Here is a 44,536-nt window from a genome sequence, read left to right as displayed (position 1 = left end):
CTGCGGAGCCGTCGGCTCGGCCGGGGTCTCCGGCTCGCCGTCGTTCTTCTCCGGCGTGTTGTCGGGCACGGTGGGCACGTTCGGCGCGGGCACGGACGACAGCACGTACAGGCGGCCGGCCGCGGCCCCGAACACGCGGTTGAAGTTGCGCAGGTAGGCGTCGTAGGTGGCCTTGCTCTCGATGGTGAGCATCGCCTCGTCGTTGTACCGCAGCGCCGCCGTGGTGTAGCTGTGGCTGCCGGTCATCACGACCTTGCGCCTGCGGCCGTTGTACCAGCCGTCGATCAGCAGGTACTTGGAGTGCGCCTCCCGGGTCTGCTTCTCGGTGAAGAACCGCGTCTGCGGGCCGCCGTTGCGTCCCGGCTGCCGCAGCGCCTTCAGCGTCGACTCGCCGAAGCTGGCGCTGACCAGCCGCACGTCGCAGCCGGCGTCGTCCAGCCTGGACAGCCGCTTGGCCACGCCCGACCGGGTGAACAGCCCGCTGGACAGCCGCAGCCGCGTGCCGCCCACGCAGCTGACCTTGTCCAGCGCGTCCGCGATCGGGTCGCCGGTCGCCTTGGGGAAGAAGGTCACCGCGCGGGAGCCGGACCGGTACGTCCGGTAGTAGTTGCCGTTCGCGCGCCGCTTGGCCAGGTCGTAGAAGTACTTGCGGTAGGCCCTGTAGAGCTTGGCGTCCGTCATCGTGTACGCGTCGTTGTACTGGACGTACATGCCGCCGGTGGCGTTACCGGACGTCTGCACGACGACGTTGTGCGAGCTGTAGGTGCGCGAGAACGCGTAGAACTTGTTGTGGTTCTTGCTCCACTGCCCGCTGACCTTGGGGGCGATGCAGCCGCGCCCCTTGGGGCAGAGCACGATCCAGGACGAGCGGCGCGTGCTCGTACCGAGGTTCTTGCGCAGGTAGTCGTAGACGCTCCGGCGCTTGTTGAGCGAGTCGGAGTCGACGACGATGCGCACCTTGACCTTGCGCTTCTTGGCCCGCACCAGTTCCTTGGCCATGCCGGCGGTGTTGAGCCGGAACAGCGCGACGTTGATCTCCGAGCCCTTCGGGGCGTTGCGGATCAGCTTCTTGATGTAGAGGTCGAGCGCGCCCTGCTGGGTCTTCGTCCCCGTCGGCAGGTTGAACCGCGGCCCCTGCGGCACGTAGTACTTCTTCTTCGGCTTGGCCGCCGCGGCGGCCGCCTGCCCGGTCACCACCGCCGACGACGGCTGCGCCAGCGCGGCCCCCGCCGTCGCCACGTCCACGGCCGCGACGGCCAGCACCGCCAGCAGCCCACCGGACACAATCCCCAAACGCCCCATTTTCCGCTCCCCGTAACAAGCTCAAGAAGCGGGAGATTATCAGCGTTTGGAACAATTCAGACTATGTTCACGTATGTCCCCTAGACCACAACCGGCCATTACGTCCCGAGCGCGATGACGGCGCCGGACGGGCGCATACGAAGAAACGCCGTGGCGCCCATATCGGGCGACACGGCGTTTCTCCAGGTGACGAAGCAGGTCAGGGGGCGGCGGTGGGCACGATCTCCGGGGCGCCCCGGCGGCGCGCGTCGGCCTCCTGGTCGCCCAGCTCGTTCTGGGAGTCCCGCTCGGCCTCGATGCGCTTGCTGTAGTACTCGACCTCGCGGTCGGTCTGCTTCTTCGACCAGCCGAGAACGGGCGCCAGCAGCTCGGCCGCCTCGCGGGCGACGCCCACGCCCCGGTCCCACGTCTCGATGGAGATCCGGGTGCGGCGGGACAGGACGTCGTTGAGATGGCGGGCGCCCTCGTGGCTGGCCGCGTAGACGATCTCGGCGCGCAGGTAGTCGTCCGCGCCGGTCAGCGGCTTGCCCAGGTCGGGCTGCTCGGCGATCAGGGCGAGCAGGTCGTCGACGAGGGTGCCGTAGCGGTGCAGCAGGTGCTCGACGCGGGCGACGTGCAGGCCCGAGCGGGCGGCCAGGCGGTGGCGGGCGTTCCACATCGCCGGGTAGCCGTCCGCGCCGACCAGGGCCACCCGGTCGGTGCAGGACTCGGCGACCTTGCCGTCCAGCCCGTGCGCGACGGCGTCGATCGCGTCCTTGGCCATGACCCGGTACGTGGTGTACTTGCCGCCCGCGACCAGCACCAGGCCGGGCACCGGGTGCGCCACGACGTGCTCACGGGACAGCTTGGACGTCTCGTCGGTCTCCCCCACCAGCAGCGGACGCAGCCCCGCGTACACGCCCTCAACGTCGTCGTGCGTGAGCGGCGTGGACAGCACCTGGTTGACGTGTTCGAGCACGTAGTCGATGTCGGCGCGGGACGCCGCGGGGTGGACCTTGTCCAGGTCCCACGCGGTGTCGGTGGTGCCGATGATCCAGTGCCGGCCCCACGGGATCACGAACAGCACCGACTTCTCGGTGCGCAGGATGATGCCGGTGGAGGAGTGGATGCGGTCCTTGGGCACCACCAGGTGGATGCCCTTGGACGCGCGCACGTGGATCTGGCCGCGGCCGCCCACGAGCTCCTGGATGTCGTCGGTCCACACGCCGGTGGCGTTGACGACCTGCTTGGCCCGCACCTCCGAGCTGGTGCCCGACTCCAGGTCGCGGATGCGCAGCCCCGTCACCCGCTCGCCCTCGCGCAGGAACCCGACGCACTGGGTGCGCGAGGCGATCTGCGCGCCGTACTCGGCGGCCGTGCGCAGCACCATCATCACGTACCGGGCGTCGTCCACCTGGGCGTCCCAGTACTGGATCGCTCCAACAAAGGCGTCCTTGCGCAGCGACGGCGCCAGCCGCAACGCCCCCCGCCGGGTCAGGTGCCGGTGGTGCGGGACGCCCCGGGTGTTGCCCATCTGGAACGACATCAGGTCGTACAACGCCACCCCGGCGCCGAAGTAGCCGCGCTCCCAGACCCGGTGCGTCGTCGGCAGCAGGAACGGCACCGGCCGCACCAGGTGCGGCGCGACCCGCTGCATCAGCAGGCCGCGCTCGGTCAGCGCCTCGCGCACCAGGTCGAAGTTGTACTGCTCCAGATAGCGCAACCCGCCGTGGATCAGCTTGGAGGACCGCGAGGACGTGCCGGAGGCGAAGTCGCGCGCCTCCACCACCGCCACCGACAGGCCCCGGGTGGCGGCGTCCAGGGCGGCGCCCGCGCCCACGATGCCCGCGCCCACGACCACGACGTCGAACTCCTCGCGGGCCATGCGCTCCAGCGCCGCGGCCCGTTCGGCCGGGCCGAGACGCGAGCTGCCCAGTCCGGTCACCGGTGATCCCGTCATCGCGATTCCCCCTGTGCGGTCGGGTGTCCGTCAGTACCTACCCAACGGTAGGGACTCGTCCACACGCTGGGGATCGGCGAATTCGGGCGAACCTCAGTGCGCCACCGTCGGCGCCACCACGACCTGCACCCGCTGGAACTCCTTCAGCTCGGTGTACCCGGAGGTCGCCATCGCCCGCCGCAGCGCCCCGATCAGGTTCATCGACCCGTCGGCGACGTGCGAGGGGCCGTACAGGATCTGCTCCAGGGTGCCGATCGTGCCGACCTCCAGCCGGGTGCCGCGCGGCACGTCACCGTGATGAGCCTCACTGCCCCAGTGGTAGCCGCGGCCGGGCGCCTCGGCGGAACGGGCGAACGGCGAGCCCACCATCACCGCGTCCGAACCGCACGCGAACGCCTTGGCGATGTCGCCGCTGTTGGTCATCCCGCCGTCGGCGATCACGTGCACGTAGCGGCCGCCGGACTCGTCCAGGTAGTCGCGGCGGGCGGCGGCCACGTCGGCGACGGCCGTGGCCATCGGCACCGCCACGCCCAGCACGGTGCGGGTGGTGTGCCCGGACCCGCCGCCGAAGCCCACCAGCACGCCCGCCGCGCCCGTGCGCATCAGGTGCAGCGCCGCCGTGTACGTCGAGCACCCGCCGACGATCACCGGCACGTCCAGGTCGTAGATGAACTGCTTGAGGTTGAGCGGCTCGGCCCGGCCGGACACGTGCTCGGCCGACACGGTGGTGCCGCGGATGACGAACAGGTCCACCCCGGCGTCGATCACCGCCTTGTGGAACTGCGCGGTGCGCTGCGGCGACAGCCGCGCCGCCACGGTCACCCCGGCCTCGCGGATCTCCTCGATCCGCCGGCCGATCAGCTCCTCCTTGATCGGCGCGCCGTAGATCTCCTGCAGCCGCCGGGTGGCGCGGGCGTCGTCCAGCGAGGCGATCTCGGCCAGCAGCGGCTCGGGGTCGTCGTACCGCGTCCACAGCCCTTCCAGGTCGAGCACGGCCAGCCCGCCCAGGCGGCCGATGGCGATCGCGGTGGCCGGGCTGACCACGCTGTCCATCGGCGCCACGACCAGCGGCATCTCGAACCGGTAGGCGTCGATCTGCCAGGCGACGCTGACCTCCTCGGGGTCGCGGGTACGCCGCGACGGCACGATGCCGATCTCGTCGAAGGCATACGCGCGCCGGCCGCTCTTGCCCCGGCCGATCTCCACCTCAGCAGCCACAGCTCATCCTCTTTCTCCAGGCGAAACCCGCGATGACGCCTCGCAGAGACTACCCGCGTCAGCGACCCTGGTAGTTCGGGGCCTCGACGGTCATCTGGATGTCGTGCGGGTGGCTCTCGCGCAGCCCGGCCGAGGTGATCCGGATCAGCCGCCCGCGCTCGTGCAGCTCGGGGATCGTCCGGCAGCCCGCGTACCACATCGACTGGTGCAGCCCGCCGACGAGCTGGTGGGCGACGTTGGCCAGCGGCCCCCGGTAGGGCACCTGCCCCTCCACGCCCTCGGGGATCAGCTTCTCCTCGGCGCTCACGTCGGCCTGCGCGTAGCGGTCCTTGGAGAACGAGCCGCCGCGCTCGCGGTTGCGCATGGCGCCCAGCGAGCCCATGCCGCGGTACGACTTGTACTGCTTGCCGTGGACGAAGATCAGCTCACCGGGCGACTCCTCCACCCCGGCCAGCAGGCTGCCCAGCATCACCGTGTCGGCCCCGGCCACCAGGGCCTTGGCGATGTCGCCGGAGTACTGCAGCCCGCCGTCGCCGATCACCGGCACCCCGGCCTCGCGGGCCGCCCGCGACGCCTCCATGATCGCGGTGATCTGCGGGACGCCGACCCCGGCGACCACGCGGGTGGTGCAGATGGAGCCCGGGCCCACGCCGACCTTGACCGCGTCCGCGCCCGCCTCCACCAGCGCCTTCGCCCCCGCGTAGGTGGCCACGTTGCCGCCGACCACCTCCACCCGGGCGTTCGCCTTGATCTTGGCGATGGTGTCGGCGACGCCCTTGGAGTGGCCGTGCGCGGTGTCCACGATGATGACGTCGGTGCCCGCCTCGACCAGCGCCTGCGCCCGGCGCACCGCGTCCTCGCCGACCCCGACCGCGGCGGCCACCAGCAGCCGTCCGTCGGCGTCCTTGGTGGCCTGCGGGTACTGCTCGCTCTTGGTGAAGTCCTTGACGGTGATCAGCCCGCGCAGCCGCCCGTCGGCGTCGGTCAGCGGCAGCTTCTCGATCTTGTTGGTGGCCAGCAGCCGGAACGCCTCCTCCCGGGAGACGTCCACCGGCGCGGTGACCAGCGGCATCGGGGTCATCACCTCGCGGACCGGACGGGAGTGGTCGGTCTCGAAGCGCATGTCCCGGTTGGTCACGATGCCGACGAGCACGCCCCGCACATCGGTGACCGGCACCCCGGAGATCCGGTAGCGGGCGCACAGCTCCTCCACCTCGGCCAGGGTGGCGTCCGGCAGGCAGGTCACCGGATTGGTGATCATCCCGGCCTCGGACCGCTTGACCCGGTCGGCCTCGGCGGCCTGGTCCTCCACGGACATGTTGCGGTGCAGCACGCCGATGCCGCCCTGGCGGGCCATGGCCACGGCGGTGCGCGCCTCGGTGACGGTGTCCATGGCCGCCGACACCAGCGGGATGCGCAGCGACACATTGCGGGTCAGGCGGGTGGTGGTGTCGGCCTCGCCCGGCTGCAGGTCCGAGTATCCCGGCAGCAGGAGCACGTCGTCGAAGGTCAGCCCCTCGGGCAGGAGCTGGGTGACCTGGGGCTGCGGTACGGCGGCCTCGGCTTCGGGGTTCATCGGTGTCGCGGCGCCGACTCCGCCGGACGCGATGCCGTCGGGGACGGTGCGCCGTCGGACGGAACGGGGAACGCCGCTTCCCTCCTTCCGGATGGTGTGGGCGCGTGTCCATCGGCCCGTGCGGGCCTGGGGGCGACGCCGCCGGGCGTGGGCGGCCTCCGGCCCGGGTCGCCGGGGCTCCACTCCATCGTAGGGCGTGCACCCGGAGCGGGGACGGCGCTTCGCGCCGCAGGTCACGTGGCCTTGGTGACATTGAACGGCGGTCGCGTCCCCGCAATTCCCGATCACGGAACGTGAAAGCTCGATCATTCTTCGCGCCCGGACGAGATCGGGGCTCCCGTTCGCCCGCCTCGTCGCAGTAGCGTGGAGGGGTGCACGACGATGCCCCGCTCGACCCGTTCGCCGGCGACCCGGAGGACCCGGCCGCCTCGCTCGGCGACCCCGGGGAGGACGCCGCTCCGCTCAGTGTGGCGGAGCGGGAGGACGTGCTGGCCGACCTCGCCGACCTGGAGGTCTTCCGGGCGCTCCTGGAGCCGCTGGGGGTGCGCGGCCTGACCGTCGACTGCGGCGACTGCGGCAAGCTGCACTACATCGACTGGGACCTGCTGCACGGCAACCTGCGCCACCTGCTCGACGAGGGCACCCCGCGGGTGCACGAGCCCGCCCTGGCGCCCGACCCGGTCGACTACGTCTCCTGGGAGTACGCCCGGGGCTACGTCGACGGCGTCATCGACAGCGAAGAAGGCCGCGACACCGATTAGCACCCGGCGGCAGGGGCGGGCGGCGTGCCCGGCGTGTCCATCCGGCTCTGCGTGTCCATCCGGCTCTGGCGTCCTGCGGGTCAGGGTTGTTCGCGCCGCGGATCGTCCCGGTCGCCTCTGGCGCCCTTCTCGTGCTCGCCGACCGGCTTGCCCTTCTCGCCTAGCTTGCCCTTCTCATCCCGCTCGCCGGTGAAGACGCGCGGCTCGAAACCGGAGCGGGAGCGCTCGACGGGCCTGGGGATCCACCGGCGGAACTCGTCGATGCGGCGCCGGAACTCGTCCTCGGCCGGGCGGGCCGGCCACGGCAGCCCGGCTGGAGGCGTGACGCCCGGCCGGGTCGGCTGGACGAGCGTGCCGTCCGGGGCGCCCGGCGACGGCGAGGGCGACGGCGATCTCGACGGGGCCGGCGACTGCTCGTCCCGGCCGGTGTCCCGGTCGGCCTCGCGCCCACCGCGCTCGGCGGGTTTCCGGGACGGCGCCGGCGACGTGGGCTTACGCGGCACGCCCCGCGCCCGTCCCGCGTCCGTGACGGGCCCGGTCGCGGGAGGCGGCGCCACCGGGCGCAGCGTCTGCCGCTGGGCGTTGGCGGACGGGTCGTCCGCCGGCCGCGTGATCTGCTTGCCGGGGGGAGCGTCGTGCGCGGACCGCCTGGTCAGATCGCCGCCCGCGGCGGCCACCCCGCCCGACGCCAGCACCGCGCCCGCCACCCCGAGCGCCACGATCGTGCGGCGCCCGCGCCGGCGCGGGCCGGGCGGCGGCTCGGGGCCGGGGCACCGGTCTGGCCCGGGCTCTGCGACGTCGGCGACCAGCGCCCGCAGCAGGTGCACCGCCGGATCGGACTCCGCGCCCGCGGCCCGCAGCCGCTCGTCCAGCTCGGCCTCGGCGTCGCCGGAGCTCCCGGCCTCGTCCGGGTCCGGTAGCGCACCGGCGGGCTGGGGCTCGGCGGAGGCGGCGGGCTCAGTGGCGGGCGCAAAGGACGCAGCGTGCCGTGCCAGCGCCTCGAAGACGGCGTCGCTGCGGCGCACCGCACCCAGATCGCCGGTCGGGGCCTCGGACGCGGGGGCATCGCCGCGGCTGGAAGGTTCGACCGGATCCGGGGCGCCCGTGCTGCGCTCCGTCAAGCGATCGACTCCTCTCTGGCCATCGCCCGAAGCCGGGCCAGAGCCCGGTGCTGCGCGACCCGTACCGCCCCCGCGGACATGCCCAGTACATTACCGGTCTCCTCCGCCGACAGACCCGCAACCACTCGCAGAAGCACCAGCTCACGCTGATGGTCGGGGAGACGGGTGAGCAGGTCGCGGGCGCGCTGGGCCTCGATGTAGCGCACCACCGTCTCCTCGGGGCCGGGCCGGTCGTCGGGACCGTCCGGCAGGTCCTCGGTCGGCACGGCCGCCCGGACCGCGCTGCGCATCGCGTCGGCGATCTTGTGCGCGGCGATGCCGAAGACGAACGACGCGAACGGCCGCCCCATGTCGCGGTAGCGCGGCAGCGCCGACAGCACCGCGATGCAGACCTCCTGGGCCACGTCGTCGGCGATGTGGTACTGCCCGGACACGCGGCCCAGCCGGGCCCGGCAGTACCGGACCACCATGGGACGCACCTGGCCGATCAGCACCTCGATCGCGCCCGGGTCGCCCTGCACGGCCAGGGTCGTCAGCTCCTTGAGGTCCCCTTCCTCGGCCCGTCCGCCTTCCGGCGACACCGCGCGCAACTGCCGTCGGCGGCCGGTGTCGGGGGGCACCGGCGGGGCCGGGCCTCCCGAGGGTTCGGTAGCGCGCGCGGTCGTGGTCCCGGCGAAGCATCCCTCGGTCACGTAGAGCATGATGCCCAGCGCGCTCCGACCTGTCTCCACTGTGCAAGACAACGGAATGGTCACAGTGCGGCCGTGCGGCGCTCTTTCACCACACTGCGCGTCCACGTCGACGCGCAAAGTGACAACGAGACGGACGAAAAGAGCCCCCGCCGGTCGACCGGCGGGGGCTCTGTGACGCGACCGGAGCGGTCAGTGGCCGTGGCCGTGACCGTGGCCGTGCCCGCCGGCGGCCTCCTCGGCCTCCTCGGGCTTGTCGACCACGAGGGCCTCGGTGGTCAGCAGCATGCCCGCGATGGACGCGGCGTTGCTGACCGCCGACCGGGTCACCTTGACCGGGTCGATGACGCCCTGGGCGATCAGGTCGCCGTACTCGTCGGTGGCGGCGTTGTAGCCGTGGCCGGCCTTCAGCTCCTGCACCTTGGAGACGACGACGTAGCCCTCCTTGCCGGCGTTCTCGGCGATCCAGCGCAGCGGCTCGACCAGCGCGCGGCGTACCGCCTCGGCGCCGGTGGCCTCGTCGCCGGACAGGCCGAGGGCCTCGAAGCCCTCCTTGGCCACGTGCACCAGCGCCGAGCCGCCGCCGGAGACGATGCCCTCCTCGATGGCCGCGCGGGTCGCCGAGATGGCGTCCTCGAGGCGGTGCTTCTTCTCCTTGAGCTCCACCTCGGTGGCCGCGCCGACGCGCAGCACGCACACGCCGCCGGACAGCTTGGCGAGGCGCTCCTGCAGCTTCTCGCGGTCCCAGTCGGAGTCGCTGCGCTCGATCTCGACCTTGATCTGGCGGACGCGGTCCTCGATGTCGGCGGCGTCGCCGGCGCCGTCCACGATGGTGGTGGCGTCCTTGGTGACCGTGATCCGGCGGGCCCGGCCGAGGTCCTCGACGCCCAGGTTCTCCAGCTTGAGGCCGAGGGCCTCGCTGACCACCTGGCCGCCGGTGAGGATGGCCATGTCGGCGAGCATCGCCTTGCGGCGGTCGCCGAAGCCGGGGGCCTTGACCGCGACCGAGGAGAAGGTGCCGCGGATCTTGTTGGCGACCAGCAGGGCCAGCGCCTCGCCCTCGACGTCCTCGGCCACCACCAGCAGCGGCTTCTTGGTCTGGGCGACCTTCTCGGCCAGCGGCAGGAACTCCGTCACGTTGGAGATCTTGCCGTCCACGATCAGCACGTAGGCGTCCTCCAGGACGGCCTCCATGCGCTCGGGGTCGGTCACCATGTGCGGCGACAGGTAGCCCTTGTCGAACTGGAGCCCCTCGGTGAACTCCAGCTCCAGGCCCATGGTGTGGGCCTCCTCGACGGTGATCACGCCGTCCTTGCCGACCTTCTCGAACGCCTCGGCGATCAGCTCGCCGATGCCGGCGTCCTGGGCGGAGATGGTCGCGACGTGCGCGATCTCGCTCTTCTCCTCGACCTCGCGGGCGACCTTGAGCAGCTGGTCGGACACGTGCCGGGCGGCCGCGTCGATGCCCCGCTTGAGGCTCAGCGGCGAGGCGCCCGCGGCCACGTTGCGCAGGCCCTCGCGGACCAGCGCCTGGGCCAGCACCGTGGCGGTGGTGGTGCCGTCACCGGCGATGTCGTTGGTCTTGGTGGCCACCTCCTTGGCCAGCTGGGCCCCCAGGTTCTCGTAGGGGTCCTCCAGCTCGACCTCGCGGGCGATGGTCACACCGTCGTTGGTGATGGTCGGCGCGCCGAACTTCTTGTCGATGACCACGTTGCGGCCGCGCGGGCCGATGGTCACCTTGACGGCGTTGGCGAGGCGGTCGACGCCGCGCTCAAGAGCCCGGCGCGCGTCCTCCTCGAACTCCAGGATCTTCGCCATGCGAAAACAATCTCCCTTCGCGCGAACCGCCCCGGCCCGCCCCTGCTAACGGGCCGGACCGGGGCGGTGCGTCACTGCTCGGACGCCTTACTTCTCGACGATCGCGAGGACGTCACGCGCCGAGAGCACGAGGTACTCCTCGTTGTTGTACTTGACCTCGGTGCCGCCGTACTTGCTGTAGAGCACGACGTCGCCGACCTTCACGTCGAGCGGCACCCGCTCGCCCTTGTCGTCGACGCGACCCGGGCCCACGGCCAGGACGGTGCCCTCCTGGGGCTTCTCCTTGGCGGTGTCGGGAATGACCAGGCCCGACGCGGTGGTGGTCTCGGCCTCAAGCGGCTGGACGACGATGCGGTCCTCAAGCGGCTTGAGAGCAACCTTGGTGGCGGTCGTCACGATCTGACCTCCCCTTCGGTGGTGTCCTCGGCCGGCTTGGAAAGGCCGGCCGCACATGTGGCAGAAGAGGCGACCCCGGACCGGCCTGCCGTCGCGGGTGCCAGACCGACCTCGTCGCTTATTGGCACTCTCACATTGAGAGTGCCAGTCATGGAGACTATGCCGTGGCCGGGAAGGCGTCAACACGAACACGTGCGCACCCCCCGGCCCTGGCACCGCTACCGTCCGGGGTATGGACATCGAGGCGTTCCGGGCCCTTCCGGGCCCCGCGGGCCGCGCCGTGCTCGCGGCGGCCGCCGAGGCGGACCTGAGCGAGAACGCCCTGCTCAGCACGGCCGCGCGCCTACGTGAACGCTACCCCGCCGATCTCGTCGCCGCCGCCTTGACCCAGGCCCGGCTGCGCGTGCGCGCCCGAGCCAAGTTCGGTCCGGACGCCGACCGCATGTACTTCACCCCCGACGGCCTGGAGCAGGCCACCCGCGCCCGGGTGGCCGCCCACCGCGCCCGCCGCTTCGCCGCGTACCTGGACGGCCGGCAGGGCGGGGTGGTGCTGGAGATGGGGTGCGGGATCGGGGCGGACCTCATCGCCCGGGCGCGGCAGGGGTGTCGTGGTGAGGGCGTGGAGCGGGACGCGCTGACGGCGGCGGTGGCGCGGGCGAACGTCGAGGCGCTGGGGCTGGCGGACCTCGCGTCCGTCCGCGAGGGCGACGCCACCCAGGAGGATCCCGCCGGGTACGCGGCGGTCTTCGCCGACCCGGGGCGGCGCACCGGCCGAGGGCGCGTGTTCGATCCCCGGGCGTACGAGCCGCCGCTCGACACCGTCCTGGAACTGGCCGCGCGTGCGCCCGCCGGGTGCGTCAAGGTGGCGCCGGGCATCCCGCACGAGGCGATCCCGGACGGCGCGGAGGCCGAGTGGGTCTCCGTCGGCGGGGACGTCAAGGAGGCCGCGCTGTGGCTGGGCGGGCTGGCCGGGACGGCGGGCCGTCGCGCGACGGTGATCCGGTCGGACGACCCGGACGCCCCCACCGCGACCCTCACGCCCGACCCCGGCCTGGACGCGCCGGACGTGCGCGCGTGGGGGCGTTATCTGTACGAGCCGGACGGCGCGGTGATCCGCGCGCACCTGGTCGCCGAGGTGGCCGCGCAGGTGGGCGGCGGCCTGGCCGACCCGCGCATCGCCTACGTCACCGCCGACACGGCCGTGGCGACGCCGTTCGCGGCGGCCTACGAGATCGAGGACGTGCTGCCGTTCTCTGTCAAGCGGCTGCGCGGCGAGCTGCGCCGCCGGGACGTGGGCATACTGACGATCAAGAAACGCGGTTCGGCGGTGGACGTGGACCGCCTGCGCCGCGACCTCGGGTTCACCTCCAGGGCGCGCAGGGGCGGCGGGAGAGAGTCGACCGTCGTGCTCACCCGCGTGGGCCGGGCACCGGTCGCGCTGCTCGCCCGCCCGGTCGCCGCCGCGCCGCCGGCCACGGCGTGATCGGAAAGCGGCCGCCGTCGCGGCCGACCGGCCTCCGCCGCGCGCCGGAGAATCGGCGAAGATCTCCACGCCGCTGAATGACCCCAAGCGGATCCGGGAGACGCGCCAGCGCACAGCAAATGTTGCACACATTGCGGCATTGCGTTCGCTAAGGATTGCGCCGATCCCGGACCGCGCCTATGACACTCGGAATCGCGGGCGGCCGAGAGAAAGGCGAGGGCCGGGCGGCACCCGGAATTGACGGGCGAGGGGGCGGCCCGGCGCGCCGGTCCGCGCCGCGTCCGCCGGACCGGCAGACTGTGCGCCCACAGGCCGGTAGGCCCTGCGCCGCGGCGTCCGCGACACCAGCCCGCCCGGCTCGCCCGCGAACCGTCGGAAATGCCCATGCCCAGGATGATCGCCCCCTTTCCGGCCACTCGGAAAAGCAAGTGCATTCCACAGAACTCGCAATGTTTCCTGTTCGCTTTATCGCGGCGCCGCGCAACCACTACAGTGAGGCGTTCACGATTCAATGCCGCACGCCATTTCGTCGCGTCGGCACACGAAGGAGCATCGGGTGGAAACGAATCACAACTTCCTGCAGACGGGGGGTCAACCGGTCTCGGATCGGATGCGGGAGTTGCTCGCCCGTGCGGCGCAGGACCACGTCTACGAACAGCGCTCACAGGGTCAGGTCCTGGACGAGATCCGCCAGCGGCTGGAAGGGATGGAATGGCTGCTGCGCGAGGTCCGGGAACGGGAGCTGGGCGGGCTGACCGGGCAGCTCGACGGAGTCCGGGGGCAGGTCGAGGAGCTGGCGGGCAAGCCGCCGGAGTGGGCCGAGGGCCTGGCCGAGCACATCGAGGCGGTGGGCGAGCGGGTCAAGCCGGTGGCCGAGCTGCCCGCGCTGTGGGCCGACGTGGGCGTCGTCGCCGAGAACGTCGACGAGGGGCTGACCCGGCTGCAGGCGGTGCTCGACTCCGCGCAGCACATCAACGACGCCACCCAGCAGGCGTCGCAGCGCATGGAGGAGATGACCAAGCGGCTGGACAAGCTGCAGGGCAGCATGGAGGCGGCCTCCGTCCGGTTCAACCGGCTGGACAAGTCCCTGGCCGAGCTCGGTCACCGGGCCGAGAAGCTGGAGCACTCGATCAACGGGATCACCGCCCGGGTCGACCAGTCGCTCGGTGAGATGGCCGACCGGGTGGAGCAGGGGCTGGAGGCGGTCAACGGCAGGGTCGAGGGCGTCGGCGGGCGGCTGGACGGCCTGGACGGACGGCTGGACGGGCTCGATGGCCGACTCGAGGGGCTGTCGGGCAAGCTGGACGGCCTGGACGGGCGGTTCGAGGGCATCGACGACCGGATCGGCTCGCTGGGCGAGCGGCTGGACCGGCTGCCGGCCACCCTGGAGGTCGGCGAGCTGCACCGCAAGCTGGCCGAGCTGGCGCAGCGGCCGGTGATCGACCACGGCGACCGGTTCGACGCGCTGGAGAAGCACCTCGCCGACGCGGTCCACCCGCTGATCGAGGAGCTGCGCGCCCGGCCCGACCGCGACGAGGTCAAGGCCACCATGGCGCAGATCGCCGAGACCGCCTACAGCGACGTTGCCAAGCGCATGGACGAGTTCTCCCGCCGGTTCGAGGGCCTGCACGAGGACGTCCGCAAGCGCATCGAGGGCATCCACGAGGAGGTCACCCGCAAGGTCGACGGCGCGCTGGAGGAGTTCACCACGCAGGTCGACATCGTCTCGCGCCGGGTCGAGTCGGTGCACGTGGACGTCACCAAGCAGGTCGAGTCGGTGCACACCGAGATGGCCCGGCAGGTGGGCGGCGTGCACGAGGACATGACCAAGCGGATCGAGGACGTCCACGAGGACGTGACCAAGCAGGTCGACGTCATCCACCAGGACGTCACCCGGCGGGTCGGCGGCCTGCAGGACGCGTTCGCCAAGCGCGTCGACGGCTGGCAGGAGGAGGTCGCCCGGCGCACCGACGCGGTGCACGCCGAGCTGGGCCGCCGGTTCGACGACGTGCAGGAGGAGGTCGGCCGCAAGGTCGACTCGGTGCACGGCGACGTCTCCAAGCAGGTCAACGCGGTGCACGAGGACGTGCTCAAGCGGCTGTCCACGCTGGAGGAGACGATGCTGGCGCTCGCCGAGGCGCTGCTGCGTCCCCGGCGCGAGAGCAAGGACTAGCCGGGGGCCGCGGAAGGCCGCGACCGGCCGTCAGGATCGGCTCGTGCGGCGGGGCGCCCGCCCGCTCCCGTGCGCCCACGGCGCCCCGCCCCGCCCCCCCGCCCACGCGTTTCCTCCACCGAATCCGTTCGCGCGCCGCAAGGCGTCGCGGCGACGCATGCCGATGACGTGCTTTTTGTTACGTTCCGTCTTCGCAAAATCACTCCCAACCCATGCCCGAATCGGTTTTCATGGTTCCCGTGACCCACTCTCCGGCTCCCCGACCTCCCGTCGGCACCCCGCCCGACAGCACCACGCTGCGCTGGGTGCAGGAGTGCTTCGGCCGGGGCGCCGTGGTGAAGATGGTGCGTCCGCTGCCGGGCGGGGCCGCCCACGTCAACCACGCGCTGCTGGTCGAGAGCGGCTCCGGGGAGGCGCACCGGCTGGTGCTGCGGCGGTGGCTGCCGTACGCGCCGCCCGCGCACGCCGCCGACGCCGAGACCGCCGAGGGCGCCGCCGCGCGGCCCGCCGTGCCGGGCGTGGGCGCCGAGTTCTCCCCCGAACGCGAGATCGCCGCGCTGGCGCTGCTGGCGGGCTGCGAGGTCCCCACGCCGTCGCTGGTGGCGGCCGACCCGGCCGGCGCCTACTGCGACGCGCCCGCGCTGATCATCGAACGGCTGACCGGGCATCCGCCGCGGCCGTCGCCCGGCGACCTGCCCGAGTACCTGATCCAGATGGCGGCCGCGCTGCTGTCGGTGCACGCGGTCAACGGCGCGTCCACCATGCCGCCGTACGTTCCGTACAACCGGCTCGACGTGCGCCGGCCGCCCGTGCACGCGCAGCGTCCGGTGCTGTGGGAGCGGGCGTTCGACGTGGCGTCCGGCTCGGCGCCCGAAGCGCCGTCCAGGTTCATCCACCGCGACTACCAGCCCGACAACACCCTGTGGTCCTACGGGCGGCTGACCGGCGTGGTCGACTGGTCGGACGCCTCCTACGGCCCGATCGCCATCGACATCGCGCACATGCGCCTGCACATGGCGCTGCGGTACGGCACGGCCGCCGCCGACCGGTTCCTGTCGTCGTTCGACCAGGTGTCCGGCGGCTACCCGCACGACCCGTACTGGGACGTGCGCACCCTGCTCGACCTGCTGCCCGAGGGCGCCGGACGGATCATGGACGAGGCGCACGTCCCCCTGTTCGAGGACTACCTGGCCGCCCGGCTGGCCGAGCTCGGCGTCTCCGCCAAGTCCTGACGCCGGTCCCTGGCGGCGGTCCTGACGCCGGTCCTGGGCGCCGGGGTCCTCAGATCCGGATCGACTCGATCGGCAGGCTGGAGTCGGCGGGCAGGCTCAGGTCGGACGGCGCCACCCCGGACGACACCATCTCGGCGCCCAGCGCGGCGACCATCGCCCCGTTGTCGGTGCACAGCTTGGGACGCGGCACCCGCAGCCGCACACCGGCGGCGTCGCAGCGTTCCTGCGCCAGGGCCCGCAGCCGCGAGTTGGCCGCCACCCCGCCGCCGATGAGCAGGTCGTGCACGTCGTTGTCGCGGCACACCTTGAGCGCCTTGCGGGTGAGGACGTCCACCACGGCCTCCTGGAACGAGGCGGCCACGTCCGCGACCGGCACGGGCTCGCCGGCGCGTTCCCTCGCCTCCACCCAGCGCGCCACGGCCGTCTTCAGGCCGGAGAACGAGAAGTCGTAGGTGCCGTCGTCGTACTTGCCGCGCGGGAACGGGATCGCGTCGCGGTCCCCCTCGCGGGCGCGCCGGTCGATGACGGGGCCGCCGGGGAAGCCCAGGTCGAGGACGCGGGCGACCTTGTCGAACGCCTCGCCCGCCGCGTCGTCCACGGTGGCGCCCAGCGACCGCACGTCGCTGGCCACGTCCGGCACCAGCAGCAGCGACGAGTGCCCGCCCGACACCAGCAGCGCCACGCACGGACGCGGCAGCGGCCCGTGTTCGAGCTGGTCGACGGCCACGTGCGCGGCCAGGTGGTTCACCCCGTACAGCGGCTTGCCCAGCGACAGCGCGTACGCCTTGGCCGCGGCCACGCCGACCATCAGCGCGCCCGGCAGGCCGGGCCCGGCGGTCACGGCGAGCGCGTCGACGTCCCGCATCGCGACGCCCGCGTCGGCGAGGGCGCGTTCCACGGTCGGGGTCATCGCCTCCAGGTGCGCGCGCGAGGCCACCTCGGGCACCACGCCGCCGAACCGGGCGTGCTGGTCGACGCTGGAGGCGATCGCGTCGGCCAGCAGCGTGGTGCCGCGGACGATGCCCACCCCGGTCTCGTCGCAGGACGTCTCGATGCCCAGCACCAGGGGCTCGGAGTCACGGATCACCTGTCTCGCCCTCCTTCCGGGCCGAAACCGGCCGGCGGCCCGCCGTGCGGCAGGCGGCGCATGACGATGGCGTCCACGCCGGACGGCTGGTAGTAGCGCCTGCGCAGCCCGACCCGCCGGAACCCGAACCGCTCGTACAGGCGGCGGGCCCGGTCGTTGTCGGCGCGCACCTCCAGGAACACCGCCTCGCCGCCGCGCCGGTCGGCCTCGTCCAGCAGCTCGGTCAGCAGCGCCGCGCCCACGCCCTCGCCCTGCCGTTCGGGCAGCACGGCGATGGTCTGCACGTCGGCCTGCCCGCCCGCGGCGGCCAGGCCCGCGTACCCGACGACCGCGCCGTCGTCGTCCTCGGCGACCACGTAGTGGCGGGTGCGGGGCTGGTCGGCCAGCTCGCCGCGCAGCATCTCCTCGCTCCAGGCGTCCTCGGGGAACAGCAGCCGTTCCAGCCGCATCACCGCCGGCAGGTCGGCGGCGGTCATGACGCGCAGCCGGACGCCGGTCACTGCGACACCCTCTTGCGCGGGCCGGGCTCGCGGGCGTCGGGACGCCGCAGGTACAGCGGCTCGGGCGGCAGCAGGTCGGGGCCGGGCGCGCCCGACAGCCGGGCCACCACGAGTTCGGCCAGCGCGTCGGCGCTCGGCAGCAGTGGCAGCGGCTCACGGTCGCGCGCACCGAGGACGTCGGGGTACAGGGCGGCGCCCTCGCCGATGACCGGCAGGTCGGACGGCTGCCCGGCGAGCACGTCGGACGGGGGGCCGACGGCGGGCTCGGTGACGCGCGCCGCGGCCGTGTCGTACCGCGCCCAGTAGACCTCCTTGCGGCGGGCGTCGGTGGCGACGGCGAACGGCTCCTCGCGCCGCGACTCCCAGGCGATGACGTCCAGCGTGCACACGCCGTGGACGGGGATCTTCAGCGCCTCGCCCATCGCCCGCGCGGTGACCAGCCCGACGCGCAGCCCGGTGTAGGGGCCGGGGCCGACGCCCACGGCGATGGCGTGCAGGTCGTCGGGGGTGGCGCCCGCCTCCGCCATCGTCTCGGCGATGCACGGGGTGAGCAGCTCGGTGTGCCTGCGCCGGTCGACGGCCTCCGCGCCGCCACGGCGGACGACTCCCTCGCCCGGGGACCACTCGTACAACGCGACGGTCACCGCGGCGGTGGCGGTGTCGAAAGCCAAGACCAGCACGGACTGTAAGCGTAGTGCGTTCCGGGCGGAGGTGTGCGGGGTCGGCGTCCGGATCAGCTCGCGTTGAGGCCGTCGACGGCGCCCTTGACGGCCTCCTCGGCGCCGTCCATGGCGGCGGAGGAGCCGAGCGCGTCGCCGTCGTCCCCGCCCCCGTAGTGCACGGTGACCAGCACGTTGCCCAGCCGCACGTTGGCGATGGCCTCGCCGGAGCCCTGGCCCTTGTCGACGCTGTAGACGACGTAGCCCTCCTCGCCCACGCCCTCGACGTCGCGCTTCTCGGTGAGCTCCTGCCCCGCCAGCAGCGCCTTGCCGGACTCGTCGGCGGCGCGCTCGTCGGCGAACGTGCGCCGGGCGGCCTCGACGGGCCCGCCCTGGCCGTCGGTGATCGCCCGCAGTTCCACGGTGAGCTGGCGCTTGCGTTCGCCGTTGTAGGCGCCCCACACGCACTGGCTCTGCTGGTCGCTGGCCTGGTAGTTGTCGGCCGGGTTGCTCTGGGCGCCGGGGGCGAGCCGGTCGGCGATCTCGCGGCTCAGCACCTCGCACGCGTCCGGGACGTGGTTGCGCTCGCCGCGGGCCGGGGTGGTCTCGGCGGCGCCGCTGCCGATCACCTCGCCGGACTCGCCGCCGTCGCGGCCCACGCCGAGGCCGCTGAAGATGGCGAACGCCGCCAGCACGCACACCCCGACGCCCGCGGCCACGCCCGCCAGCAGGGCCGCCAGTCGGCGTCCGGGGCGGCGTTCGCGGCCGACGCGCCGGTGGCTGCCGCTGCCCGCGCGGTGATTGCCGCTGCGATGGCTACCACTCACCGGCACCCACTCCCGAACGAAGGAAAGCTGTCAGTCGCGATGGAGAGTTCGTTACCGAAGAGTACGACATCCGCCCCGAAAGTGGTCGACCCCCACTTATCGAAAAAGGGCCACCTTTCACCGCCGACCGATGTTGTCAACTTCCGTCGACAAGATCGCCGATCACGGACGCCCAGCGTGCGCCCACCCCGATGATCGTCACGGTGCGTTCCTCGGTGTCGTCGGCACGGGAAATGACGACCTCCAGCCGGTCGTCGGCCAGCCCCTCGGCCAGCCCCCGCCCCCATTCCACGACGGTCACCGATTCGGCGATCTCGGCGTCCAGATCAAGATCATCAAGCTCGGCGAAACCGTCCAGTCGGTAAGCGTCCACGTGCACCAGCGGCGGCCCCCCGGCCAGCGACGGATGCACCCGCGCGATCACGAACGTGGGCGAGGTGATCGGGCCGCGCACCTTCAGCCCCTCGGCGACGCCCTGCGTCAGGGTGGTCTTGCCCGCGCCGAGGTCGCCGGTCAGCACCAGCAGGTCCCCGGCGCGCAGCCCCCCGGCCAGGCGCAGCCCCAGCTCGCGCATGTCCTCCGCGCCCGGCACCCGCACCGTCACCGTGGCGTTCATCGGCGCCTCGCGCCCTTCCGGCTCGCTCACGCGGTCCGCTCCTCGCGTTGGGGGTGGGCGCGTTCGAGCAGGCGGCGCAGCCCGCCGGTGACGACGCCCGGATACTCCAGCGGCAGCACGTGCCCGGCGTCGCCGACCTCGATCAGCTCGGCGTCCGGCAGCGCCTCGGCGATGCGGCGCGAGTGCTCGGGCGGGGTGAGCCGGTCCTGCCCGCCGGCCAGCACCAGCACCGGGACGCGGCCGATCGGCTCCAGCGCGCACACCTCGTCCAACGCCATCAGCGCCGGGTAGAACTGGGCGATCACGTCGATCGGGGTGGCGCGGATCATCTGCTCCAGGAAGTCCACCACCGTGGGGCTGACGTGCTTGTCGGCGAAGGCCATCTTGCGGGTCACCACGAACGTCAGGTCGCCGGCCAGGCCGCGGGCGCGGTCGACCAGCTGGGCCTGGCGGCCGAGGTTGCGTATCGCGCCGTTGGCCAGCGGGCGCAGCGCCTTGGCCAGCACCAGCGGCAGCCCCAGCGTCATCTCCGCCATGTCGCCGCAGGAGGTGTTGATCAGGGCGACCCCGGCGACGCGGAGCCTGCCGCGCTGGGCGCCGAAGATCTGCGGGTGCCGGTCCGCCAGCGCCATGATCGACATGCCGCCCATGGAGTGGCCCACCAGCACCACCGGCGAGCCCGCCGGGACGGTGGCGCGCAGCACCGCGTACAGGTCCTCGCCGGTCTGCGCGATCGTGGCGTGGGTGGGCTTGCTGCGCCCGGACCGGCCGTGGCTGCGCTGGTCCCAGAACACCATGCGCGGCCGGCCGAGCCCCGGACGCGGCGTGGGCAGGTCGCGCCGCTGGTAGTGCCAGGAGTCCTGGTTGAGCGTGTAGCCGTGGCAGAACACCACGGTCAGCGGCGCGTCCTCCGGCCCGTCGACCTCCACGTACAGCGGCAGGCCGTCGTCGGCGAGCACGGTCAGCGGACGGCCGCGCAGCTCGCCGAACGGCTCGCCGGCGTCGGGATCGGGCCGCAGACGGCGGCGCCCCACGGCCAGCTGCCGCAGCCCCACCGCGGCGCCCACGCCCGCCGCGCCGACGCCCGCGACGGTACCGGCGATGCCCAGCCTTCGTCTCCTACCCATGCCTGACCCCTTCGTGCGGCCGAGTCGCGGGCCGCCCCGCGTACACCCGAGGCACCCGGGAACCGATGCGGGTGACGATCTCATACGAGATCGTGCCGAGCGCGTCCGCCCACTCCTGCGCGGTCGGCTCGCCCCGGTCGCCGGGCCCGAACAGGATGATCTCGTCCCCGGCGGCCAGTTCGTCGTCGCCCAGGTCGATGACGAACTGGTCCATGCAGACCCGGCCCGCGATGCGGCGCCGCCGCCCGCCTGCCAGCACCTCCAGCACGTTGGAGCCGTGCCGGGGGACGCCGTCGCCGTACCCGACCGGGACGACGGCCAGGGTGGTCTCCCGCTCGGTGACGTAGGTGTGCCCGTACGACACGCCGCTGCCCGCCGGAACCCGCTTCACCAGGGCCGCGTCGGCGACCAGCGTCATGGCGGGCCGCAGCCCGAAGCCGCCGAGCTGCGGCACCGGCGTCAGCCCGTAGGTGGCGATGCCGGGACGGACCAGGTCGAAGCGCGCCTCCGGCAGCGTCAGCGTGGCCGCGGAGTTGGCCAGGTGCCGCACCTCGGGCCGCACCCCCGCCTTCTCGGCGTGCTCCACCATCTCGCGGAACAGGGCGACCTGGCGGGCGATGGAGGGATGGCCGACCTCGTCGGCGCACGCCAGGTGCGACATCAGCCCGACCACGCGCAGGCGCCCGGCCGCCTCGGCGGCCAGCGCGGCGTCCACCAGGGCGGGCCAGTCGTCGGGGCCCACGCCGCCCCGGGACATGCCGGTGTCGGCCTTGAGGTGGACGCGGGCGGGACGCCCGGCCCGGACCGCCGCCTCGGCGATCTCCCGGACCAGCCGGACGCTCCCGGCGGCCAGGTCGACGTCCGCGGCGACCGCCTGCTCGAACGGCTCGCCCGGCACGCAGAGGCAGACGAGCGTCCGGACCCCGGTCACGCCCTCGTCCCGCAGTCGCAGCGCCTCGTCGAGCTTGGCCACGCCCAGCCAGGTGGCCCCGCCCGCCAGCGCCGCCCGGGCGGCGGGCACCAGGCCGTGGCCGTACGCCTCGGCCTTCACCATGGCCATGACCTCGGCACCGCCCGCATGCTCGCGCAGCAGCGCGATGTTCGCGCCGATGGCTTCCAGGTCGATGCGCGCCTGCGCTGGAATCCTCATGGTTCCCCAGTCTGCCGCGCCGGCGGCCGTGGCCGGACCATATCGCTGCCCTTCCTGCCTGCTCACGGCCCTGTACGGCGGCATCCTGCGTTCCGTTCTCGCCCGGCGGCGGCGCCGGGCGCGTTCCAGCGAAACACCTGTCGCGAACACCTATGGGGTTTCTACCCCCATAGGGACGTCTACGCCCGGTCGGCCGGTTCGCCCATGACCTGCAATTCAGGAATTACAGTTCAGGATAGCGCTCAGGACAGGGCGCGGAAGGCCTCGGGCAGGGCGCCGATGACGTCGTAGGCGCTGATGGGCGCCTCGGAGGGGTGGCCCGTCCCGGCCCTGACCGGGCCCCGGGAGGCGATGCGGGCGGCCAGGCCGTGCAGGTAGGCCCCGGAGGCGGCGGCGTCCAGCCCGGACATCCCGCCCGCCAGCAGCGCGCCGATCAGCCCGGACAGCACGTCCCCCGTGCCCGCGGTGGCCAGCCGGGGGGTGCCGGTGGGATTGACCCGTACGGGACGGTCCTCCTCGGCGACGAGCGTGGTCGACCCCTTCAGCAGCACCGTGGCCGACAGTTCGGAGGCGGCCCGCCGCACGTGCTCCAGGCGCCGCGCCTCGACCAGCTCCCGTTCCACCCCGAGGATCCGCCCCAGTTCCCCGGCGTGGGGGGTGAGGACGGTGGGGGCCTCGCGCCGCAACAGGTCGCGGCGGCGGGCCAGGACGGTCAGCCCGTCGGCGTCCACCAGGACGGGAAGGTCGGTGTTCAGGGTCGCTTCGAGCAGGGACTCGGCCTCGGCCCCGGTACCCAGCCCAGGCCCCACCACCCACGCCTGGACGCGGCCGATGCGTTCGAGCGCCTTGACCCCGCCGCTCCCAGGGGGAAGCACGGTCGTGACCGCTTCGGGCCAACGGTGCCGCACCAGTTCCACGGGATGCTCGACGGAGGCGAAGCGCACCATGCCCGCACCGCCGTGCACCGCCCCGCCCGTGCACAGCACCGCCGCGCCGGTGAAGTCCTCGCCGCCCGCCAGGATCCCCACCACGCCGCGCCGGTACTTGTCGGACTCCGGACGCGGCTCGGGCGGCTGCACGTCCACCGGCCAGGCCGCCACCACGTCGGGGTCGGGCAGGTCCGGGCCGAGGCCGATGTCGACCAGCTCCACCACGCCGCAGCAGGCCGCGCCGGGGTCGATGAGCAGGCCGGGCTTGTAGGTGCCGAACGTGACGGTCACGTCCGCGTGCACGGCCACGCCGTCCACCCGGCCGGAACTCGCGTCCACCCCGCTGGGCACGTCGCAGGCCACCACGACGCCGGTCGCCTGGGAGGCGAGCACGGCCAGGGTCGCGTGCGGCTCGCGCAGGCCGCCCGTCCCGCCGATCCCGGTCAGCCCGTCGATGATCAGGTCGGCCGTCTCGATCACCGCGGCCGCGGAGGGGGACACCGCCTCGCCGTCCACCCGGTCCAGCACGCGGCCGCCGGCGGCGCGCAGCGCGGCCAGCCCGCCCCGGTGGGTCCGGGAACCGGCGGGCACGGCGGTCACCCGGGCGCCCCGGCGGGCCAGCCGGGCGCCCGCGTACAGGGCGTCGCCGCCGTTGTCTCCCCCGCCGACCAGCAGCACGACGTCCGCCCCGTACACGCGCGGCAGCATCCGGGCGCAGACCGCGGCCAGCCCGGCGGCGGCGCGCTGCATGAGCGCGCCCTCGGGCAGCCGGGCCATCAGGGCCCCTTCCGCGGCGCGAACCTTGCCGACCTCGTGCGCGTACCTCATCCCCAGCTTCCTCTCCGCCCTCGCCGGAAAACCCGCCGTCCCCGAGTACCACTGCCCCCTACGCGCGTCCTGATCACCATCCTGGGGCGCCGCCCACTCCGACGATCACTTCCAAGACTGCCATGAGGCCCGGAATGCGGCCCGGCCGCTGCCCTGGAGGCGCCCGGTGAGGCAGACTGCAATGGCAAAAGGTCTTCGGGGTCTTCGTTGGGGCGGAGTAAACGCAGCATGAGCGCAACCCCACGTCCGTCCGTCCGGCAGCAACGCCTCGCCGCCGAGCTGCGCCGGTTGCGTGCGCTGAGCGGGTTCACCGGCGACGAGGTCGCCGACCGCCTGTCCTGGTCGACCGCCAAGGTCAGCCGGCTGGAGAACGCCCGCACCGGCGCGCGGCTGAGCGACGTCGAGATGCTCCTGGAGCTGTACGGGGTGAACGGGCGGCGCCGCGCCGAGCTGATCGCGCTGGCCCGGGACGCGGCGCAGCGCGGCTGGTGGGAGGACTACCCCTGGCTCGACCCCGGGTACGCGCAGCTGATCTCACTGGAGACCGAGGCCGACGCCGAGCTGCAGTGGGAGAATGTCGTGGTGCCCGGCCTGCTGCAGACCGAGTCGTACGCCCGGCACGTCGTGGGCGGCTGGAACTACCTGGACCGCCGCATCTCCCCCCAGGAGATCGAACGCCGCATCGAGCTGCGCATCCGCCGTCAGGAGGTGCTGCGGCGGCCCGACCCGATGCGGCTGGAGCTGGTGCTGGACGAGGCGGTCCTGCACCGCCGGGTCGGCGACGCGGCGGTGATGGCCGAGCAGATGGAACATCTGCGCCGCTCGGCCGAGTTGCCGCACATTTCTTTGCGCATTCTGCCGCTGGATGGATTTCATGCCATCATGGAGCCGTCCTTCACCCTGCTGGAGTTCTCCGATATCTACGACGTGCAGTTCCCTGACATCGTCTACTCGGAGACGCTGACGATGGACTACCTGACCGACGAGTCGGTCACCTTCCGGGCCCGGCTGGCGCACCGGCAAATGGCTGAGGACGCGCTCGACCCGACGGAATCCCGCATCCACCTCGCGGCCGCCAGGGACATGTGGAGCAGCCGCGCCTGACCCGGCGTCCACGCAGGTCAGCATGGGTTTCCGAAACAATGGTCAAATCCGCGGCCGTTACCCGCGGGCATCATGAAGACCACTGAACATTTCTGCTAGGGTCGCCGTGTCTGGCGTCCGGCAGCACACCTCCGGACATCGAGCCGCGCAGTTCCCGGTCCGTTCACCGCGACGGACGCTGCGGCGCTCGACGCGGATTCGCGAACCGCCCTACATCGAAACGGACATAAATTCTGAAAGGCGCAAAGTGGCGTCAGGTAATAGCAACTGGGGTAGCTGGCGGAAAAGCTCGCGCTGTGGCGGGAGCACGACCTGCGTCGAGGTCGCCGCGCTGCCCGGCGGGGTGATCGGCGCCCGCGACTCCGCCCGCGACGGCGGCCCGGAGCTGAGCTTCTCCGCGGCCGCGTGGGGCTCGTTCGTCACGGAGGTCAAGCGGGGGCGCTTCGACCTCACCCGGGGCGTCGAGGCCCGCTGATCGCATGGCCGGTGCCGTCGGCGTGTACGGCGGCACCGGCAGGACACAGCTTTCTGTCCCGCCCGCCCGGCGACATGTCGTATATCAAAGGGTATATAAGGCAATGTCGGCAATGTGGCCGCCAGCCCTGATGAGGATGTTCGCCGGGAGGCGTAATGGGGCAGCAGCAGGGGGCGACGGCGCACTGGAGGAAGAGCGGCCGCTGCGGCGGCAACGGAACGTGCGTCGAAGTCGCCCGCCTCGACGGCGGCGCGATCGGGGTTCGCGACAGCGTCCTCGGCGCGTCGGGACCCGTGCTGAGGTTCGCCCCCGCCGAGTGGCGCGCCTTCGCCGCCAGAATCAAATCGACCGCCGAACCCTGACCCACGCCCGACACCCCCCACGCGCGTCAGGCCACTCCGCCGCACGGCTCAGGGCACTCCCGCGGGCGTCAGGCTACTCGTGCGCGTCAGGCGGCTCGCGGGCGGGTCAGGCTATGCGGACGGCGCGTGGCACGTGGTACATCGGGGTGCGCAGGCGACGGGCGCTGATCCACAGCGCGCCACCCGCCAGGGCCAGGTCGAAGGCCAGGCCGTACGGCCACACCGGGCCGCCCTCCTGCACGCGCCACGCCCCTGGCAACCCGTCGACGGGCTGGTCGCCGAGGCGGGCCCGGCGCACCTCGTGGCCGATCGAGCCCAGCAGGTCGTCGGACCGCGGCTGCGTGATGACCCTGTCGTTGAGGTAGATCCGGCGCTCGGGCAGGCGCGGGGCGGCGTCGGCCAGCACCACCACGGGGTTGGGCGCCAGCAGCCACCACACCCGCTCGGAGTGGTCGTCTCCGTCGAAGCCCTCGCTCAGCGGCAGCGCCAGCGTGTACAGCAGCGGCGTCCCCACCAGCAGCGCGAACACCGTCACGTACGACAGCAGCACCGAGGTGATGCTGCGCGCCACCAGCGCCGACCAGCCCTGCGAGACCGCGCACACGATCCCGATCAGCAGCACCATCACGGTCAGCACCACGGCCGCGTGCCCCACGCCGACCGCGCCCTCCAGCACCGGCCACAGCACGGACGGCATGGTCAGCAGCAGCACCACCAGGCCCGTCCCCCACGACGCGGCCAGCTTGCCCGTGGCGATCTCGCCCGCGGTCAGCCGGGTGACCTGCAGCGCGGCCAGGGTGCCGCGTTCCCGGTCGCCGTTGACCGACTGCGCACTCAGCGACGGGGCGACCAGCAGGACGAGCACCAGCACCGCCAGCAGCACCCCGCCGAACATCGGCACGCCCGCGCTGTCCTCGCCGGGGCGCTGGTCGGCCTCGATCGCCAGCCGGAACAGCACCGCCAGGCCGTTGACGACCGCGAACCACACGCCCATGAGGACCCGCCAGCGGCCGGTGCGCAGCCGGGTCCGGATCTCCTGACGGGCCACCAGCCCGACGCCCGCAACCGTCATGTCTCACCCGTCCTCGGTCATCGCCAGGTAGGTCGCCTCCAGGGCGCCGGCCGCCGGGGCGAACCCGGTCACGCGGACGTTCCCGGCGACCAGGGCGGCCAGCAGGTCGGCCGCCTGGTCCTCGGTCAGCGGGCCGACCTCGGCGCCGCCGGGCAGGTCGCTGATCTCACCGACGCCCGGCCGCCCGGCCAGCGCCGCGGCCAGGGCGGCGGGGTCCTGGGCCCGCACCCGCCAGCGGGTGCGGCCGGACGGCCCGGCGGCGGTCAGCTCGGTCATGTCGTGCACGCCCACCACGCCGCCCCGGTCGACCAGCACCACCCGGTCGGCGATCTCCTCCAGCTCGCTGAGGATGTGGCTGGACACCAGCACCGCCACGCCGTCGGCGGCCAGCGACCGCAGCAGGTCGCGCAGCTCGACGCGCGAGCGCGGGTCCAGGCCGGACGCGGGCTCGTCCAGCATCAGCACGCGCGGCCGGTGCACCAGCGCGCGGGCCACGCCGAGCCGCTGCTTCTGCCCGCGCGACAGCACGTGCACCGGCCGGCCGAGGTACTCCTCCAGGCGGACCAGGGACAGCAGCGCGCGGATGCGGCGCGACCGCTCCTCGCGCGGCACCCGGTAGGCGTCGGCGAAGAACGCCAGGTACTCGTCGACGGTGAGCTGGTCGTAGACGCCGAACGTGTCGGGCATCCAGCCCAGCGCGCCGCGCGCCCGGTCGGCGTGGGTCGCCAGGTCGTACCCGGCGACGCGCACCTGACCGGAGTCCGGCGCCAGCAGCGTCGCCAGCACGAGCAGCAGCGTCGTCTTCCCCGCCCCGTTGGGGCCGACCAGCGCGGTCACCTGGCCGTACGGGATGGTCAGGTCCAGGCCGCGCAACGCGGCGACCTCCCCGAAGTACCGGGTCACCCCGTACGCCTCGACCGCGTGCCCCGAATCGACGTCCGGTCGCACCGCCACCTCCCCGCCTCACCGTGACGTCCACTGCGACGCGACCCGACAACGGGGAGTTTCAGGTGATATGCGGTGTTACCAGACTGTGATCCGGTTCACTCCACGGTGACGGACTTGGCCAGGTTGCGCGGCTGGTCGACGTCGTGGCCCTTGGCGGTGGCCAGCTCGCACGCGAACACCTGCAGCGGCACGGTGGTCACCAGCGGCTGCAGCAGCGTCGGCACGGCGGGAACGCGGATCAGCGTGTCGGCGTACGGCTCCACCGACGCGTCGCCCTCCTCGGCGATCACGATGGTGCGGGCGCCGCGGGCGCGGATCTCCTGGATGTTGGAGACGATCTTGTCGTGCAGGACGGCCCGGGCGCGCGGCGGCACCACCACCACGACCGGCAGGTCCTTGTCGATGAGCGCGATCGGGCCGTGCTTGAGCTCGCCGGCGGCGAAACCCTCGGCCTGCATGTACGCCAGCTCCTTGAGCTTGAGCGCGCCCTCCAGCGCCACCGGGAAGCCGACGTGCCGGCCGAGGAACAGCACGCAGTGGCCGTCCGCCAGGGAGCGGGCCAGCTCGCGCACCGGCTCCATGGTCTCCAGGACCTTCTCCACCTTCTCCGGCATCCGCTCCAGGAGCTGGATCATCGCGAACACCTCGTCGCCCCACTTGGTGCCGCGCACCTGCCCCAGGTACAGCGCGATCAGGTACACCGCGACGAGCTGGGTCAGGAACGTCTTGGTGGCCGCGACGCCGACCTCGGGACCGGCGTGGGTGTAGAGCACGCCGTCGCACTCGCGCGGGATCGTCGAGCCGTTGACGTTGCACACCGCCAGCACCCTGGCGTGCTGCTCGCGGGCGTGCCGCACCGCCATGAGCGTGTCCATGGTCTCGCCGGACTGGGAGATCGCGATGACCAGGGTGGTGCGAGTCAGGATCGGGTCGCGGTAGCGGAACTCGCTGGCCAGCTCCACCTCGCAGGGCAGCCCCGCCCAGTGCTCGATGGCGTACTTGGCGATCAGCCCGGCGTGGTAGGCGGTGCCGCACGCCACGATGATGATCTTGTCGATCTCGCGGAGCTGCTCGTCGGTCAGCCGCATCTCGTCCAGCACCAGGCGCCCGTCCGCGCCGATCCGGCCGAGCAGGGTGTCGGCGACCGCCCGCGGCTGCTCGGCGATCTCCTTGAGCATGAAGTAGTCGTAGCCGCCCTTCTCGGCGGCCGACACGTCCCAGTCGACGTGGTACTCGCGGATCTCGGCCGGACGGCCGTCGAAGTCGGTGACGGTCACGCCGTCGCGGCGCAGCTCCACCACCTGGTCCTGGCCCAGCTCGATCGCGTCCCGGGTGTGGGCGATGAACGCCGCCACGTCGCTGGCCAGGAAGTTCTCCCCGTCGCCGACACCGACGACCAGCGGCGAGTTGCGGCGCGCGCCCACCACCAGGCCGGGGTCGTCGGCGTGCACCGCCACCAGCGTGAACGCGCCCTCCAGACGGCGGCACACCCGGCGCATCGCCTCGGCCAGGTCGCCGCCGGCGCGCGGCAGCTCGTCCTCCAGCAGGTGCGCGACGACCTCGGTGTCGGTGTCGGAGTCCAGGGCGTGCCCGCCCTCGTCCAGCTCGGCGCGCAGCCGGGCGAAGTTCTCGATGATCCCGTTGTGGATGACCGCGACCGTCCCGGCGCAGTCGGTGTGCGGGTGGGCGTTGCGGTCGTTGGGCGGGCCGTGCGTCGCCCACCGGGTGTGCCCCATGCCCAGCGTCCCGTCGGGCAGCGGGTCATTCTCCAGGGCTCCGCGCAGGTTGACCAGCTTGCCGGCGCGCTTGGCCGTGGCCAGCTTCCCGTCGGCGAGCACGGCCACACCGGCAGAGTCGTAGCCGCGGTACTCCAGCCGCGCCAGCCCCTCGACCACGATGTCCAACGCCGGCCGGTCGCCGACGTACCCAACGATTCCGCACATGGCGGCAAGCCTATTGGGTGCCGGCTCATGGGCCCCACCAGCGAATGCCAAAGTGAACGGCTACAGCGTGTACGGACGGTGAACTGTGGGAGACCCCTCCCGTGCTCGCCCCCGGCGGGGCGGCACGTGGCGTTCACGGCTAGGGTGTCAGCCCATGACGAGCGGATGGGACGCCGTGCCGAGCCCCTACGTGGAGCTTTCCCGGGAGCAGTGGCGGGCGCTGCGCGAGAACACCCCGCTGCCCCTCACCCCCGGCGAGCTGGACGCGCTGCGCGGCGTCCGGGACCCGATCGACATCACCGAGGTCGAGGAGGTCTACCTGCCGCTGTCCCGGCTGCTGAACCTGTTCTTCATGGCCGACGGGCGGCTGCGCGACACCGTCGGCGGGTTCCTGGGCGAGCCGGTGCGGCCCACCCCGTTCATCATCGGCGTGGCGGGCAGCGTGGCGGTGGGCAAGTCGACCACGTCGCGGCTGCTGCGGACGCTGCTGGCGCGCTGGCCCGAGCACCCCAGTGTGGAACTCGTCACGACCGACAGCTTCCTGTATCCCAACGCGGTGCTCACCGAACGCGGGCTGATGGACCGCAAGGGGTTCCCCGAGTCCTACGACCGGCGGGCGCTGGTGCGGTTCGTGTCGTCGATGAAGGCGGGCGCCGCCGAGCTGGACATCCCGGTGTACTCGCACCTGGAGTACGACATCCTGCCCGACGCCCGGCAGACCGTGCGGCGCCCCGACATCCTCATCGTGGAGGGCCTCAACGTGCTGCAGCCCTCCCCCGCCGGGACGCTCGCCGTCGCCGACTTCTTCGACTTCTCCATCTACGTGGACGCCCGCGTCGAGGACATCCAGCACTGGTTCGTGGAGCGGCTGTTCGCGCTGCGCCGCACCGCGTTCAGCGACCCCCGCTCGTACTTCCACCGGTACGCCCAACTGGACGAGGACGAGGCCGCCGCGTTCGCGCAAAGGGTGTGGCGCGACATCAACGAGATCAACCTGGTGTCCAACATCCTGCCGACCCGCGGCCGCGCCACGCTCGTCCTGCACAAGGCCCGCGACCACAGCGTGCAACGGGTCCGCCTGCGCCGCATCTGAGCCGCGCGCTTACTCGGCCCCGGCCACGGGCAACGTGCGCAGGCGGCCGACGGCCAGCACGCAGCCCACGACGGCGACCGCCGCCAGCAGCCCCAGCGCCACCGGAAGCCGCACGGTGGACGTCACCACCGACGCGTCGGTCAGCGCGTCGGTGACCGACATGGCCCACTGCTGGACCGACGCCGAACGCGCTCCCGGAGCCACGCTGCCCAGCAACGCCTCCCACACCAGCGCGTACAGCAGGCCGATCGTCACGGCGTTGCGGCTGAGCACGGCCAGCGCCACGAACAGCGAGGTGTAGGCGACACCGCCCGCCAGCACCCCCACGGTGAAGGCCACGGCGACCTGGGCGGTGGCGCCGGTCAGCACCAGCCCGGCCAGCAGCGTCGGCAGCACCGCGAACGCCGTCACCAGCACGATCGCCACCGCCAGCTTGGTGAACACGATCACCCGCCGGGGGATCGGCTTGGTCAGCACGTACATGATCTGACCGTCGTCGATCTCGGGGCCGATCACGCCCGTGCCCGCGATCAGCGCCAGCAGCGGCAGCAGCGTGGCCAGCCCGAACCGCTGCAGCACGCCCACCGACACGTCCAGGTCGGCGACGTCGGCGGCGCGCAGCCCGACCGCCAGCGCCAGCAGCAGGAACGGCAGGGCCAGCAGCAACAGGGCGCGGCGCCGCCCCAGCATGGCGCGAAACGTGATCGCCGCAATCGTCGCGTTCATCGGGCCACCAGGTAGGAGAAGACGCTTTCGAGGGACTCGTCGGACGGGGAGACCTCCAGCAGGCGCACGCCCGCCTCCCGCGCCACCCGGGGCAGCAGCCAGGTGAAGCGCTGGAAGTCGACGGCCTCCACCTCCAGGCCCTGGTCGGTGAGGTTGACGCCGCGGGACGACCCGTCGGCGATGATCGCGGCGGCCAGCCGGCGGTCGTCGGCCGAGCGAACCAGGAAGCGGTGCGGCCGGTCGGTCATCAGCCGCCGGATCGCGCGGAAGTCGCCGGAGGCGGCGTGCCGGCCCGCCACGATCACCTCGATGTGCCCGGCCAGCCGCTCCACCTCCTCCAGGATGTGCGAGCTGAACAGGATGGTGCGGCCCTCGGCGGCCATGCCGCGGATCAGGTCCATCAGCTGCAGCCGCTGCCGCGGGTCCATGCCGTTGAACGGCTCGTCCAACAGCAGCACGGGCGGGTCGTGCACCAGCGCGGAGGCCATCTTGATGCGCTGCTTCATGCCCTTGGAGTAGGTGCCGATGGCGCGCTCCTGCGCGTACTCCATCTCCACCAGGGCGATGGCGCGGCGCGCGGCGGCGGCCGGGTCGGGCAGCTTGTGCAGCTTGGCCATGGCGACGACGAACTGGCGGCCGGTGAGGAAGTCGTAGGCGGTCTCCCGTTCGGGCACCAGGCCCAGCGACCGGTAGACGCCCGGGTTCTGCCAGACGGGCTGCCCGTCCAGCTCGACCGTGCCGGACGAGGGCGCCAGGAAGCCGCCCATCATGTGGATCAGCGTGGACTTGCCCGCCCCGTTCGGCCCCAGCAGACCCGTCACGCCGGGACCGATCGTCATCGAGATCCCGTTGACGGCGACGACGTTGCCGTACCAGCGGGACACGTTCTCCAGCCGAAGCTCGCTCACGAGAGGCCCGCCTTCCGGAACCGCTGGTACAGGACGGGGACCGAGCCGGCCACCAGCACGACGCACAGCAGCAGCGCGACCAGGCCGCCGAACGGGCCGGGCGCCACCGCGACCGCCGACTGCTCCGCGCCCAGCAGCCGCACCTGCACGATGTCGACGAGGTTGAACGGCGTGAACAGCCCCATCCACCCGGCGAGGGCGAACTCGGTGCGCATCTCGGCCAGCCCCTGCAGGATCAGCACGAACGTGGCGCTGAGCATGTAGACCGCCACGACGGCCGCGACGCCGAAGCCGCGACGCGGGGTGAACGCGGCGACCACCGTCCCGATCGCCGCCAGCACCAGCGCGAACAGCACGCAGCCGACCAGCGCGGCCAGGTAGTCGGCCAGGTGCCGGGACGCGTGCGGCATCTTGTTGACCAGGCTGCCCACGTACATCAGCGTGACCGGCGCCGCCATCAGCCCGAACAGCGCGGTGGCCAGCGCCGCCAGCTTGGCCAGCACGAAGTCCAGGTGGTCCACGGGACGCGAGAAGTACAGCGGCACCACGCGGTGGCGCAGCTCCCGGGACGCCAGCACCGGCGCCTGCGTGGCCAGGAAGATCGCGATGATGACCTGCAGGCTGATCGCGTACTGCGCGTAGCGGATCGGCGGATCGGTCAGGTCGGCCAGCCCGACCGCGGCCACCGCGCCCACCGCGGGCAGCAGCATGATCGCGGCGAGCAGGAACGGCATGACCTTGGCGCGGGCCGGACGGCCGAGGCCGAAGGCGGCGCGCAGGTTGTGCACGTACAGCGAGCGCAGCACGTACGCGCGGCCCAGGCGGCGGCCCTCGTAGTGCCGGTACCCGATGTCGTGGATCATGCTGGTGCTCATCGGGATCCTCCGTACGGGTACGCCCCGGGCTGGACCGGCGGGCCCGGCGGTCCCGGCGGGAGGCCGGGCGGGGCGCCGGGCGGCGGGGGCGCGGCGGCCTGCTGCGATCCGGCGGCGAAGACCTCCTCGATGCGGTGCCGGCGCTGCTCCAGCCGGATCAGCCGCAGGCCGAGGTCGGCGACGCCGTCGCGGATCAGGTCGTAGGTGGTCTCGCCGGCGATGTCGACGACCAGGGACCGGCCCTCGGCCCGCACCGTCAGGCCCGCCTCGGCCAGCAGCGCGCCGAGCCGGTCGCGGCCCTCGTCGACCTCGACGGTCAGCGACCCGCTGGCCGCGGTGTAGGCCTCGACGGCCTGCGAGCGCAGCAGCCGCCCCCCGTCGATGATCACGACGTGGTCGCAGATCCGCTCCAGCTCGCCCAGCAGGTGCGAGGTGACCAGCACGCTGATGCCGAACTCGGCGCCGATGCGCCGGATGAGGCCGAGCATCTCGTCGCGGCCGGCCGGGTCCAGTCCGTTGGTGGGCTCGTCCAGGAACACCAGCTGCGGGTCGTGGACGAGGGCCTGCGCCAGCTTGACGCGCTGCCGCATGCCGGTGGAGTAGCCGCCGATGGGCCGGTACCGCTCCTCGTACAGGCCGACGTGCCGCAGCGTGTCGGCGGCGCGCTCGCGGGCGGCGCTGGGCGGCAGCCCGCACATGCGCGCCATGTGCACGACGAACTCGGTGGCCGACACGTCGGGCGGCAGGCACTCGTACTCGGGCATGAACCCGACCCGCTCGCGGATGCGCGCGCCGTCGCGGGCGATGTCCAGGCCGAGCACGCTGGCCCGCCCGGCGGTGGGGCGCTGCAGGCCGAGCAGGATGCGGATGAGCGTCGACTTGCCGGCGCCGTTGGCGCCGACCAGCCCGACGACGCCGGGCTCCACGGCCACGGTGAGGTCGTCCAGGGCGGTCACCCGCGGGAAGCGCATCGTCAGTCCCTGCGTGGCGATGATCGGCATGGGTACGAACCTAGTGGCTCGCGCGGCGCGGCACGTCCCCCTCAGGTTCTACGTCCGGGCGCCCGCTCCCTCCTGCGGAGGACCACCGCCCACACCGCCCGCTGCACCACCAGGGTGACCGCCCCCGCGATGATCATGCCGGCGAGGTTGACGCCCAGTTGCAGGAGCGAGCCGCGGATCTCGTCCACGTGCCGGACGGCCAGCGCGACGGCGAGGTTGCCCGCGGCGGGCACGGTGGTGACCGAGATGAACACCCCGACCAGGGCGGACGACTTGGCGGCGGTCAGCGACAGCACCCCGGCGATCCCCGCCAGCAGCGCCACGATGAACGACCAGCGGTCGGGGCTGTAGATGAAGGCGGTCAGCGGGCGCGGCCGGTCCAGCATGCCCGGCTCGATGACGTGGATCCACAGGCTGACCTGCGCGCACACGTAGGTGACCACGATCGCGACGGCGAATCCGACGACCAGCGTGCGCAGCGCCGCCACGATCCTCGCCGGCTGCAGGAACACCAGGCCGTAGCTGATGGCGGCGACGGCGGCGAACTCCGGGCCGAGCACCATCGCGCCGATCACCAGGATGGGCGAGTCGATGAGCGCGGCGATGCCCGCCAGCTGCGTGGCCAGCGCCAGGAACGTCAGGAACGTCCAGGTCAGCCGGGAGTCGCCGGAGATCCGCTCCTCCAGCTCCTCCCACACCACCGCGTCGTCGCCGTAGCCGGGGGCGCGGGCCTCGGCGCGGTCGGCCACATCCGACAGCGACAGGTCGATCTGCTCGATCGCCATCGAGCCGTCCCGCTCGATGCCCAGGCGCTGCAGGCCCGCGATGACCTCGTTGGCCGCCTCGCGGGCGACGTCGCAGGTGACCAGGTCCCCCGCCGGGGACCGGGCGGCGCCCGGCAGCACCACCACGTTGGTCGCCCCCGGGTTGCCGGCCAGGGCCGCGCACACGGCGTCGGTGCGGTCCGCGGGGACGATCGCTCTCAGATGAAGCACGCACACATGGTGCCGCACCCGTCGCGGCGGAGGGCGCCCACCCGTAACCTCGGACCGTCAAATACCGGTAAATAGGTGCATAGCAAGTCAAAACTAGAAAGCGGTGGCGGAATGGCGTGGCGGCGGCGTCGGGGCGTGCGGCGGTCGGCGGCGGGACTGGCGTGTGCGCTGCTCGCGACGGTCGCGACGGGATGCGAGGCGGACGTCCGCGTGTCGGGGCCCTCCTCGTCGGCGCGGCCGTCCGGCGGAGCCTCGCGGCCCGCCGAGCGCAACGTCGCCCAGGCGCGCGACGACCTGGGCGCGCTGCGCGTCGCGTCCCAGAGCGACGGGGACGGCTACTCCCGCGAACGGTTCGGCGGCCGGTGGAAGGACACCGACCGCAACGGCTGCGATCAGCGCAACGACATCCTCGCCCGCGACCTGCGGCAGGTGCGCAAGCGCGACGACTGCGTCGTGACCTCCGGGCGGCTGCGCGACCCCTACAGCGGCCGGGACATCACCTTCGACCGGTCCAAGCCCGCCGAGGTGCAGATCGACCACGTCTACCCGCTGGCGCTGGCCTGGCGGATGGGCGCCTCCCGCTGGAGCGAGGACCGGCGCGAGCGGTTCGCCAACGACCCCGACAACCTCCTGGCGGTGTGGGGCGTGCCGAACCGGGAGAAGAGCGACTCGGGCCCCGCGGAGTGGAAGCCGGACGAGGCGTTCCGCTGCGAGTACGGCATCAGGTACATCTCGGTCGCCCGCAAGTACTCCCTGCCGGTGACCCGCGCCGACCGCGACGCGCTGCGCGGCTTCCTCGACCGCTGTTAGGGCCGAGCCCGGCGCGGCACGGGAACGGCGGCAATAGGGTGAACCCCATGAGCAGCGACCCCAACGAGCACACCGCCCCGTCCAACGGGCAGGCACCGAACGACGACGAGCACGCGCGGGAGGACAAGCCGCGCGTCCGCACCGAACGCGCCTTCGGGGCCCGCGCCACCGGCGCCGAGGTCACCGGCGCCTCGGCGACCGGCCTGACGCTGCGCGCCGGGAACGCCGTCGGGTCGCTGGCGCTGGGCTCGATGGTGCTGGGCGCCATCGCGATCGGCGCGGTCGCCATCGGCCGGCTGGCCGTCAAGCGGGCCGTCATCGAGCATCTCCAGGCGGGCACCGTGGAGATCAGGCACCTGAAGGTCGGCCGCCTGGACATCACCGACGGCTGACCCGCCGCGCGCGACGCGTCCGGTGCGCGAAACGCCCGGCGCGTCCGGCGCGTCCGCGGCGCGCGCCATGAGAAAAGCCGCGTCCCCGGCCACCCTGTGAGGGCCGGGGACGCGAAGGCTCCGTCTTTCGAGGGCCCGGTCAGCCCAGGGCCGTGCGGACGACGCCCGCCAGCCGTTCGGCGACCGCCTGCGCCTGCTCCTGCGAGGCCGCCTCGACCATCACCCGCACCATCGGCTCGGTGCCGCTCGGACGGATCAGCACCCGCCCGGTGTCGCCCAGCTCCGACTCGGCCTCGGCGATCGCCCCGGCCAGCTCCGGAGACGTCTTGGTCCGCGTCTTGTCCACACCCCGGACGTTGATCAGCACCTGCGGCAGCCGCGTCATCACCTTGGCCAGCTCGTCCAGCGAGACGCCGCGCCGCGCCATCGCCGCCAGCAGGTGCAGCCCGGTCAGCACGCCGTCGCCGGTGGTGGCGTGGTGGCGCATGATCACGTGGCCGGACTGCTCGCCGCCCAGCGTGTAGCCGCCCTCCTTCATCGCCTCCAGCACGTACCGGTCGCCGACCGCGGTCTCCACGACGGTGATCCCGGCCTCCCGCATGGCCAGCCGGAAGCCCAGGTTGGACATGACCGTGGCGACCACCGTGTCGGCGGCCAGCAGCCCGGCCTCACGCTGCTCCAGCGCCAGGATCGCCATGATCTGGTCGCCGTCGACCTCCTCACCGGACGCGGTGACGGCCAGGCAGCGGTCGGCGTCGCCGTCGTTGGCGATCCCGGCGTCGGCGCCGTGCTCCAGCACCGCCGCGCGCAGCGCCTCCAGATGGGTGGAGCCGCAGCCGGAGTTGATGTTCAGCCCGTCCGGCGCCACCCCGATAGTGATCACCTCGGCGCCGGCGCGGCGCAGCGCCTCCGGCGCCACCTCCCAGGACGCGCCGTGCGCGCAGTCCACCACCACGCGCAGCCCGGCCAGCGACACCGGCAGGGTGGAGATCAGGTGCGCGACGTAGTGCTCGACGGTGCCGTGCGCCTCGCGGACGCGGCCGACGCCCGCGCCGGTCGGCGGCTCCCACGCCTGCCCGAGGCTGCCCTCGATGCGGTCCTCGATCTCGTCGGGCAGCTTGTGGCCGCTGCGGTCGAAGAACTTGATCCCGTTGTCGGGAGCGGGGTTGTGCGAGGCCGACAGCATCACGCCCAGGTCGGCGGTGAGCGCGTGGGTCAGGTGGGCGACCGCCGGCGTCGGCAGCACCCCCAGCCGCAGCACGTCCACGCCGGCGCTGGCCAGCCCGGCCACCACCGCGGCCTCCAGGAACTCGCCCGAGGCCCGCGGATCGCGCCCGACCACGGCCACCGGACGGTGCCCGGTGAAGGCGCCGGCCTCGCCGAGGACCCGCGCCGCGGCGACGGACAGGTCCATGGCCAGCGGGGCGGTCAGATCGCGGTTGGCGAGCCCGCGTACGCCATCGGTCCCGAAGAGACGACCCACAGTTTCCACTCCCGATGAGAAAGAAGACCGCGCGGCCCGCGACCGGGGGCCGCACCCCGTCGCTCCGCGCGGTCAAATGTAGTGCGCCGGCCCGCCCACGGCAGCCGCTCCGCCACCTTCAAGATCGTCGCGTCGCGATCCGGCGGCGCGGGCACGGACGGGACGGACGACCCGGAAACGCGGACGAGCCGCCGCCCCCGCGCGGCCGGGCGACCCGGTGCCTCCGGGTCGCGCACCGGACCTCGTGCGCGGGGTGCGACGGCTCGCACCGTTGACGATCAGCGCTTGCTGTACTGCGGCGCCTTGCGGGCCTTCTTCAGACCGGCCTTCTTGCGCTCGATGACCCGCGCGTCGCGGGTCAGGAAGCCGGCCTTCTTCAGCGCCGGACGGTGGTCGGGGTTGGCCACCTGCAGCGCCCGGGAGATGCCGAGGCGCAGCGCGCCCGCCTGCCCGGTGACGCCGCCGCCGTTGACGCGGGCCAGCACGTCGAACTGCCCGTCCAGGCCGAGCAGCACGAACGGCTCGTTCACGATCTGCTGGTGCACCTTGTTCGGGAAGTACTGGTCGAGGGTCCGACCGTTGATCTTCCAGGTGCCGTTGCCGGGGACGATCCGCACCCGCGCGATGGCCTGCTTGCGGCGGCCGGTGCCGGCGGCCGGGCCGGTCGCCACCGGCTGACCGAGGTAGCCGGTCTCGACGGCCTGCGGCGTCTCGGTGCTGTACTCCGACGGGGCTTCCTCGTCGTAGGAGTCGTACTCGACGCCCTCGGCGGGCGTCTCCATGCCGGTGGACTCGTCCACGGATTCTCCAAGGGTCTTCTGGCCAGGGCGGCGGGCCCGGTCGGTCTTCGGGTGCCCCGGCGGCCACGGAAATGGTTTCGGCGACCGACCGGCGGAGCCGCGCGCGTGGCCGGCATCCACCGTGTGGGTGTGCGTCACCGTCCGGCGGACGCCGGACGGCCGGGGGTCACTGCTCGATCTGCGTGATCTCGAACGGGATCGGCTTCTGCGCCTGGTGCGGGTGCTCGGGGCCGCGGTACACCTTGACCTTGCCGAACATCTTCCGGCCGAGCGAGTTCTTGGGCAGCATGCCCTTGATCGCCTTCTCGACCGCGCGCTCGGGGTGCTTGTCCAGCAGGTCGCTGTAGGCGATCGAGCGCAGCCCGCCCGGGTAACCGGAGTGCCGGTAGGCGCGCTTCTGCTCGCGCTTGTTGCCCGTCAGCGCGACCTTGTCGGCGTTCACGACGATGACGAAGTCACCGGTGTCCAGGTGCGGCGCGTAGATCGGCTTGTGCTTACCCCGAAGCAGCTGCGCGACCTGACTGGCGAGCCGACCCAGCACGACATCGGTCGCATCGATGACGTACCACTGACGCTCGACGTCAGTGGGCTTAGGGGTGTACGTGCGCACGGTCGTAGACCTTCGTTTCCTCGTCGACTTCTAGCGGTTGCGATCGCCCGCCATGGAAGCGGACGCAAGCAAAGACACAACGAACCCGCAGAATATCGAGCCTCGCGGGCACGGGTCAAAGCGGGAACGTCGTGCAGCCCCGCCACCCTCCAGTATGCCCTACGCGCGAAGGTGTCTCGACCATTCCGGCCGCACGGACGGCGTCGACAGGCCCCGCGCGGCCGGGCTTCGGGACGCCTTCCCAAGGGGCCGCGGAGGCCCGTGTCGATCACCCTACCCGGCGTGAACAGGTAAAATCTGCCCACTTTAGGAAGACTTGTCCGTTTTTATGGGGCTAAGGTGCCGTGCCACTGGTACGTCCCGCCGGCACCCGCCGGCCCGACCCAGGGAGCCCCCGCTGAACACTCCCCGCTCAACAGAAAAGGCAAGCACCCCTCACACCCCCAAGCACCGCCGGAAGGGCGGACGCACCCGGGGCATGAAGTTCGCGGTCGTCACCGCGTCGCTCACCGCCTCGGCGCTCGCCGTCGGCACGGGCTTCGCGCTCGACCGCGCCGCCCTGCCCGGCCTGGACGCCGAGCCGGCCAGCGCGTCGAGCAACTTCACGCCGTCCCCGCAGTCCGGGCGGCAGCAGAACCCCTCTCCCGACCAGTGGCAGGGGAGGTGGGACCGCGACACGCCGTCGCTCAAGCGGATGCACGGCGACTGGCCCAAGCACACCTGGTCGCCCAAGCCTCAACCGTCCTCCTCGCCGGACGACGACAGCAGCACGCCCCCGTCCGATTCCGGCTCGGACTCCTCCGGCTCCGGCTCGGACTCGGACTCGCATTCCCGCTGGGGCTGGGACTGGGGCAAGGGTTCGGGCTCCGGCTCGGGCTCTGACACCGGCTCGGGCTCCGGTTCCGGTTCTGACACCGGCTCGGGCTCCGGTTCTGGCTCCGGCTCCGGTTCTGGCTCCGGCTCGGGGTCTGACACCGGCTCGGGTTCTGGTTCTGACACCGGTTCCGGCTCCGGTTCCGGCTCGGGCTCCGGTTCTGACACCGGCTCCGGCTCGGACTCGGGCTCGGACTCCGGTTCGGGCTCGGACTCGGGTTCGGGCTCGGACTCGGGTTCGGACTCGGGCAAGTCCACCAGCGAGGAGTCCGCCGTGGTGAAGCTCACCAACGAGGAGCGGGCCAAGGCGGGCTGCAGCGCGCTCAAGGTGGACGACCGGCTGGTCACCGCCGCGCGCAAGCACTCGGAGGACATGGCGGCGAAGAACTACTTCTCCCACAACTCCCAGAACGGCGACGACCCGTTCGACCGCATGAAGGCGGCCGGATACCCCGACCCGGCGGCCGAGAACATCGCCATGGGGTACTCCTCCCCCGACGCGGTCATGAAGGGCTGGATGAACAGCGACGGGCACCGGCGCAACATCCTCGACTGCAACCTGCGCACCATCGGTGTCGGCGTGGCCAAGAGCGACCGCGGCCTGTACTGGACGCAGGACTTCGGCCGGTAGCAGTCACCCTTCGTCCGCCCGCCGGACGACCTTCCGCAAACCGGCGGCGTCCGGTTCCGCCCCATGTCAAGGTGGGTGATCCGAAGGTTCCGAGCACTTCCCGAAGATCCAGAGCCACAGCGAAGGAACGGTAAGGTCCAAGCCATGGGTTATCCGGGCGATCAAGGCAAAACCGGCGGCTGGCCTTCCGAGCAGCCACCGTCCGCGCCGTACGGTCCCGCACCGGAACGGCCCGAGGAGGCTCCGCACGGAGGGCCCTCCTGGGGGGACCCCTGGGAGGAGAGGCCGCGGCACGCCGCGGCGTCCGCCCCCGAAGGACCGTCCGGCACCCAGGCGGTCACGCCGTCCTTCGGCCAGGCTCCGGACGGCCCGGGAGGGCACGGCGCCCCGGGAGAGACCCAGACCTATGACTCGGGCTACGGACAGGGCTTCGGGCAGGGTTACGGCCCGGAGTTCGGGCAGGCGCCGGGACCGGGTCCGAACGGCGAGTTCGCCGACTTCGGCCCCGGCCCCGGCGGGCCCGGCGCCCCCGGCCCCGGCGGGCCGGACGGCCCCGAACCGCCCGACGGGACCGACGGGCAGGAGGCGCCGCGGCAGCGCCGGCCCAACCTCGCGCTGATCATCGGCGGCGCGGCCGCCGCCGGGCTGCTGCTGGTCGGCGGCGGCTTCGTGGTGTCCTCGATGCTGGAGGACGACGGCGGCGCCAAGCCCGCCACCGCCTCGGCCACGCCGACGCAGGCCGCCCCGTCGCCGACCCCGTCCCCCACGGTTCCGTCGCTGGAGCCGGTCAAGCTCAAGAGCCGCACCACCGACCCCACCCCGCTCACGCTCAAGGAGATCTTCGGCAAGCGCTCCTTCAAGGCGGGCGGCATGAAGTACAGCCGGGTGGCCTGGCACTCCAAGCGCGGCTGCACCGGCACGGTGGCCGGGACGGCGCTGGTCAACGCGCTGCGCAAGGGCGGCTGCTCGCAGGCGCTGCGCGCCACCTACGTGCGCGGCGACGGCGCGCTCATCGGCTCGGTCGGCGTGTTCAACCTGCGGACCGAGGCCGCCGCCAAGTCCGCCGTCAAGGCCGCCGGCGCCAAGAGCGCCGCGCTGCAACCGCTGCCCGGCCCGGGCATCACCAAGAACATCGGCAAGGGCGAGGCGCTCGGCACCGTCGAGGCGCGCGGCCACTACCTGGTCATCACCTGGATCCAGCGCCCCGACGGCAAGAAGATCCCGGAGGCGTCCTACAAGGCCGTCACCACGTTCGGACGCCAGGTCATCAAGGGCAGCAATCTCAGCTTCGCGCTGGCCTACCGGGAGACCGAGGGGAAACCCTTCGGAAACTGAATACCCTCACTTCTTATGTCTGGACCTAACGAGACCAGGGACTCCGCCGAGGAGCCGGGGGCGTCCTCCGGCCCCGCCTCCGAGGCGCCGCCCAGTTTCGGCAACGCGGACCCCGCCAACGACGAACCCGCCAGCGGCGAGCCCGCCGGACCGTCCGCGCAGACCTCCCCGGAAACTTCCGAGGAAGCTCCCGCCGACAAGCCCGACACCGTCGGGCTGCCCCCGTTCATGCTCCAGCGTCCCTGGTGGGCCACCGACGAGGACGACGACCCGGAGCACAAGCCGCAGACCGCACCCGACGCCGGCGCCGAGAGCGGACATGACGAGCAGCCCGCCGCCGAGGCCGAACCCACAAAGGTCGAAGCCGAGACGCCCGAGCCGTCCGAGCGTCCCGTTGGGACCGGTCCACTCCCGGCTCCCACGCCGGGCACGCTCGTGGCGGGCGTGGGTGTGCCGAGCGTGGACACGCGCGGCGCCGTCCCCGTCCGGCCGCTCGTCCCGCCGTCCACGCCGCCCGCCGCCGACACCGACCCCGACGGCATCCCCGTCGTCCGTCTCGACGACGACTCGGCGACGGACACGAAGCCGACGGACGCAAAGGCGACGGACACGAAACCAGCGGACGCCAGGACCGCCGACGTCGACCAGCCGAGCGACAAGCCCGCCGGCACCGAGCCGTCGGACGACGACACCGCGCCGCTCCCCCGAACCGAGATCCCGACCCCGCCGGTACCCGCGCCCGCACCCGGCCCCGCCGCACCCGCCGACCAGCCCACGGTGGCCACGCCGCTGTACCGCTCCGAGAGCCCGGTGCCGTTCGGCGGCCCCGAGTACAACGGGCCGACGCAGTCGTTCCCCGCCGCCCACGGCGCCACCGCCGCGCCCGCCCCGGGCGGGAAGACGCGCGGCAACCGCAAGGGCCTGCTGGCCGCCGGTGGCGTCGCGGGCGCGCTCGTCATCGCCGCAGGCGCGTACGTCCTGATCGGAGCCGGGTCGGGCGACGACCGCGAGGCGACCCCGGCCGGCCGCACGCCCGCGTCCGCCCAGCAGCCGCCGGCGCCCACGCCCACGCGGGCCACCACGGTTCCCGCCCCGTCCCTGCCGCCGCAGGCGAGCATCAACAGCGCCAAGACCGACCCCAAGCCGCTGGCGCTGGTCGAGGCGTTCCCCGCCAACAACGTCACCCTGGGCGGCCGCTCCTACGTGCGGGACAGGGCGTCGGTCAACCACAAGTGCGCCCTGACCGCGCGCGGCGCGATGGCACAGGCCCTGCAGCGCGAAGGCTGCACCAGCGTCGTCCGCGTCACCTTCCTGGACAAGGAGCGGTCGGTGGCCGTCACGTCCGGCATCGCGGTGCTGCCCGACCGCGACGCCGCGCTCCGGGCGAGCCGTGCCGGTGACCCGAGCAAGTACGAATGGTTCCGCGGCATGGCGGGCTCGCGCACCAAGGACATCGACCGCGCGGGCGGATACGCCGCCAGCACGGTGCGCGGCCGCTACATCGTCTACTCGTACGCCCAGTACGCCAACGGCAGGCGCCCCCAGCCCGGGGACGCGCTGCAGAACGTGGCGCGGCAGTTCATCGACTACGGCGTACGTCCCGTCGACGCACGCGCCAAGCAGCGCCCGTAACTGCGCCGGGGGCGGCTAGGAAACGCCCGCCGAGGACGACTCGTTCGCGTCGGCGCCCTCACCGGCCGTCTCCCCCGAACCGCCGTTGCCGGTCGTGGCACCGTTGCCGCCGGTGGCGTTGAGGGTGCGGACGCGCCGGGTCTCCTGGGCGCGCCGCGCCAGGCCGTCGTCGTCGGGGTACCGGATCTCCTCAAGGGACAGCCCGTGCGCGGGCGCGACGTTCACCGCGGAGTCGCGCACCCCGGCCGCCAGCACCTTGGCGGGCCACTCGATGTCGCGGCGCCCGTCGCCGACCATCAGCAGCGCCCCCACCAGGGCGCGCACCATGGAGTGGCAGAAGGCGTCCGCCTCGACCGTGGCCACCGCGATGTGGCGTTCTTCGCGTGCCCACTCGTACCGGAGCAGCCGCCGGATGGTCGTGGCGCCCTCCCGCCTGCGGCAGTACGCGGCGAAATCGTGCTCGCCCACCAGTCCGGCGGCGGCGGCGTTCATCCGGTCCAGGTTCAGCGGACGCGGGTGCCACAGCACGTCACGGCGGCGCAGCGGCTCCACGCCCACCGGGTCGTCGCACACGCGGTACTCGTAGCGACGCGACAGCGCCGAGAACCGCGCGTCGAAGCTGTCGGGCGCCGGGGCGATGCGCCGGACGCGCACGTCCGGCGGCAGCACGCCCGCGAGCCGGCGCGGCAGCGTGCCGTTGATGGCGGAGTAGGCGGCGCTCGGGACGACGACATGGGCGACCTGGCCGCGCGCGTGCACTCCCGCGTCCGTGCGGCCGGCGACGGTCAGCACCGGCGCCGGGTCCAGGCGCAGCACGCGCGCCAGAGCGTCCTCGATCACGCCCTGCACGGTCCGCTGCCCCGGTTGACGGGCCCAGCCCGCGAACTCGCCCCCGTCGTAGCTGATGTCGAGGCGGAGCCGTACCAATGCGGTCATGTCAGGAAAGCTGCCCTTCTCCAACGTCGTTGCTCCATCTCCCCGTGGGCCGCCGCTCTCCTGACCTGACCATAGATCCAGTCTGGCAAAGATCGGGCCCG

General features: G+C 72.9%; 41 protein-coding genes. 13 read left to right on the top strand and 28 right to left on the bottom strand.

Annotated elements, in window-relative coordinates:
• The 4 genes from ABD811_RS16410 to guaB form a co-directional block, all read right to left on the bottom strand.
• A partial coding sequence (locus tag ABD811_RS16410; protein ID WP_425549419.1) for a phospholipase D-like domain-containing protein occupies positions 1-1,284 on the bottom strand: 1,284 nt, incomplete at its 3' end.
• A gap of 217 nt (positions 1,285-1,501) precedes the next feature.
• Complete coding sequence (locus ABD811_RS16405) at positions 1,502-3,241, bottom strand: glycerol-3-phosphate dehydrogenase/oxidase (protein WP_344947719.1); 1,740 nt, start codon at positions 3,239-3,241, stop codon at positions 1,502-1,504.
• Positions 3,242-3,334: 93 nt separating this feature from the next.
• Positions 3,335-4,447: a GuaB3 family IMP dehydrogenase-related protein gene (locus ABD811_RS16400; RefSeq protein ID WP_344948038.1), complete on the bottom strand. Its 1,113-nt coding sequence runs from the start codon at positions 4,445-4,447 to the stop codon at positions 3,335-3,337.
• Positions 4,448-4,517: 70 nt separating this feature from the next.
• Positions 4,518-6,035 (bottom strand): IMP dehydrogenase, encoded by a 1,518-nt coding sequence (guaB, locus tag ABD811_RS16395; protein ID WP_344947716.1) that lies wholly within the window; start codon positions 6,033-6,035, stop codon positions 4,518-4,520.
• 371 nt (positions 6,036-6,406) lie between these two features.
• Between guaB and ABD811_RS16390 the strand changes: the two genes are divergently transcribed.
• The gene (locus tag ABD811_RS16390; RefSeq protein ID WP_344947714.1) at positions 6,407-6,796 is read left to right on the top strand and encodes a DUF5319 domain-containing protein; all 390 of its coding nucleotides are present in this window, start codon (positions 6,407-6,409) and stop codon (positions 6,794-6,796) included.
• 80 nt (positions 6,797-6,876) lie between these two features.
• Here ABD811_RS16390 and ABD811_RS16385 read toward each other — a convergent pair whose 3' ends face one another.
• The 4 genes from ABD811_RS16385 to groES form a co-directional block, all read right to left on the bottom strand.
• Positions 6,877-7,917 carry a hypothetical protein gene (locus tag ABD811_RS16385; protein WP_344947712.1) on the bottom strand — a complete coding sequence of 347 codons (1,041 nt, stop codon included), beginning with the start codon at positions 7,915-7,917 and terminating at the stop codon, positions 6,877-6,879.
• Positions 7,914-8,507, bottom strand: coding sequence for a sigma-70 family RNA polymerase sigma factor (locus ABD811_RS16380; protein ID WP_344948035.1), 594 nt, complete (start codon positions 8,505-8,507; stop codon positions 7,914-7,916). The genes ABD811_RS16385 and ABD811_RS16380 overlap by 4 nt, the downstream gene beginning before the upstream one ends.
• A gap of 291 nt (positions 8,508-8,798) precedes the next feature.
• Positions 8,799-10,424, bottom strand: coding sequence for a chaperonin GroEL (gene groL / locus ABD811_RS16375; protein WP_344947709.1), 1,626 nt, complete (start codon positions 10,422-10,424; stop codon positions 8,799-8,801).
• 87 nt (positions 10,425-10,511) lie between these two features.
• Positions 10,512-10,820, bottom strand: coding sequence for a co-chaperone GroES (gene groES / locus ABD811_RS16370; protein ID WP_067912313.1), 309 nt, complete (start codon positions 10,818-10,820; stop codon positions 10,512-10,514).
• A gap of 232 nt (positions 10,821-11,052) precedes the next feature.
• Here groES and ABD811_RS16365 point away from each other — a divergent pair, with 232 nt between their 5' ends.
• The 3 genes from ABD811_RS16365 to ABD811_RS16355 all read left to right on the top strand — a co-directional run bounded on the left by ABD811_RS16365 (position 11,053) and on the right by ABD811_RS16355 (position 15,708).
• Complete coding sequence (locus tag ABD811_RS16365) at positions 11,053-12,303, top strand: class I SAM-dependent methyltransferase (protein ID WP_344947706.1); 1,251 nt, start codon at positions 11,053-11,055, stop codon at positions 12,301-12,303.
• Positions 12,304-12,859: 556 nt separating this feature from the next.
• Positions 12,860-14,476 (top strand): hypothetical protein, encoded by a 1,617-nt coding sequence (locus ABD811_RS16360; protein WP_344947703.1) that lies wholly within the window; start codon positions 12,860-12,862, stop codon positions 14,474-14,476.
• A gap of 230 nt (positions 14,477-14,706) precedes the next feature.
• Entirely contained in the window at positions 14,707-15,708 is a 1,002-nt protein-coding gene (locus tag ABD811_RS16355) for a phosphotransferase family protein (RefSeq protein ID WP_344947701.1), read from the top strand.
• 49 nt (positions 15,709-15,757) lie between these two features.
• Here the strand turns inward: ABD811_RS16355 and tsaD are convergent, their stop codons facing one another.
• The 8 genes from tsaD to ABD811_RS16315 all read right to left on the bottom strand — a co-directional run bounded on the left by tsaD (position 15,758) and on the right by ABD811_RS16315 (position 23,431).
• Positions 15,758-16,795: a tRNA (adenosine(37)-N6)-threonylcarbamoyltransferase complex transferase subunit TsaD gene (gene tsaD, locus ABD811_RS16350; RefSeq protein ID WP_344947698.1), complete on the bottom strand. Its 1,038-nt coding sequence runs from the start codon at positions 16,793-16,795 to the stop codon at positions 15,758-15,760.
• Complete coding sequence (rimI, locus tag ABD811_RS16345) at positions 16,792-17,271, bottom strand: ribosomal protein S18-alanine N-acetyltransferase (protein WP_425549418.1); 480 nt, start codon at positions 17,269-17,271, stop codon at positions 16,792-16,794. The genes tsaD and rimI overlap by 4 nt, the downstream gene beginning before the upstream one ends.
• Before the next feature lie 20 nt (positions 17,272-17,291).
• Positions 17,292-17,975: a tRNA (adenosine(37)-N6)-threonylcarbamoyltransferase complex dimerization subunit type 1 TsaB gene (gene tsaB, locus ABD811_RS16340; RefSeq protein WP_344947692.1), complete on the bottom strand. Its 684-nt coding sequence runs from the start codon at positions 17,973-17,975 to the stop codon at positions 17,292-17,294.
• Between the two features lie 53 nt (positions 17,976-18,028).
• Entirely contained in the window at positions 18,029-18,781 is a 753-nt protein-coding gene (locus ABD811_RS16335) for a hypothetical protein (protein WP_344947689.1), read from the bottom strand.
• 136 nt (positions 18,782-18,917) lie between these two features.
• A complete protein-coding gene (tsaE, locus tag ABD811_RS16330; protein WP_344948031.1) occupies positions 18,918-19,397 on the bottom strand; it encodes a tRNA (adenosine(37)-N6)-threonylcarbamoyltransferase complex ATPase subunit type 1 TsaE in 480 nt (159 codons plus the stop codon).
• Between the two features lie 26 nt (positions 19,398-19,423).
• Positions 19,424-20,524 carry an alpha/beta fold hydrolase gene (locus ABD811_RS16325; RefSeq protein WP_344947686.1) on the bottom strand — a complete coding sequence of 367 codons (1,101 nt, stop codon included), beginning with the start codon at positions 20,522-20,524 and terminating at the stop codon, positions 19,424-19,426.
• Positions 20,517-21,674 carry an alanine racemase gene (gene alr / locus ABD811_RS16320; protein WP_344947683.1) on the bottom strand — a complete coding sequence of 386 codons (1,158 nt, stop codon included), beginning with the start codon at positions 21,672-21,674 and terminating at the stop codon, positions 20,517-20,519. The genes ABD811_RS16325 and alr overlap by 8 nt, the downstream gene beginning before the upstream one ends.
• Before the next feature lie 242 nt (positions 21,675-21,916).
• Entirely contained in the window at positions 21,917-23,431 is a 1,515-nt protein-coding gene (locus ABD811_RS16315) for an NAD(P)H-hydrate dehydratase (RefSeq protein WP_344947680.1), read from the bottom strand.
• 228 nt (positions 23,432-23,659) lie between these two features.
• Here ABD811_RS16315 and ABD811_RS16310 point away from each other — a divergent pair, with 228 nt between their 5' ends.
• From ABD811_RS16310 to ABD811_RS16300, 3 genes are all read left to right on the top strand, one after another.
• Entirely contained in the window at positions 23,660-24,535 is an 876-nt protein-coding gene (locus tag ABD811_RS16310) for a helix-turn-helix domain-containing protein (protein ID WP_344947677.1), read from the top strand.
• Between the two features lie 247 nt (positions 24,536-24,782).
• On the top strand, positions 24,783-25,010 hold the full coding sequence (locus tag ABD811_RS16305; RefSeq protein ID WP_344947674.1) for a DUF397 domain-containing protein: 228 nt from the start codon (positions 24,783-24,785) through the stop codon (positions 25,008-25,010).
• Positions 25,011-25,165: 155 nt separating this feature from the next.
• Positions 25,166-25,372: a DUF397 domain-containing protein gene (locus tag ABD811_RS16300; protein ID WP_344947671.1), complete on the top strand. Its 207-nt coding sequence runs from the start codon at positions 25,166-25,168 to the stop codon at positions 25,370-25,372.
• A 106-nt stretch (positions 25,373-25,478) separates the two neighbouring features.
• On the opposite strand, the gene ABD811_RS16295 is transcribed toward ABD811_RS16300, so the two are convergent.
• The 3 genes from ABD811_RS16295 to glmS all read right to left on the bottom strand — a co-directional run bounded on the left by ABD811_RS16295 (position 25,479) and on the right by glmS (position 29,335).
• On the bottom strand, positions 25,479-26,444 hold the full coding sequence (locus ABD811_RS16295) for an ABC transporter permease (RefSeq protein ID WP_344947669.1): 966 nt from the start codon (positions 26,442-26,444) through the stop codon (positions 25,479-25,481).
• Positions 26,445-26,447: 3 nt separating this feature from the next.
• Positions 26,448-27,392, bottom strand: coding sequence for an ABC transporter ATP-binding protein (locus tag ABD811_RS16290; RefSeq protein WP_344947666.1), 945 nt, complete (start codon positions 27,390-27,392; stop codon positions 26,448-26,450).
• Between the two features lie 95 nt (positions 27,393-27,487).
• Entirely contained in the window at positions 27,488-29,335 is a 1,848-nt protein-coding gene (glmS, locus tag ABD811_RS16285; protein WP_344947663.1) for a glutamine--fructose-6-phosphate transaminase (isomerizing), read from the bottom strand.
• A gap of 154 nt (positions 29,336-29,489) precedes the next feature.
• Between glmS and coaA the strand changes: the two genes are divergently transcribed.
• Positions 29,490-30,428 (top strand): type I pantothenate kinase, encoded by a 939-nt coding sequence (gene coaA / locus ABD811_RS16280; RefSeq protein ID WP_344947660.1) that lies wholly within the window; start codon positions 29,490-29,492, stop codon positions 30,426-30,428.
• Positions 30,429-30,437: 9 nt separating this feature from the next.
• On the opposite strand, the gene ABD811_RS16275 is transcribed toward coaA, so the two are convergent.
• From ABD811_RS16275 to ABD811_RS16255, 5 genes are read right to left on the bottom strand one after another with little or no spacing between them, the layout of a single operon-like run.
• Positions 30,438-31,154, bottom strand: a complete 717-nt coding sequence (locus ABD811_RS16275; RefSeq protein WP_344947658.1) for an ABC transporter permease subunit — start codon at positions 31,152-31,154, stop codon at positions 30,438-30,440.
• Positions 31,151-32,062, bottom strand: coding sequence for an ABC transporter ATP-binding protein (locus tag ABD811_RS16270; protein WP_344947655.1), 912 nt, complete (start codon positions 32,060-32,062; stop codon positions 31,151-31,153). Before ABD811_RS16270 ends, ABD811_RS16275 begins: the two co-directional genes overlap by 4 nt.
• Positions 32,059-32,937, bottom strand: a complete 879-nt coding sequence (locus ABD811_RS16265) for an ABC transporter permease (protein WP_344947653.1) — start codon at positions 32,935-32,937, stop codon at positions 32,059-32,061. Before ABD811_RS16265 ends, ABD811_RS16270 begins: the two co-directional genes overlap by 4 nt.
• Positions 32,934-33,938 carry an ABC transporter ATP-binding protein gene (locus ABD811_RS16260; protein WP_344947650.1) on the bottom strand — a complete coding sequence of 335 codons (1,005 nt, stop codon included), beginning with the start codon at positions 33,936-33,938 and terminating at the stop codon, positions 32,934-32,936. Before ABD811_RS16260 ends, ABD811_RS16265 begins: the two co-directional genes overlap by 4 nt.
• A 41-nt stretch (positions 33,939-33,979) precedes the next feature.
• Entirely contained in the window at positions 33,980-34,933 is a 954-nt protein-coding gene (locus ABD811_RS16255) for a DUF389 domain-containing protein (protein ID WP_344947647.1), read from the bottom strand.
• 111 nt (positions 34,934-35,044) lie between these two features.
• Between ABD811_RS16255 and ABD811_RS16250 the strand changes: the two genes are divergently transcribed.
• Together ABD811_RS16250 and ABD811_RS16245 are read left to right on the top strand one after the other, a co-directional pair.
• Positions 35,045-35,743: an HNH endonuclease family protein gene (locus ABD811_RS16250; RefSeq protein ID WP_344947644.1), complete on the top strand. Its 699-nt coding sequence runs from the start codon at positions 35,045-35,047 to the stop codon at positions 35,741-35,743.
• A gap of 47 nt (positions 35,744-35,790) precedes the next feature.
• Positions 35,791-36,135 (top strand): hypothetical protein, encoded by a 345-nt coding sequence (locus ABD811_RS16245; RefSeq protein WP_344947641.1) that lies wholly within the window; start codon positions 35,791-35,793, stop codon positions 36,133-36,135.
• Between the two features lie 139 nt (positions 36,136-36,274).
• Here the strand turns inward: ABD811_RS16245 and glmM are convergent, their stop codons facing one another.
• From glmM to rplM, 3 genes are all read right to left on the bottom strand, one after another.
• Entirely contained in the window at positions 36,275-37,618 is a 1,344-nt protein-coding gene (glmM, locus tag ABD811_RS16240; RefSeq protein WP_344947638.1) for a phosphoglucosamine mutase, read from the bottom strand.
• 278 nt (positions 37,619-37,896) lie between these two features.
• Positions 37,897-38,418, bottom strand: a complete 522-nt coding sequence (gene rpsI / locus ABD811_RS16235; RefSeq protein WP_344947634.1) for a 30S ribosomal protein S9 — start codon at positions 38,416-38,418, stop codon at positions 37,897-37,899.
• 166 nt (positions 38,419-38,584) lie between these two features.
• Positions 38,585-39,028 carry a 50S ribosomal protein L13 gene (rplM, locus tag ABD811_RS16230; RefSeq protein ID WP_344947631.1) on the bottom strand — a complete coding sequence of 148 codons (444 nt, stop codon included), beginning with the start codon at positions 39,026-39,028 and terminating at the stop codon, positions 38,585-38,587.
• Between the two features lie 478 nt (positions 39,029-39,506).
• Between rplM and ABD811_RS16225 the strand changes: the two genes are divergently transcribed.
• From ABD811_RS16225 to ABD811_RS16215, 3 genes are all read left to right on the top strand, one after another.
• Positions 39,507-40,532: a CAP domain-containing protein gene (locus tag ABD811_RS16225; RefSeq protein WP_344947629.1), complete on the top strand. Its 1,026-nt coding sequence runs from the start codon at positions 39,507-39,509 to the stop codon at positions 40,530-40,532.
• A gap of 144 nt (positions 40,533-40,676) precedes the next feature.
• A complete protein-coding gene (locus tag ABD811_RS16220) occupies positions 40,677-41,867 on the top strand; it encodes a hypothetical protein (RefSeq protein WP_344947626.1) in 1,191 nt (396 codons plus the stop codon).
• 15 nt (positions 41,868-41,882) lie between these two features.
• Positions 41,883-43,499, top strand: coding sequence for a hypothetical protein (locus tag ABD811_RS16215; RefSeq protein WP_344947623.1), 1,617 nt, complete (start codon positions 41,883-41,885; stop codon positions 43,497-43,499).
• A gap of 15 nt (positions 43,500-43,514) precedes the next feature.
• Here the strand turns inward: ABD811_RS16215 and truA are convergent, their stop codons facing one another.
• Positions 43,515-44,435 carry a tRNA pseudouridine(38-40) synthase TruA gene (truA, locus tag ABD811_RS16210; protein WP_344947619.1) on the bottom strand — a complete coding sequence of 307 codons (921 nt, stop codon included), beginning with the start codon at positions 44,433-44,435 and terminating at the stop codon, positions 43,515-43,517.
• Positions 44,436-44,536 lie beyond the last annotated feature (101 nt).

The sequence above is a fragment of the Actinomadura miaoliensis genome (assembly GCF_039536785.1).
Taxonomy (GTDB): Bacteria; Actinomycetota; Actinomycetes; order Streptosporangiales; family Streptosporangiaceae; genus Spirillospora; species Spirillospora miaoliensis.
The sequence above is the reverse complement of the archived record's forward strand: the minus strand, read 5'-3'. Positions and strand labels throughout refer to the sequence as shown.

Excerpts from the sequence above, each read along its gene's own strand:
- ABD811_RS16405 (WP_344947719.1), bottom strand. The coding sequence starts at position 3,241 with ATGACGGGATCACCGGTGACCGGACTGGGCAGCTCGCGTCTCGGCCCG.
- guaB (WP_344947716.1), bottom strand. The coding sequence starts at position 6,035 with ATGAACCCCGAAGCCGAGGCCGCCGTACCGCAGCCCCAGGTCACCCAG.
- groL (WP_344947709.1), bottom strand. The coding sequence starts at position 10,424 with ATGGCGAAGATCCTGGAGTTCGAGGAGGACGCGCGCCGGGCTCTTGAG.
- ABD811_RS16365 (WP_344947706.1), top strand. The coding sequence starts at position 11,053 with ATGGACATCGAGGCGTTCCGGGCCCTTCCGGGCCCCGCGGGCCGCGCC.
- ABD811_RS16355 (WP_344947701.1), top strand. The coding sequence starts at position 14,707 with ATGGTTCCCGTGACCCACTCTCCGGCTCCCCGACCTCCCGTCGGCACC.
- rimI (WP_425549418.1), bottom strand. The coding sequence starts at position 17,271 with ATGACCGCCGCCGACCTGCCGGCGGTGATGCGGCTGGAACGGCTGCTG.
- tsaE (WP_344948031.1), bottom strand. The coding sequence starts at position 19,397 with ATGAACGCCACGGTGACGGTGCGGGTGCCGGGCGCGGAGGACATGCGC.
- ABD811_RS16325 (WP_344947686.1), bottom strand. The coding sequence starts at position 20,524 with ATGGGTAGGAGACGAAGGCTGGGCATCGCCGGTACCGTCGCGGGCGTC.
- alr (WP_344947683.1), bottom strand. The coding sequence starts at position 21,674 with ATGAGGATTCCAGCGCAGGCGCGCATCGACCTGGAAGCCATCGGCGCG.
- ABD811_RS16315 (WP_344947680.1), bottom strand. The coding sequence starts at position 23,431 with ATGAGGTACGCGCACGAGGTCGGCAAGGTTCGCGCCGCGGAAGGGGCC.
- ABD811_RS16310 (WP_344947677.1), top strand. The coding sequence starts at position 23,660 with ATGAGCGCAACCCCACGTCCGTCCGTCCGGCAGCAACGCCTCGCCGCC.
- ABD811_RS16300 (WP_344947671.1), top strand. The coding sequence starts at position 25,166 with ATGGGGCAGCAGCAGGGGGCGACGGCGCACTGGAGGAAGAGCGGCCGC.
- ABD811_RS16295 (WP_344947669.1), bottom strand. The coding sequence starts at position 26,444 with ATGACGGTTGCGGGCGTCGGGCTGGTGGCCCGTCAGGAGATCCGGACC.
- glmS (WP_344947663.1), bottom strand. The coding sequence starts at position 29,335 with ATGTGCGGAATCGTTGGGTACGTCGGCGACCGGCCGGCGTTGGACATC.
- coaA (WP_344947660.1), top strand. The coding sequence starts at position 29,490 with ATGACGAGCGGATGGGACGCCGTGCCGAGCCCCTACGTGGAGCTTTCC.
- ABD811_RS16275 (WP_344947658.1), bottom strand. The coding sequence starts at position 31,154 with ATGAACGCGACGATTGCGGCGATCACGTTTCGCGCCATGCTGGGGCGG.
- ABD811_RS16265 (WP_344947653.1), bottom strand. The coding sequence starts at position 32,937 with ATGAGCACCAGCATGATCCACGACATCGGGTACCGGCACTACGAGGGC.
- ABD811_RS16260 (WP_344947650.1), bottom strand. The coding sequence starts at position 33,938 with ATGCCGATCATCGCCACGCAGGGACTGACGATGCGCTTCCCGCGGGTG.
- ABD811_RS16250 (WP_344947644.1), top strand. The coding sequence starts at position 35,045 with ATGGCGTGGCGGCGGCGTCGGGGCGTGCGGCGGTCGGCGGCGGGACTG.
- ABD811_RS16245 (WP_344947641.1), top strand. The coding sequence starts at position 35,791 with ATGAGCAGCGACCCCAACGAGCACACCGCCCCGTCCAACGGGCAGGCA.
- ABD811_RS16225 (WP_344947629.1), top strand. The coding sequence starts at position 39,507 with ATGAAGTTCGCGGTCGTCACCGCGTCGCTCACCGCCTCGGCGCTCGCC.
- ABD811_RS16220 (WP_344947626.1), top strand. The coding sequence starts at position 40,677 with ATGGGTTATCCGGGCGATCAAGGCAAAACCGGCGGCTGGCCTTCCGAG.
- ABD811_RS16215 (WP_344947623.1), top strand. The coding sequence starts at position 41,883 with ATGTCTGGACCTAACGAGACCAGGGACTCCGCCGAGGAGCCGGGGGCG.
- truA (WP_344947619.1), bottom strand. The coding sequence starts at position 44,435 with ATGACCGCATTGGTACGGCTCCGCCTCGACATCAGCTACGACGGGGGC.